At 63.4% G+C, this 57,671-nt stretch carries 49 protein-coding genes (1 of these 49 running past the window's edge); 30 read left to right on the forward strand and 19 right to left on the reverse strand.

Features of this window, described 5'->3' with window-relative positions; translation table 11 throughout:
* Nucleotides 1-946: 946 nt before the first annotated feature.
* The 4 genes from UP09_RS04800 to UP09_RS04815 all read right to left on the reverse strand — a co-directional run bounded on the left by UP09_RS04800 (nucleotide 947) and on the right by UP09_RS04815 (nucleotide 5,850).
* Nucleotides 947-2,377 (reverse strand): amidase family protein, encoded by a 1,431-nt coding sequence (locus UP09_RS04800; protein ID WP_349643905.1) that lies wholly within the window; start codon nucleotides 2,375-2,377, stop codon nucleotides 947-949.
* 47 nt (nucleotides 2,378-2,424) lie between these two features.
* Nucleotides 2,425-3,219 (reverse strand): FadR/GntR family transcriptional regulator, encoded by a 795-nt coding sequence (locus UP09_RS04805; protein WP_044536918.1) that lies wholly within the window; start codon nucleotides 3,217-3,219, stop codon nucleotides 2,425-2,427.
* Nucleotides 3,220-3,539: 320 nt separating this feature from the next.
* On the reverse strand, nucleotides 3,540-4,661 hold the full coding sequence (locus UP09_RS04810; RefSeq protein ID WP_044537090.1) for an amino acid ABC transporter permease: 1,122 nt from the start codon (nucleotides 4,659-4,661) through the stop codon (nucleotides 3,540-3,542).
* A 1-nt stretch (nucleotide 4,662) separates the two neighbouring features.
* On the reverse strand, nucleotides 4,663-5,850 hold the full coding sequence (locus tag UP09_RS04815) for an amino acid ABC transporter permease (RefSeq protein ID WP_044536919.1): 1,188 nt from the start codon (nucleotides 5,848-5,850) through the stop codon (nucleotides 4,663-4,665).
* Nucleotides 5,851-5,989: 139 nt separating this feature from the next.
* On the opposite strand from UP09_RS04815, the gene UP09_RS04820 reads away from it, so the two are divergent.
* The 4 genes from UP09_RS04820 to UP09_RS04835 all read left to right on the forward strand — a co-directional run bounded on the left by UP09_RS04820 (nucleotide 5,990) and on the right by UP09_RS04835 (nucleotide 10,049).
* On the forward strand, nucleotides 5,990-6,865 hold the full coding sequence (locus UP09_RS04820) for a MurR/RpiR family transcriptional regulator (protein WP_044536920.1): 876 nt from the start codon (nucleotides 5,990-5,992) through the stop codon (nucleotides 6,863-6,865).
* A gap of 5 nt (nucleotides 6,866-6,870) precedes the next feature.
* The gene (locus tag UP09_RS04825) at nucleotides 6,871-8,220 is read left to right on the forward strand and encodes an aspartate aminotransferase family protein (RefSeq protein WP_044537091.1); all 1,350 of its coding nucleotides are present in this window, start codon (nucleotides 6,871-6,873) and stop codon (nucleotides 8,218-8,220) included.
* Between the two features lie 13 nt (nucleotides 8,221-8,233).
* Nucleotides 8,234-9,244: an amino acid ABC transporter substrate-binding protein gene (locus UP09_RS04830; RefSeq protein WP_044536921.1), complete on the forward strand. Its 1,011-nt coding sequence runs from the start codon at nucleotides 8,234-8,236 to the stop codon at nucleotides 9,242-9,244.
* Nucleotides 9,245-9,410: 166 nt separating this feature from the next.
* Nucleotides 9,411-10,049 (forward strand): aspartate/glutamate racemase family protein, encoded by a 639-nt coding sequence (locus tag UP09_RS04835; protein WP_044536922.1) that lies wholly within the window; start codon nucleotides 9,411-9,413, stop codon nucleotides 10,047-10,049.
* 22 nt (nucleotides 10,050-10,071) lie between these two features.
* Here UP09_RS04835 and UP09_RS04840 read toward each other — a convergent pair whose 3' ends face one another.
* Nucleotides 10,072-11,109 carry a hypothetical protein gene (locus UP09_RS04840; protein WP_156164453.1) on the reverse strand — a complete coding sequence of 346 codons (1,038 nt, stop codon included), beginning with the start codon at nucleotides 11,107-11,109 and terminating at the stop codon, nucleotides 10,072-10,074.
* Nucleotides 11,110-11,161: 52 nt separating this feature from the next.
* Between UP09_RS04840 and UP09_RS37420 the strand changes: the two genes are divergently transcribed.
* The 9 genes from UP09_RS37420 (at nucleotide 11,162) to UP09_RS04880 (ending at nucleotide 22,850) form a co-directional block, all read left to right on the forward strand.
* Nucleotides 11,162-11,554, forward strand: a complete 393-nt coding sequence (locus tag UP09_RS37420) for a hypothetical protein (RefSeq protein WP_156164454.1) — start codon at nucleotides 11,162-11,164, stop codon at nucleotides 11,552-11,554.
* Entirely contained in the window at nucleotides 11,551-12,456 is a 906-nt protein-coding gene (locus UP09_RS04845) for a trypsin-like serine peptidase (RefSeq protein WP_052832958.1), read from the forward strand. The genes UP09_RS37420 and UP09_RS04845 overlap by 4 nt, the downstream gene beginning before the upstream one ends.
* Before the next feature lie 22 nt (nucleotides 12,457-12,478).
* On the forward strand, nucleotides 12,479-13,615 hold the full coding sequence (locus tag UP09_RS04850) for a trypsin-like serine peptidase (protein WP_044536924.1): 1,137 nt from the start codon (nucleotides 12,479-12,481) through the stop codon (nucleotides 13,613-13,615).
* A 2-nt stretch (nucleotides 13,616-13,617) separates the two neighbouring features.
* On the forward strand, nucleotides 13,618-15,729 hold the full coding sequence (locus UP09_RS04855; RefSeq protein ID WP_082069970.1) for a trypsin-like serine peptidase: 2,112 nt from the start codon (nucleotides 13,618-13,620) through the stop codon (nucleotides 15,727-15,729).
* Nucleotides 15,730-15,731: 2 nt separating this feature from the next.
* Nucleotides 15,732-19,115, forward strand: a complete 3,384-nt coding sequence (locus tag UP09_RS04860; protein WP_044536926.1) for a hypothetical protein — start codon at nucleotides 15,732-15,734, stop codon at nucleotides 19,113-19,115.
* 40 nt (nucleotides 19,116-19,155) lie between these two features.
* A complete protein-coding gene (locus tag UP09_RS04865; RefSeq protein ID WP_044536927.1) occupies nucleotides 19,156-19,422 on the forward strand; it encodes a carboxypeptidase-like regulatory domain-containing protein in 267 nt (88 codons plus the stop codon).
* Between the two features lie 263 nt (nucleotides 19,423-19,685).
* On the forward strand, nucleotides 19,686-20,714 hold the full coding sequence (locus UP09_RS04870) for a catalase (protein WP_197082604.1): 1,029 nt from the start codon (nucleotides 19,686-19,688) through the stop codon (nucleotides 20,712-20,714).
* On the forward strand, nucleotides 20,662-21,423 hold the full coding sequence (locus UP09_RS04875; protein WP_156164456.1) for a hypothetical protein: 762 nt from the start codon (nucleotides 20,662-20,664) through the stop codon (nucleotides 21,421-21,423). Before UP09_RS04870 ends, UP09_RS04875 begins: the two co-directional genes overlap by 53 nt.
* Complete coding sequence (locus UP09_RS04880; protein ID WP_156164457.1) at nucleotides 21,420-22,850, forward strand: Dyp-type peroxidase; 1,431 nt, start codon at nucleotides 21,420-21,422, stop codon at nucleotides 22,848-22,850. Before UP09_RS04875 ends, UP09_RS04880 begins: the two co-directional genes overlap by 4 nt.
* Nucleotides 22,851-22,924: 74 nt before the next feature.
* Here UP09_RS04880 and UP09_RS04885 read toward each other — a convergent pair whose 3' ends face one another.
* Nucleotides 22,925-26,140: an AAA family ATPase gene (locus UP09_RS04885; protein WP_044536931.1), complete on the reverse strand. Its 3,216-nt coding sequence runs from the start codon at nucleotides 26,138-26,140 to the stop codon at nucleotides 22,925-22,927.
* 318 nt (nucleotides 26,141-26,458) lie between these two features.
* A complete protein-coding gene (locus tag UP09_RS04890) occupies nucleotides 26,459-27,793 on the reverse strand; it encodes an MFS transporter (protein ID WP_044536932.1) in 1,335 nt (444 codons plus the stop codon).
* Between the two features lie 318 nt (nucleotides 27,794-28,111).
* Here UP09_RS04890 and UP09_RS04895 point away from each other — a divergent pair, with 318 nt between their 5' ends.
* The 3 genes from UP09_RS04895 (at nucleotide 28,112) to UP09_RS04905 (ending at nucleotide 31,184) form a co-directional block, all read left to right on the forward strand.
* A complete protein-coding gene (locus UP09_RS04895) occupies nucleotides 28,112-29,311 on the forward strand; it encodes a multidrug effflux MFS transporter (protein ID WP_502689030.1) in 1,200 nt (399 codons plus the stop codon).
* A gap of 179 nt (nucleotides 29,312-29,490) precedes the next feature.
* On the forward strand, nucleotides 29,491-30,363 hold the full coding sequence (locus UP09_RS04900; RefSeq protein WP_044536935.1) for a carbohydrate ABC transporter permease: 873 nt from the start codon (nucleotides 29,491-29,493) through the stop codon (nucleotides 30,361-30,363).
* Between the two features lie 14 nt (nucleotides 30,364-30,377).
* Nucleotides 30,378-31,184 carry a carbohydrate ABC transporter permease gene (locus tag UP09_RS04905; protein ID WP_044537093.1) on the forward strand — a complete coding sequence of 269 codons (807 nt, stop codon included), beginning with the start codon at nucleotides 30,378-30,380 and terminating at the stop codon, nucleotides 31,182-31,184.
* Here the strand turns inward: UP09_RS04905 and UP09_RS04910 are convergent.
* On the reverse strand, nucleotides 31,174-31,605 hold the full coding sequence (locus tag UP09_RS04910) for a DUF983 domain-containing protein (protein ID WP_044536936.1): 432 nt from the start codon (nucleotides 31,603-31,605) through the stop codon (nucleotides 31,174-31,176). The genes UP09_RS04905 and UP09_RS04910 overlap by 11 nt on opposite strands.
* Nucleotides 31,606-31,699: 94 nt before the next feature.
* Between UP09_RS04910 and UP09_RS04915 the strand changes: the two genes are divergently transcribed.
* Complete coding sequence (locus UP09_RS04915; RefSeq protein WP_044536937.1) at nucleotides 31,700-33,076, forward strand: aminotransferase-like domain-containing protein; 1,377 nt, start codon at nucleotides 31,700-31,702, stop codon at nucleotides 33,074-33,076.
* Nucleotides 33,077-33,183: 107 nt separating this feature from the next.
* Nucleotides 33,184-34,482, forward strand: a complete 1,299-nt coding sequence (locus UP09_RS04920; protein ID WP_082069971.1) for a serine hydrolase domain-containing protein — start codon at nucleotides 33,184-33,186, stop codon at nucleotides 34,480-34,482.
* A gap of 169 nt (nucleotides 34,483-34,651) precedes the next feature.
* Here the strand turns inward: UP09_RS04920 and UP09_RS04925 are convergent, their stop codons facing one another.
* Complete coding sequence (locus tag UP09_RS04925) at nucleotides 34,652-34,876, reverse strand: hypothetical protein (protein WP_156164458.1); 225 nt, start codon at nucleotides 34,874-34,876, stop codon at nucleotides 34,652-34,654.
* A gap of 246 nt (nucleotides 34,877-35,122) precedes the next feature.
* On the opposite strand from UP09_RS04925, the gene UP09_RS04930 reads away from it, so the two are divergent.
* Nucleotides 35,123-36,130, forward strand: coding sequence for an NHL repeat-containing protein (locus tag UP09_RS04930; protein ID WP_052832959.1), 1,008 nt, complete (start codon nucleotides 35,123-35,125; stop codon nucleotides 36,128-36,130).
* Nucleotides 36,131-36,184: 54 nt separating this feature from the next.
* On the opposite strand, the gene UP09_RS04935 is transcribed toward UP09_RS04930, so the two are convergent.
* From UP09_RS04935 to UP09_RS04950, 4 genes are all read right to left on the reverse strand, one after another.
* Nucleotides 36,185-36,652, reverse strand: a complete 468-nt coding sequence (locus UP09_RS04935) for a MarR family winged helix-turn-helix transcriptional regulator (RefSeq protein WP_044536939.1) — start codon at nucleotides 36,650-36,652, stop codon at nucleotides 36,185-36,187.
* Entirely contained in the window at nucleotides 36,649-37,104 is a 456-nt protein-coding gene (locus tag UP09_RS04940) for an EVE domain-containing protein (RefSeq protein WP_044536940.1), read from the reverse strand. Before UP09_RS04940 ends, UP09_RS04935 begins: the two co-directional genes overlap by 4 nt.
* Nucleotides 37,101-37,529 (reverse strand): SRPBCC family protein, encoded by a 429-nt coding sequence (locus tag UP09_RS04945; RefSeq protein WP_044536942.1) that lies wholly within the window; start codon nucleotides 37,527-37,529, stop codon nucleotides 37,101-37,103. The genes UP09_RS04940 and UP09_RS04945 overlap by 4 nt, the downstream gene beginning before the upstream one ends.
* A gap of 101 nt (nucleotides 37,530-37,630) precedes the next feature.
* Nucleotides 37,631-38,863, reverse strand: a complete 1,233-nt coding sequence (locus UP09_RS04950) for a rhodanese-like domain-containing protein (protein ID WP_044536943.1) — start codon at nucleotides 38,861-38,863, stop codon at nucleotides 37,631-37,633.
* An 83-nt stretch (nucleotides 38,864-38,946) separates the two neighbouring features.
* Between UP09_RS04950 and UP09_RS04955 the strand changes: the two genes are divergently transcribed.
* From UP09_RS04955 to glgA, 4 genes are all read left to right on the forward strand, one after another.
* Nucleotides 38,947-40,125 (forward strand): helix-turn-helix transcriptional regulator, encoded by a 1,179-nt coding sequence (locus tag UP09_RS04955; RefSeq protein WP_210166765.1) that lies wholly within the window; start codon nucleotides 38,947-38,949, stop codon nucleotides 40,123-40,125.
* 194 nt (nucleotides 40,126-40,319) lie between these two features.
* Nucleotides 40,320-41,156 (forward strand): outer membrane protein, encoded by an 837-nt coding sequence (locus tag UP09_RS04960; RefSeq protein WP_044536945.1) that lies wholly within the window; start codon nucleotides 40,320-40,322, stop codon nucleotides 41,154-41,156.
* A gap of 232 nt (nucleotides 41,157-41,388) precedes the next feature.
* The gene (glgC, locus tag UP09_RS04965; RefSeq protein ID WP_044536947.1) at nucleotides 41,389-42,651 is read left to right on the forward strand and encodes a glucose-1-phosphate adenylyltransferase; all 1,263 of its coding nucleotides are present in this window, start codon (nucleotides 41,389-41,391) and stop codon (nucleotides 42,649-42,651) included.
* The gene (glgA, locus tag UP09_RS04970; RefSeq protein ID WP_044536948.1) at nucleotides 42,648-44,105 is read left to right on the forward strand and encodes a glycogen synthase GlgA; all 1,458 of its coding nucleotides are present in this window, start codon (nucleotides 42,648-42,650) and stop codon (nucleotides 44,103-44,105) included. The genes glgC and glgA overlap by 4 nt, the downstream gene beginning before the upstream one ends.
* Nucleotides 44,106-44,219: 114 nt before the next feature.
* Here the strand turns inward: glgA and UP09_RS04975 are convergent, their stop codons facing one another.
* The 6 genes from UP09_RS04975 to UP09_RS05000 all read right to left on the reverse strand — a co-directional run bounded on the left by UP09_RS04975 (nucleotide 44,220) and on the right by UP09_RS05000 (nucleotide 50,425).
* A complete protein-coding gene (locus UP09_RS04975; RefSeq protein ID WP_156164459.1) occupies nucleotides 44,220-44,573 on the reverse strand; it encodes a hypothetical protein in 354 nt (117 codons plus the stop codon).
* A complete protein-coding gene (locus tag UP09_RS04980; protein WP_156164460.1) occupies nucleotides 44,560-46,050 on the reverse strand; it encodes a hypothetical protein in 1,491 nt (496 codons plus the stop codon). The genes UP09_RS04975 and UP09_RS04980 overlap by 14 nt, the downstream gene beginning before the upstream one ends.
* Nucleotides 46,051-46,442: 392 nt before the next feature.
* Nucleotides 46,443-47,708 (reverse strand): lipase family protein, encoded by a 1,266-nt coding sequence (locus UP09_RS04985; RefSeq protein ID WP_156164461.1) that lies wholly within the window; start codon nucleotides 47,706-47,708, stop codon nucleotides 46,443-46,445.
* A 125-nt stretch (nucleotides 47,709-47,833) separates the two neighbouring features.
* Nucleotides 47,834-48,166: a hypothetical protein gene (locus tag UP09_RS04990; RefSeq protein WP_044536952.1), complete on the reverse strand. Its 333-nt coding sequence runs from the start codon at nucleotides 48,164-48,166 to the stop codon at nucleotides 47,834-47,836.
* 128 nt (nucleotides 48,167-48,294) lie between these two features.
* Complete coding sequence (locus tag UP09_RS04995) at nucleotides 48,295-49,419, reverse strand: serine hydrolase (RefSeq protein WP_082069972.1); 1,125 nt, start codon at nucleotides 49,417-49,419, stop codon at nucleotides 48,295-48,297.
* Nucleotides 49,420-49,777: 358 nt separating this feature from the next.
* Complete coding sequence (locus UP09_RS05000; RefSeq protein WP_044536953.1) at nucleotides 49,778-50,425, reverse strand: TetR/AcrR family transcriptional regulator; 648 nt, start codon at nucleotides 50,423-50,425, stop codon at nucleotides 49,778-49,780.
* A 264-nt stretch (nucleotides 50,426-50,689) separates the two neighbouring features.
* Between UP09_RS05000 and UP09_RS05005 the strand changes: the two genes are divergently transcribed.
* The 7 genes in view from UP09_RS05005 to UP09_RS05035 are tightly spaced (at most 28 nt apart) and all read left to right on the forward strand, a layout consistent with a single transcriptional unit that may run on beyond the window.
* Nucleotides 50,690-52,003, forward strand: coding sequence for a phytoene desaturase family protein (locus UP09_RS05005; RefSeq protein ID WP_245301753.1), 1,314 nt, complete (start codon nucleotides 50,690-50,692; stop codon nucleotides 52,001-52,003).
* Between the two features lie 5 nt (nucleotides 52,004-52,008).
* Nucleotides 52,009-52,863 (forward strand): ABC transporter ATP-binding protein, encoded by an 855-nt coding sequence (locus UP09_RS05010; protein ID WP_044536955.1) that lies wholly within the window; start codon nucleotides 52,009-52,011, stop codon nucleotides 52,861-52,863.
* Nucleotides 52,860-53,654 carry an ABC transporter ATP-binding protein gene (locus UP09_RS05015; protein ID WP_044537097.1) on the forward strand — a complete coding sequence of 265 codons (795 nt, stop codon included), beginning with the start codon at nucleotides 52,860-52,862 and terminating at the stop codon, nucleotides 53,652-53,654. The genes UP09_RS05010 and UP09_RS05015 overlap by 4 nt, the downstream gene beginning before the upstream one ends.
* Complete coding sequence (locus UP09_RS05020) at nucleotides 53,654-55,588, forward strand: AMP-dependent synthetase/ligase (RefSeq protein ID WP_052832960.1); 1,935 nt, start codon at nucleotides 53,654-53,656, stop codon at nucleotides 55,586-55,588. Before UP09_RS05015 ends, UP09_RS05020 begins: the two co-directional genes overlap by 1 nt.
* Entirely contained in the window at nucleotides 55,589-56,461 is an 873-nt protein-coding gene (locus tag UP09_RS05025; protein WP_044536956.1) for a branched-chain amino acid ABC transporter permease, read from the forward strand.
* Nucleotides 56,461-57,507, forward strand: coding sequence for a branched-chain amino acid ABC transporter permease (locus UP09_RS05030; RefSeq protein WP_044536957.1), 1,047 nt, complete (start codon nucleotides 56,461-56,463; stop codon nucleotides 57,505-57,507). The genes UP09_RS05025 and UP09_RS05030 overlap by 1 nt, the downstream gene beginning before the upstream one ends.
* Before the next feature lie 28 nt (nucleotides 57,508-57,535).
* Nucleotides 57,536-57,671 carry the 5' portion of an ABC transporter substrate-binding protein gene (locus tag UP09_RS05035; protein WP_044536958.1) on the forward strand. It continues 1,025 nt past the right edge of the window, so 136 of the gene's 1,161 nt are visible here — the first part of the coding sequence; the start codon lies at nucleotides 57,536-57,538; its stop codon lies beyond the right edge, outside the window.

A 57,671-nucleotide genomic window follows, 5' to 3' on the forward strand; every position in this document is an offset into this window, starting at 1 on the left:
CGCTCTCCAACGACATCTGCGCGAGCCTCCCAGACGTAAGCGCCGCTATCAGGCCATGATCAAACTATCTTAGCGCCTATGGGCGAAAGCCGGGACCCATACTCCGCAGCGGATATTGTGAATGGGATTCGCCGTTCCGACGTAGCGCAACAATTGACCTCGGTGGTTATGGGTCCCGGCCTTCGCCGGGACGACAGTGAATTTGTTGCACGGCCTGTGAGTCGCACGTTCGCGTTCTCGCGACATGATTTGTCCGAGCTTTTCATTTCGTTTCGCCCTCTCGAAACAGAGGGCGCAGGGAAAGCCGGGTGCACGCTGCACCCGCGGTCCCGTGTGCAATAGTAGTAAGCAACGCACACGAGCATACAGGTTCAGCGGAGGCACTCCGGCTTTCCCTGCGCGATGGGTTACGGCTTATACGTGCTCTCCCCGGCGAAGACCGGGCTTGTTTGTCACCGTCATCCGCGAGATGCGTAAGCGCCTTGCGAACTTTTGCCTGCCACTGGGGCGTCGGGACCACACGATTTCACCGTCCGCCTTACGCGTGCCCGTCAGTCACACGCCCGGCGTCCACCGCATCCCACCGCGCGTTCGTGACGTGCGCTCGCCCCTCAATCGGGTGGGACGGGGAAATTCATACACCTGAGTTGCCCTTCTGATAAAGCGAAATATTTTTGCGCGGAGGACTTGCCATGTCGGGCAACTCAGTGATTAGGGCGCGGCCTCCGTCCCTTCGTCATTCCGAGGCTCGCCGACAAATCCGCGCGAACGCAGCCACACCCATGCCGTCGTCCCTGCGAAAGCAGGGACCCATACTCCGCGGCGGAGTTTGGTTGGCACGACTCGTCATACCAACATGGCACAACAATCAAGGTCGGTGGTTATGGGTCCCTGCTTTCGCAGGGACGACACCGAATTTGATGCACGGTCTGTCACATCCGCCTTCTCAGCCCCGCGCCCACAATTGCCTTGTCAAAACGCCCACCTTGCCCTCGATCGCTTCGGCGGCATCGAGGCACATGTCCTCGCGATAGCGCGAGCCGACGATCTGGACGCCGACCGGCAACCCGTCATGCAATCCGACCGGCACCACGGCCGCGGGCAGCCCCAGCACGTTGATCGACGAAATGAAGCGGAGGTCATTCCAGAACAAGTCCTTGACGCGTTGATCGCCGCCGAGATCCGCATTGACCTCGGGCGTCCGCCGGACCGTGGTCGGCATCAGCACCAGCGGATACTGCTCGAGGAACATCATCCAGTTCCTGATGTGGCGCGACCGTTCGGCGATCGCCTTCATGTAGCCGGCCTGGTCGAGCGGGTTTGCGAGCGCCATGAAGCCGTGGAACGTCTTCTGGAAGTCGGCACTGCTCGTCGCCAGCATCTGGTCCTGTTGCAGGATCCGGGTTTCGGTCATGATCAGGTCGCACCAGAGTTGCCAGACCTTGTTGAGATCGGGGACCTCGACCTCACTGACCGCATAGCCGGCATCCGCCAGATAGTCGGCCGCCTTGCGCTGGAGTGCGATCACCCCGCGATCGGTCTCCATGTCGCCGGGGATCTTTGCGAGCGCGACCTTGATCGGCGCTGCGGGCTTCGGTCCCTGCAGCGGCGCTGGCACAAACCAGGGATCGCGCGGGTCGCGCTGCGCCATCACCTCGAGGCCGAGGCGGACGTCTGCGACATGGCGCGCCAACGGCCCTTGCGACGACATGAACTGCGCCATCAGCGGCCGCTCCGCGGTCGCGCTTGGATTGAACGCCGGGATGCGGCCCTGGGTCGGCTTGATGGTGGCGATGCCGTTGCAGTGGGCCGGCCAGCGCAACGAGCCGCCGATGTCATTGCCATGCGCGATGGTGCCGATGCCGGCGGCGATCGACGCGCCGGCGCCGCCCGAGGAGCCGCCGCACGTCACGTCCGCATTCCAGGGATTGCGCGTCAACCCGTGCAGCGGGTTGTCGGTGAAGCCCCGCAGCGAGAATTCCGGCGTGTTGGTCAGGCCGATGATGATGGCTCCGGCCTTTTTGAGATTGGCCGTCACAGGCGCGTCGCCGGGCGCGATATTGTCCTTTAACGCCACCACCCCGTTCGAGTTGGCCTGGCCCTCGACGTCGATATTGATCTTGATCGTAACAGGCACGCCATGCAGCGCGCCGACGGCGCTACCCTCGCGCTTGCTCCTGGCCAGCGTCTCGTCCGCGGCCTTCGCCGCTCTCAATGCGGCGTCGCCGAGGTCGACGACAACGGCGTTGAGCGCGGGATTGGCCTCGCGCTTGCGGTCGAGGTGGGCGCGGACAACTTGCTCTGAGGTCGCCTCGCCACTCCTGATCGCCGCTGATGTCTCAACGGCGGACCACTGCCAGATCGGTGCTTTCGTCACGTGCCTTCCTCCACTTGTTGTTGCTCTACTTGTGCTTGATGGTTCGTTCAGTCGAGCCGCAATGGCTCGCTGAAGACCGGCTGATCGATGCCCCGGTCGGTCGCAGGAACGACGACCGCTTCGGCGCTGAGCACATGGTCGAGCATCACGCGCCGGGCGCGCGCCGCGTTGCCCGAGCGGAACGCGCTCATCAGACGCTTGTGGAAGTCGATGTTCTCGCAAGTGAAGCTCGCCGCGAATTCCTGCACGCCGGACCTGCCGATCAGATGACGGATGGCCTCATTGACGAACCGGCACACCAGCCCGAGCAGCGGATTGGGGCAGGCCTCGATCAGAACGTCATGGAAATCGATCTCGGCATGGCGATGATGCTCCCAGTCGGCATCGCCGCCGGGGTGGTGCTTCTGCACGGCAATCGCCTTGTCGAGCGCGGCGAAATGCGCTGGCGTGAGATGGCCGACCACGCTGAAGGCGAGCTCCGGCTCGATCAGCCGGCGGATCTGGTAGATCTGCGCGGCGCTGACGGACTGGAAATAGAAGTAGTTGCTGAGCAGGCCGACGATCCGGTTGATCGATACCGGCGCCACGCGCGCGCCGCCTCCCGGGCCGGTGGTGTTCTGCACCAGCCCCTGGACCTCCAGCGATTTCAACGCCTCGCGGATGGTCGAGCGGCTGCAGCCGAACATCTCGATCAGCTCGGGCTCCTGCGGCAGCCGATCGTCGGGCTTCAATCCCGCCTGGAAGATATGGCTGCGGATCAGATCGGCGACGGCGTCCGACCGCTTGCGCTTGATCGAGGCATGCCGCGAGGGGTCGATGTCCCTAAAATCCGGTTTATCCATTTTATGATCATAAATAGATTTTGGCCGGGTTTGCAAGCTGCTTCGATCGGCTCCCTCAACTCGTCATGGCTGGGCAAAGCCGTCTGAAGGACGGCGTCGCTTCCGCTCGCCTATGTCCCGGCCATCCACTTCTTTCTACGCGGTAACCGAAGACGTGGATGCCCGGCAGCCGGCTGCGCCAAGGCTTCGCCGAGCCGTGATGCCAGCCTCGCCGAAGCTTCAGCGAAGGCGGGCACAAGGCCGGGCATGACGAGTTTGTGGAGCGATCGACGCACATTGGCGAGACTGCAGCGCGTAGCCGCAGTCCGATTTCGCTATCCTCAGCCTTGCGCGCGCTGCGCCTCGAGGCTGCGGCTGTAGCGCGACATCGCAAAGCAGAACACGAAGTAGATCACGCCGACGAAGACGTAGACCTCGACGCTGAAGGACTGCCAGGCCGGATCGACGATCGCGGTCTTCGCGGTCGTCAGCAAGTCGAAGATGCCGATGATCAGGACCAGGCTGGTGTCCTTGAAGAAGGCGATGAAGGTGTTGACCAGCGGCGGGATGACGTGGCGAATCGCCTGCGGCAGCACGATCAGCGCGTTCTTCTGCCAGTAGGACAGCCCGATCGCGTCAGCAGCCTCATATTGCCCGCGCGGCACCGCCTGCAGGCCGCCGCGCACCACTTCGGCAAGGTAGGCGCCGGCATAGAGGATGAAGGCGATCTGCGCCCGCAGCAATTTGTCGATGTTGACGCCGTCGGGCATGAACAGCGGAAACATCACGCTTGCCATGAACAGCAGGCTGATCAACGGCACGCCGCGGATCAGCTCGACATAGAGCACGCAGAGCGAGCGGATCGCCGGCAGTTTTGAGCGGCGGCCGAGCGCGACCAGGATTCCGAGTGGAAAGCCGAAGGCGAGCCCGAAAGTGGCGAGGATCAGCGTCACCGGCAGGCCGCCCCAGCGGTCCTGCGTGACGAAGGACATTCCGAGAATGCCGCCCCACATCAGGAGGCCGATTGCGACCAGCGCCGCGGCCCAGAACAGGATCAGCTCCTTGCGCCAGAAGCCGCGGCGGCTCGATACGGCGAACAGCGCGATGAAGATCGCAACCGCAAGCGCCGGCCGCCACTGCTCGTCGAACGGATAGGTGCCGAACAGGATGAAGCGGTATTTCTCGGGGATCACCGCCCAGCAGGCTCCCAATCCGTGCGCCGCGCGGCACGCGCTGGTATCGCTGCCGGAGACGGTCCAGACCGCGTTGGCGACACCCCACTGCCAGAGGCTGATGCAGGCCTTGCCGAGCACGGCCAACATCAGCAGCGTCGCGATGCTCGAGGGGATCGAGGGGAACAGATTGGCGCGCACCCATGCGATGATCTGGCCGCTGAGCGTCCGCGGCGCGCGCGACCGGCCGATCGGCAGTGGATCTTGCGGGACGTGCGCGACCGAGCTCATCTCAGCGCTCCACCAGCGCGATCCGCGCATTATACCAGTTCATGAAGAAGCTGATGCCGAGGCTGATGGTGAGGAACACCATCATGATCAGCGCGATCGACTCGATCGCCTGCCCGGTCTGGTTCAGCGTGGTGTTGGCAATCGAGACGATGTCCTGATAGCCGACGGCGACCGCGAGCGAGGAATTCTTGGTCAGGTTCAAATACTGGCTCGTCATCGGCGGGATGATGACGCGCAGCGCCTGCGGCAACACGATGTGTTGCAGCACGAAGCCGCGTTTCAGGCCGAGCGCCTTGGCGGCATCTGATTGCCCGCGCGGCACCGCCTGGATGCCGCTGCGCACGATCTCGGCGATGAAGGCCGAGGTGTAGGTGACGAGCGCGATCAGCAGCGCAAAATATTCCGGCGCCAATGTCGAGCCGCCGACAAAATTGAAGCCGCGCAGCTCGGGAAATTCGATGCCCCAGCTCGCGCCCGCGAGATACGACACCAGCACGGGCAGCACGCCCACAAGGCCGAGCGCATAGGGCCAGGCCGGCCGCACCTTGCCGTCCAGCATTTGCTGGCCGATCAGGCGACGCCTGATCAGATAGAGGACGAGCAGCCCGGCAACGAGTGCGAGGATCGTCCACCAATTGGCCTCGTGCAGCGGGACGGATGGGATGATGAGACCGCGGTTCGACAGGAACACGCCCTCGACCGGCTGCCATGCCTGCCGCGCCGCCGGCAGCCCCTGCATCAGCACGTACCAGAACAACAATTGCAGCAGGATCGGCAGGCCGCGCAGCACCTCGACATAGACGGCCGCGAGCCGCGACAGCAGCCAGTTCGACGACAGCCGCGCGATCCCGACCAGCGTGCCGATCACGGTCGCGAGCACAATGCCGATCACGGCGACACGCATCGTGTTGACGAGGCCGACGAGGAAGGCGCGCAGATAGGTGTTCTTGGGGCTGTAGTCGATCCAGCTGTCGGCGATCGGCATCCCGGCTTCACGGCCGAGGAAGGCGAAGCCGGTCGAGATGCGGCGCACCGAAAGATTATGGACGGCGTTCGACCACAGCCAGGCGACGATTGCGATCGCGATGCCGACCACCACAATCTGCCAGAACAGACCGGCGATACGCGGATCATCAAGCGACAAGCGCCAGGGCCGCGTGGGAGGAGGTTTCGGCGTCGATGTCGTCACAGCACAAGGATCCCCGAGAAACGATCGCAAGAGCATTTTCGAGCGAAGTGGATACCGGTTCGCGTGAAGAAAACGCGTCAAAATTGAACTGCGCACTTCATATGTTGCACCAAATCTGGATTCATGCAACATATGTTTCATGGCCCAGGTTCAGCCGAAACCATCGCCCCTCAACGAATTGTGCAGCGCGCTGCCGTCGCTGCCTATGCGGTTGCAGGAGGTCGGTCGTTTTGTCGCAGCCAATGATTACGACGCCACCACGCGCTCGATGCGCGACCTCGCCTCCGTCGCCGGCGCCGATCCCGCGTCCTTCACCCGTCTTGCCAAGGCGCTCGGCTATTCCGGCTGGGATGAATTGCGTGCCGCGCTGACAGAGGCGCGCCGGCCCGCGCAGGTCTCGCCGTTCTCCGGCCGCGCCAAAAGCCGCCGCGCCGGCCCGAACGCCGATGTCACGCTGGTCAACGAAAAGCTGGAGGCCGAAGCTGCCGGCCTTGCGCGCATCTCGTCGAGCGCGATTGCCGAGGCCGCACGTGCATTGCACAGCGCAAACCGCATCTGGATATCAGGCTTTCGCAGCTGCCGCAGCGTCGCGGAACTGCTGACGTACCAGCTCCGCCTGTTCCGTCCTGACGCGGTGCAACTGGTCGGCGGCTCCGGGCCGTTCGATCTCGACCACGGCGCGTTCCGCGCCGATGACGCCGTGGTCGTGCTCGGCTTCGCGCCCTACACAACGGTCAGCGTCGAGACGGCGCGCGCGGCGCATCAGGCCGGCGCCACGCTGATCGCGATTTCAGATACGATCAGCGCGCCGATGGCCGAGGGGGCCGACCACCTGCTGTTGTTCGAGGCCGCCGCCTCGCCCGGCTTCTTCCCGAGCCTGACCGGCGCGATCGCGATCGCGCAGTCGCTGGCTGCCGTCACCTTCACGCTGGGCGGCGCGGCCGCAAAACGCAAGCTGGAACAGACCGAGGGCCGTTTGGCCGAGATGTCGCAATATTTTGTCGAGAAAGGATGACTGTCATGGCCGCCCCCAAGAGCCGCGTGATGCATCGAAGCCTGCGCGAAACCCCGCCAAAGGCCATCGGCGGCGACGGTGTCTGGCTGATCGCCGAGGACGGCCGCCGCATCCTGGATTCTTCCGGCGGTGCCGCGGTGTCCTGCCTCGGCCACCAGCATCCGCGCGTGTTAGCTGCGATCGCAAAGCAGGCCTCGACCCTCGCCTATGCCCACACCGGTTTCTTCTCGTCGGCGCCGGCGGAAGAACTCGCCGAGCGGCTGGTCGGCCATGAGCCGGGCGGACTGGCGTATGCGTATTTCGTCAGCGGCGGCTCGGAGGCGATCGAGGCTTCGATCAAGCTGGCGCGGCAATATTTCATCGAGCGCGGCGAACCGAGGCGCGCGCGCTTCATCGCACGCCGCCAGAGCTATCACGGCAACACGCTGGGCGCGCTGTCGGCCGGCGGCAACGCCTGGCGCCGCGAGCCCTATGCGCCGCTGCTGTCGCCGGCGTTCAGCCATGTCACCCCGGCGTTCGCCTATCACGAGAAGCTTGACGACGAGTCGGAAGCCGGTTTCGTGGCGCGGCTCGCGGCGGACCTTGAAGCCGAATTCCAGCGCCTCGGCCCCGACACCGTCGCAGCCTTCATCGCCGAGCCGGTGGTCGGCGCCACCGCCGGCGCGGTGACGGCGCCGGAGGGTTACTTCAAGGCGGTGCGCGAGATCTGCAATCGCCATGGCGCGCTCTTGATCCTCGACGAAGTCATGTGCGGCATGGGCCGCACCGGCACGTTGCATGCGTGGGAACAGGAAGGCATCGCGCCCGACATCCAGGCGATCGCCAAGGGCCTCGGCGGCGGCTATCAGCCGATCGGCGCAATGCTCGCCAGCGGCACCATCGTCGACACCGTACGCAGCGGCTCCGGCGCGTTCCAGCACGGCCATACCTATCTGGCGCATCCCTTGGCCTGCGCCGCCGCGCTCGAGGTGCAAAAGATCATCAGCGACGAGAAGCTGCTCGACCAGGTCAAGGCGCGCGGCAGGCAACTCGAGCAGCGGCTCGTCGAGCGCTTCGGCAATCACCGCCATGTCGGCGACATCAGGGGCCGCGGTCTGTTCTGGGGCATCGAGCTCGTCGCCGACCGAGCCACGCGGCAGCCGTTCGACCCCAAACTGAAATTGCATGCGCGGATCAAGTCGTCCGCCTTTGCCGGCGGGCTCGCCTGCTACCCGTCCGGCGGCACCGCCGATGGCCAGAGCGGCGACCATGTGCTGCTCGCCCCGCCCTATATCGCCACGTCAGGCGATATCGACATGATCGTCGAACGGCTCGGCGCTGCCGTCGACAGTGCGTTGAAAGATATTGGTCAGTAGGAGGAGGAGTACCATGTACAGGGGCATTATCACTGCAACTTTGCTCGTCGCCGGCGTATCAAGCGCCACCGCGGCGACGCTCGACACCGTCAAGCAGCGCGGCACCTTGGTGTGCGGCGTCAGCGCCGGTTTTGCCGGTTTTTCGGCGCCGGACTCGCAAGGCAATTACAAGGGGCTCGACGTCGACTATTGCCGCGCGCTGGCGGCCGGCGTGCTCGGCGACGCCAGCAAGGTGCGCTACGTCGCGCTCACCGCGCAGAACCGCTTCACGGCGCTGCAGTCGGGCGAGATCGACGTGCTCTATCGCAACTCGACGCAGACCTATCTGCGCGGCACCACGCTCGGCCTGCGCCAGGGCCCGGTCAATTTCTACGACGGCCAGGGTTTTGTGGTGAAGAAGGACACCGGCGTGAAGGACCTCAAGGGCCTCAACGGCGCCACCGTCTGCGTCGCGCAGGGCACCACGCATGAGGTGACGCTCGGCGATTACGGCCGCGCCAACGGCATCGACTGGAAGCCTTTGGTGTTCGACCGCGTCGACACCATGTACCAGACCTTCTTCGGCGGCCGTTGCGATGCCATGACCCAGGACGCCTCCGCGCTCGCCGGCGCGGTTGCGACCGCAGCGCCGAAGGCCGACGACTATGTCGTGCTGCCGCAGACCATCAGCAAGGAGCCGCTCGGCCCATTCACCCGCAACGGCGACGAGGTGTGGAGCGACATCATCACCTCGCTGCATTACGGCCTGGTCGAGGCCGAAGAGCTCGGCGTCACCCAAGCCAATGCCGACGAGATGACGAAGTCGCAAACGCCAGCGATCCAGCGCCTGCTCGGCGCATCGGGCGACCTCGGCTCGCGGCTCGGCCTCGACAACAAATGGCTGGTTGGGGCGATCAAGGCCGGCGGCAATTACGGCGAAATATTCGAGCGCAATGTCGGCAAGGCAAGCCCGCTGAAGCTCGAGCGCGGCCTCAACGGCACCTGGAGCAAGGGCGGCCTGATGTACGCGATTCCGTTCAAGTAAGAAGTCACCTCGCCCCGCTTGCGGGGAGAGGTCGGATTGCATCGCAAGATGCAATCCGGGTGAGGGGGAGTCTCCGCATAACCACTCTCACCGATTCCTCGGATAGAGCCCCTCACCCCAACCCTCTCCCCGTGAAGAACGGGAAGAGGGACAAGAAGCACCGACCATGCGCATCACCCTGATCCACGCTCTGAAGCACTCGATCGTTCCGATCGAGGCGTCGTTCGCAAGATTGTGGCCGCAGGCGCGGCTGATGAACCTGCTCGACGACAGTCTGTCGGCCGATCTCGCACAGGACGGCAAGCTCACCGCGCGCATGACCGAGCGTTTTCTCACCATGGGCCGCTATGCGGCCTCGACCGGCGCCGACGGCATCCTGTTCACCTGCTCCGCGTTCGGTCCCTGCATCGAAGCGGTGGCGCGCGAGCACGCGCCGATGCCGGTGCTGAAGCCGAACGAGGCGATGATCGAACAGGCGGTCGCCAAGGGGAAGAAGATCGGCCTGCTCTCGACCTTCCCGCCGACGCTGGTCTCGACGCCGCCGGAGTTTCCGTCGTCGGTCCAGCTGGTACCAAAACTCGCCGAGGATGCGCTAGCCGCGCTCGACCGCGGCGACCGGGCCGAGCACGATCACCTCGTGGTCGAGGCCTCCAAGGACCTGCGCGACTGCGATCTGATCGCACTCGCGCAGTACAGCATGGCTCCCGCGGCGGAACGCGTCGCCGAGGTCACGGGAAAGCCGGTGCTGACGACGCCCGACAGCGCCGTCATGAAATTGAAGGCGCTGCTTGGCGTAACGGGCTGATCAGACCGCGCCGAGCAGTGGCTCACGCCACGCGTGCCGGGAACATTGCCTTCAGCTTGTCGTGATACAGCTGCGCGAATTGCTGGAAGCCTGCCTTGGCGGGATGCAGCTCGTTGGCCCACGACGCGGTTTGCGGCACCAGCACACCCTGCGTCGGCATCACGATCGCCTTGGGTCCGCTCAACGACACCAGCATCTTTTCGAATTGCTCGAGCATCACGCGAACGACGGCCTGGCCTGCAGCGATCGTCGGGAATTTTCGAAGATCGAAGGTCGGCTTGAGCCAAGGTCCGAAGCTGCAGACACCACGACCGTCGGGGATTGCGAAATCATAGCCGTGAAAGACCAGAACCGTATCCGGACTGAGCTGATTGCGCAGCGTGATCAGATCCTCGTAGCCGGCGCGCACCAACACCAGCGCTGCATCAAAGCGCGGCTGGTTGATCTGGCCCGCCGGGGGCAGCGCCGGATTCCAGTCCTTCACCCAAAGCGCCATCGGATTGTCGACAATGTCGTTGCCGCCACCGGAGAACAGCAGCACATCCCAGGGGTCGCCCGAAGGGCTGCCATTGCTGAGATGCTCGATCATGACCTTTCGCTCTTCAACGCCGAGCATGTAGCGAACCTCGTCACCGGCCTTTGCCAGGTTCAGGATCGGCACCCCCAGGAGGTTCTCCAGCCGGGGAACGATGCCACCGCCAAACAGCGGGACCGGATAGTCGAACCAGGAGTCGCCTTCGGCGAAGATTCGCAGGGGTTCAAACGACTCACCGCTTTCCGCGGCGGTCTCGCGGCCGCCGGCTCCGCGCTTTCCCGGCGGGAGCGCTCCGCGCGCCTTCATGATATCCATCACCGCCTTGTAGTCATCGATGCGGCGTGCGCGTTCCTCGCGCTGCTCCTCCCGCAACTTCTCGCGCTGCTCGCCGACCTCACGGATCGACGGCGCCTCCGCCGGCACCCCGGCGGTTTCGCGGGCCGCCGATATCGCCCGCTTCGGCCGCGAAACGCCGGCAAGTTCCCGCGCCTGCTCGAGAGTAACCGGCCCCGCGGCCTCAGCCATCTCGCGGCCGCCCGCCCCGCCTCTGGCAGCACGCTTCTTCGTGACCCGGGTCTTGGACGATGCCTTCGATGGAGCCTTCGATGGAGCCCTGGACGGCGCTTTGCGCGACGACTTGCCGGTCTTCTTTCGTTTTGCCACCGTCTTCTCCCAATCTTTTGATCTAAAACTAGTTGTTCAGCCAAACCGCGGCGCAGAGGCGAACGCCAGCCTCGGACAAAAAATAGCGGAAATTCAAATACTACCTCAGGATGCAGATGGCAGGCTGGCTGTCAATAGCGGCCGTGGCGCCAAGAGCGCGCAAGCGAGTTTTATTGCATTTCCCTGCAGTACAACTAAAGTGCGAGTATTGACCGCGTGGCGCTGGCCGCTTTTTTCAAGGCCGGGCGAGGTGCGGAGGAACACTATGAACAATGTGAACATTATGAAAAAGGCATTTCAGACATGAACAAGGCATTGCAGTGGTCCTCGGCGTCCGCCGAGCAGGCCAGCGAGAACAGCCCTGCCTTCGAGGTCCTGGAAACCGCGAGCAGCGCCGGCAGCGATCCAGCCGATCCGGTCCAGACGGACGCCGATCTGCTGGTGTTCGGAAAACGCGAGAAGCCCATCAAGCCCAAGGGTGTCCGCGTCGGATTTGAGACGATCATCGGCGAGGATGACCGCGTCAAGATCACCGAAACAAAGGCCCGGCCCTGGCGGATGATCGCGGGGCTCAAGCTCATTTCGCGCGCGCCGCTGACGTCCACGTTCATCGGCACCGGATGGTTCATCGGCCCGCGGACGCTTCTGACCGCGGGGCATTGCGTCCATAGCTCTTCCGACTTCAACGGATGGATCGGCTCGATCGAGGTTTCGCCCGGCCGAAACGGCGGAACCTTTCCTTACAGCACCGTCACGGCGACAAAGTTCTTCGCTTTGCAGCAGTGGATTACGTCGGCAGACCCGGACTATGACATCGGCTGCATCCAGATCAGCAAACCGCTCGGAGACACCGTCGGCTATTTCAAGATCGCCTCGCTGTCGGATGCCGACCTGCAAAACGCGCTGGTCAACATCTCCGGCTACCCGGCCGATCTCGACAACGGGCGCAGCCAGTATTTCCACGCCAATCGAGTGCTGCGCTCGTCGGCGCGCCGCATCTATTACGACGTCGACACCTATGGCGGACAGAGCGGTTCGCCGGTGTGGGTCCAGGACTCCGCGACAGCCGAGCCGCAGGCCGTTGCAGTCCACGCCTATGGCACCGGCGGAACTGCACCAAGCCTCGGAATCACCGCGAATTCGGGTCCGCGCCTCTCTGCCGAGATCGTTGCGACAGTGAGAGAGTGGCTCGCCGCAGCTTCAGCCTGAGGCGCGTCATGGTCGCACCGTCATGAAACCGCGTTATCCGGAATCGTCCGACGAACGGGCCGCGCGGCTTGTCGGTGCGATCCGCCGGATGCGCCTGAGCGAGGGAAACACGGAATCGCTGCAACCCGTGCTGCCTTCGCAGGACAGATTCGAACGCCACATTGCTGCGCAACTGAAGGCCGCCGCGCCAGAGCATTCCGAGCTTGCCGAAGCGACTGCGGCCAGGATGGCGCGCGACGGCCTGCTCACCGCCCGCGGGCTGATCAAGGGCGATATCCGTCAGGCGGATCTCAAGCCTGAGACCATGGCCTTTACCGAGGCCGTCATCCTTGTGACCGGCCGGCCGGCATGGTTCGTGCGCCACGACACGCCGCAAACCCAGGAAACCGGCGCGGACCGCATCGCCGACGAGTTCTGGATCACCACCATGTCATTGGAGGTGAACCGCCTGCACGACATCTGCGCGCGGGTCGGTTGCATCATGCTCGGCAGTTCCGAGGACAGTCTTGCTCCGATCGCAACCGGTTGGATGATCGGCAACAATACACTCGTCACCAACGCCCATGTCGGCAAGCTGCTCGCGCGGCAAAACCTGGCATTGGCGGGCAACGATCCTCGCGACGGCTGGCGGATGATCCCGGGCAAGCGCGCCGTTGTGGATTTCGCATTCGAGAACGATGTGGATCGCAAGGTGCGGTTTGACGTCGACAACGTGATGTATGTCGAGGACAGCGAAACGCCCGATATTGCGATCTTCACGCTGAAAGTGCCGGCCGGCGGCAGCGTGCCGCCGTCGCCGATCACGCTCGATCTGGCGAAGCGGTCGAACTGGACCGACACGAAGATCTTCGCGGCCGGACACCCGGTCAAGGACCTGCAGAGCGACCGCAACGTCGTGACGGTGTTCGGCGCGCTCGACGGCACCAAGCGCTTCAGCCCGGGCTTTTGCAGCGGCGTGCTGGGGACCGATGTCCTGACGCATGATTGCTCGACCACCAACGGGTCGTCAGGAAGCCCGTTGATCGAGTTCGGCTCGCTCCAGGCGGTCGGGCTGCATTATTTCGGCAATCCCGGCGAGCGCAACGAAGCCGTCATGCTTGCCGCCGTCGCCAACCATCCGGCGATCGTCAAGAGCCTCTCGGACGGTTGGGGCGTCTAGCCATGGCAGACGGTTTTTCAAAGCAGGTTTTCCCCAAAGTATTGGCCCGATACGCGTCGTGGTCGATGATTGCAAGCGCGGTGGACGCGATCCTGCCGGCGGACACGCCAGCCAATACCCGCAAGAACTATATTCCGCTGCTGGCGCCGAACGATCTGAACGACATGCCGAAGCTGATGGAAGCCCTGGTGGCCGACCTGGAGAGCCACGCAGGCCGGATGAATCGCTTTCGCGTCGAACTCTTCAATCGCGGCGGCGGCGATCACGTCCTGAAAGGCATTCTCGCGGGGCAGATCCAAGTAGATCATGATGGGATAGCCGATCCAGGCAACCTACAGAGCCTCACGAACCGCGTGCAACCCTTCCTCAGCTCGAAGTCGTTCTTCGATGGCATGGATGCCGCGCGCTATCGCGTGTGCGCGATTTGGATCGACGACCGAGCTACCGGTCAGGCCGAGATCGTCGGCACCGGCTTTCTGATCGCTGCCGATCTCGTGATGACCGCGCGACATGTCCCGGCGAGCCATGGGTTGGTCAATGAGGTTGCTGCCATTGGCCCTGGGGGCGGGGTTGTGACGCACGATCAAATCTTGGCCGGCTCCGCCGCCCGACTGGCTTTCGTGTTCGACTATTGGTCCGCGGCGGGCCCGCTCGATATCCATGCGCCGCCGCTTGGCGTCGAGGTCGTGTGGGCGGCACCGAACTGGCTCGAATGGTCCAGCCCGCAGCATCCGAACGACGGCGTCCAACAAATATTTGGGCCACCTCCGGTGAGCGATTGCCTTGACTGCGCCGTCATCCGGCTGGCCAAGCGCGTGGGATCGGCTTCGGCAGGCTCCGGCGGTGGCCGGCTGCGCGGCTGGCAGAAGCTCAACGGTACGGCACGCCCACCGGTCCCGCGAAGCGCGCTTGCGATCTTGCAGCACCCGGGCGGCGGCGCCCAAATGTTCGACAAAGGCGATTTCGTCTCACACGATGCCGGGATCACGCGGCTATTCTATTCGACCAACGCGGCGGCGGGTTCATCGGGGTCGCCCTGCTTCGATGCCAACCCGGACGTCGTTGCCTTTCACAATGCCGGCTTTCCTGCCAACGGCCAGAACATCAGGAGCAATCAGGGGATCTTCATCGCTCCGGTGGTCGCGGCGATCGGCGCGTCGCGGCCTGCATTGCTCGCGGAATCGCAGCTACCGTTCAAGACCGACGGCGGCCTTTGGTCGCTCACCGACGATCCACACGCCCCTGAACCGATTCTGGGCCGAACCGACTTCAAGGAGGCTGTTTTCACCCTGTTCAATCCACGTGCCGCCAAGCGCGTGGTCGTGGTCGGTGAGGACAGCGCCGGCGCAGCCATCGGCAAGAACGGCAAGAGCTTCTCAACCCGGATCCTGCGCGCTATCGCGCGTCGGCGGCCCGCGACTGTCGTCGAATTCGACGCCGAGAAGATCTGCAACATGGAGCCCGAAGAATTCCTCCGCGAGCTCGGTCGACGCGTCGGACTGACCACCATGGACGGCATACCCGACAAGCCCACCGACGAGCGCCAACGAAATCGCTGGTACGCCAATCAGTTGCCCAAATGGTTTGGCGATCTCCTGACAGAACGCGCAAGCAAGGCCGGCCTGGCAGTGAGCGAGCCAAGCACCGATCAGGCCGGACCGGCGCTGGGACCACTGGTCGTCCTGCATGAATTGATCTGGATTGCGATCGATGACATTCACAAATTCCCGCCAAAGGCGGGTCTCACCGAACTGATAGCGGGAATGATCGGCGTGACCGATACCCAAGGCGTCATGGGGCCGGGCTTGCGCGCCCTGCGCTGGCTCTTGGTCGGGCATGTCCCCGATTTCGTTCGCGACAAGTCGATCGAATACGAGCTGGACACGATTTCCCAACAGACCATTGGCATTGACGCCTGGACGACATGTGTCGGCTCGGCGTTCGTCAGCTCCGGGGCAGATGACGTGCGGTGCGCTGAGATGGAAGTCAAAGCGCAGAAGATGTTCAAGTTCGCAGAAAAGAAAGGCTGGGGCGACCTTCGCGATCCCCTGCTGAGACTGAAGGCCATGGCGAGTGGCGCGGTCGATGCAATCGAAATCTTGCGCGAGAGCTAGGCATGGCATTTCTTCCGGAAGAACCTCCGATGGAGGACGTCGTCGCAGGGCTCCGCAACGCCGGCATCGACACGGACGCATTCGAACGCCGGTTGAAACGTACGCGCGACGTCGCCGAATCGATTCAGGCGACCGTCACGTCCAACGACTCTGGCAAGCTGCTCGACGCCGCGGTGCGCGGCACCTTCCTGCCCTCCGATCTCGGCTTCGCTGCGGACGAGGGCGGCTCATCCGGGCCCGATTTGAAGGAGCTGCTTGCGCAAAGCGAGGTCGTCCCGTCGCAGGGCCGCCAAATGTGGCAACTCAAATCCGCCGTCCGCCAACGCGTGCTGACACAGGCGCAATCGAATGCGCTACAGACCGCCACCGACATGGCGCCGGATCCTGCCGACCCCGAGGGCAGCATGCTGCGGCAGGTCCTCAAGGGAACGGTACCGGAACAGGGCACGCTGAGCACTCCCGAACTGCAGACGCTCGCGACCGTGTCGGATTGGCTTGCGGGAACGCAACTCGCGCCGATGCCGCCGAGCGGCGACATCCGCCGCGAGATCGCCAAGCGCGAATTGCTCGACCCGTTCCGGCTATTGGTCGGACGCAGCCTGGAAGACGGCGCCGACGGCCACAATGACCGGATCCTCGGGCGCGACAAGCAGACCGAGGATCTGCGCGCCTATGTCGGGATCGTCCCACCCGAGCAACTCAAGGATTATGTGACGCGGACGTTCCATTCGCTGTGGCAGAAGGTGTCCTCAAGCGACACTTCGAACGAGCCCCTCATTGTCGAAGGCATCGGCGGCATCGGCAAATCGAGCCTTGTCGCCAAATTCATTCTCGATCACGCACTGTTCCCGGGCCTCGACTTTCCATTCGCCTATCTCGACTTCGATCGCGCGGCTCTCGCACCGCGCGAACCGATGCAGCTGCTGATCGATATTGCCGTGCAGTTCGGTACCTGGTTTCCGCAAATCGAACCGCAACTTTCCAACCTTCGGCAGGAACTGCGCAACTCGATCGATATCCTTGCCGCCAACCCGGGAGAGCGATCGCGCGAGGATCGCACGCGTTCACGCCTGAACGCGTGCTGCTTCTCCCTCAAGACCATCGTGGAATCGGTCAACCAGGATCGGGCACCGGTCTTGCTCGTGTTCGACACCTTCGAGATCGTTCAATATGACGATGCCGCGGTGGCGGGCGTGACGAACCTGATCGCGACGCTGCGGGCGCCGAAGCCGGAGAACCAGGAGCAGCATGCGGCGCCTTGGACCAACCTGCGGATCGTGGTCGCAGGCCGGGCCGGTGCGCCGGAACTCGCAACCAGCCAGCAGCCGATCACGCTCGGGCCGCTGCCGCTTGCCGCCACGGCGCGGCTGATCGCCCGCCGCAACGAGACCGACCGGATCGGACTCACAAAACCGCAGATCAGCGCGCTGGCAAAGCCGCTGCGGGGCAGCCCGCTCGACGTGACGATCGTGATGAACTGGCTCAAGGAACGAGAGCCTTCGGAGCGAGCCAACCTGCTCGATGAGATAATCCAGGACTTGAAGGACGGCCCGAGCGAGGACGGCTCGCAGGACGGACTGCTCGACAGTCTCAGGGTGACAGGGATTCTGGTCAACCGGATGATCAAGCATCTCGGCAGCAAGGAGATCGAGGGCCTCGTTGTTCCCGGGCTCGTAGTCCGCGCCATCACACCCGAAATCATTCGCCACGTCATGGCGCCGGCCAGCGGCCTCATCGACAAGCCCGACAGCCTGCCGAAGGGCGCGGAGAAAAGGCTGTTCGACCTGCTCGCGCGCGAACGCTGGCTGGTCAACGCCGCGGGCGATGGCGTCGTGCGGCACCGGCCGGAAGTCCGGCTGGCGATGCTGGATTTGATGCGCCGGCGGGATCGGCAGAAATTCGAGGACGCCAATCGGATTGCGGCCGATTATTTCCGCGAGCGCGCGGTGACGAGCAACGATGCGCGAGCAGAGACGATCTATCATCTCCTGCTCGGCGGCGATCTCAACATCGAGGAGGCAGATAGGCTCTGGACGCCGGCGGTCGGCCCGCTTCTCGCCGGCGCCGTTGTCGACCTCAGGGGCCTTGCCCAAATCTATCTCAAGGCCCGGCTCGGCCGAAGTGTTGGCATGCAGGCGCTGCAGACGTTGCCAACCTCCGTCCAGCTCGGAGTGCTGGTCTCGTTCGGCAAGCGCTTCCTGCAGCGCGGATTGATCGCCGGCTTGAAGGACGTGATCGACGGGGTGCAACAGTCGGAAAAGAATCCTCCCGAGCTGCTCGGCCTGCAATGGGAAACCCTCTATCGATCCGGCCGCTGGCGAGCGTTGCGCGACACGGCAGGTTGGCAACTATCGAGTGGAGTCCTTGCCCAAGCGATCGAGGCGCTACGGGCCAGCAATTTTGACACCGCGCGCACGATCGATGAACAGGCCGGATCACCGCTGCGATTTGCATTGCGCCTGGCGACCCGCGATCCGCAGATGGCCGAGCAAACCCTGAAGGCAGGTTTCGCCCTGCCTGACCTCGACATCGGCCACGCCTCGAAGCTGAACGAACCATTCTGGGACCTGTCCGCCTTCGTCATCCACTCCGCCGTCAGCTTCCCCGACTTCGGGCACCGTGAGCTCAGTCGAAGGCTGATGGATACGATTACCGTCATGAGCGCGCAGAACCGCAGACTGCCGGCGGCGGCAACGACCAGCGGCGCATTGCGTGTCCTAGTTTTCCACGACGATCAGCCGGAACGCGGCATCATGCGGCGGTTGGACTTCGAGAGCTATTTCTCCACCGTCTGCGGTCTCGAGTTGCAGGGCCTGCAGAAGGCCCTTGCGGCAACGCTCGATGACAGGGACCTGAAAGGCGCCCCGGCTCCGCTGCACGATCTTCGGGCGCTTGCGGATGATTTCCTGAACCAGACGTCAAGTTACGCCATCACATCCGTCATCGCGGACTCGTCGTTGACCCGGCAGTTTGCCACGGTCGCCCGCGCGATCGTGGAAACCGGCTCGCAGCGCGGCGCGGTGGGCATCTTGCGGATACTTGCCCTCACGCACCCCGACTGGCTCGAACCGCTCGGGCACGCCCTGACCCGCGCGTTCGACGGCAAGGTGCCGAGCCAGAGCACCTGGTGGTCGTCGGTGGAAAGCTATTTCGGATCCAGCAAGCCGCGCTGGCGCGGCAGGGAATTGTCCGACGGCCACGAGATCCTCGCGCTGGCCGACGAAGCCGGCAGCCTGCCCGAAGCGATTACGGCCTATTCGAAGCTGGTCGATCGCAGGAGCGCACGATCGTCCGATTTCGTCGAGCTTGTCGATGCATTCGGCAAGTGGCAGGCTATGCTGGCAAAGGCTGTGGAGGGAACGCATCCGACGCCCTACGCCGCGTAGCCTCCGTGAATTCATCTCGTTCCCGGGCGCCTCGTTCAACATGCCAACCCAGTTTCGCAAGCGGGGAATTGTCGTCGACGCCGGCGGGCGCCCCGTCGCGGGCGCGCTGATCGCCGTCGTGCACGGCACCGCGGCCGTGCCGGAAATCGGCATTCGCGCCGACGACCAGGGAACATTCTATCTGTCGCTGCCGGCAGGATCGTTTACGGTCGAAGGCCATTCACCCGATGGAGCTCGCGGCAGGATCGACATCGACGTAACCGATAGCTCCTCCGAGGAGCCGCTGACGTTGCGGCTAAGCAGATAACGCCCCCGCGTCGTGAACGTTCAGCCGGCAGGCCGGTGCTGACGACGCCGGATAGTGCGATGGCGAAATTGAAGGCGATGCTCGGGGTCGGTTAGGGATCGCGCGGCGCTCAATTCGGCAAACTTTGTGAACCACATCACACATCCGGCCGGCGATCGAATGTACCATTGAGGCCAGGGGCGCAGGCTGAATTCGATCGACAACGCTAAAGCACTGAGCGCACCAACGGCACACCCTCAGCGGTCCGTCCAATGGAGCGGGGCATGGTCGATGCATCGGTATCACAGCGGCTCGTCCAGGCCATCATTGACAATTTGCCGAAGCCCGTCCCCGGTCAGCGGCCGGTTCACACGCTCGGCATCGGCGTGGAAGGCAAATTCGTGGCGTCGGATGTGGCGCGCACCTATTGCATCGCAGAGCACTTCAATGGCACGCCTGTCGACGCTTCGGTGAGGTTCTCCAACGGATTGGGTGGACCGGACCGGCACGATGGATGGTCCGATGTCCGGGGCATGGCGACACGTTTTCATCTGTCGAACGGGCTGGCGAGCGACCTGATCGGCACGACGCTCGGCGAATTCTTCGTCCGCAATGTCGATGACTTCTTCGAATTCTCGAAGATCGCGAAGCTGGCGCCATATAAAAAAGAATGCTGGTTGCAGAAGATTCGCGACCTCTTGCAGCTCAAGTTCCCTCCGCGCAATCCGTACCCGGGCGAAACCGAGAGCGTCGATGCGGGCGCGCTGCGTTATGCCGACCTGCACCGGTTCGCCCAGCTCGGCGTATTTCAGGTCGGCCTGATCGGCGCGCCGGTGAGCTATGTCCGCGCGGCCTATCACGCCGCCCACACTTTCTGGGTGACGGCCCCCGATGGCGTTCGCCGCCCCGTTCGCTTTTCCTGGCAGCCGGTCGCAGGCGTTTGCAACACCGATCCCAAGAAGGCGCCGCGCGATGACTATCTGCGCGAGGAACTGCGAGAGCGCCTGCAGCGGTGGCCGGCCCGATTCATGCTCATGATGATGATCGGCGAAGCGGGCGATGCGCTCGACGATTGCACAAAACCCTGGCCGGGAACACGAACCCGGATCGCGATGGGCACCCTCACGCTGACCAAGGTGGCCGACAATCAGGAAGAGGCCGGCGAACGCATCAGCTTCAATCCCAACCGTCTCGCGCCCGGCATCGACCCCTCCGAGGATCCGATCCTCAAGGCCCGCTTGGGCGCCTACGAGGTCTCGCGTGAAATGCGCGGCGGGTGTCCCTTCAAGTGGAGGCCGGATAATGCCAAGTGAAGGAGGCTTGCTCGATCGGTTTGTGGACTGGCTGCCAACGACCCTCTTCTTCAAGCGGGCGGCGTCATGGATCCTGGTGCCCTACTGGGCGCACAAGACGCCGGTGAAGCCTCTGCCCGGTGGTCCGCATCCGTCGTTCGAGCACGGTGACAATGTCCAGTGCATGATGAATCTAATCATGCCGCTCAAGGTCAAGTCGCCGATCGGACGGGCGGAAGCCGCGCTGGCGATCGCGCAAAACAAGGATGCGATCTATGCCGGATTGAACAATGTCGGCACCGTGCATTTCGCGCGCTTCGTCATCGTCGGCGACAATATTTGCATGTTCTCCGTCTATGACGGGGATTTCACCAATTACATTCGTGACTTCATCGCCACGATCGGCAGCGTGTTCAACGCCGTCGTGGCACTCGTCGAAGACGGAGAGGACGTGACCCCTTGCGAGAAGAATGTCGACGCGTTCATCCAATGGATCCACGAGCGCGACTTGTACCAGGTGCCCGACACCGCCACCGATTTTCTGAGAGACCAGGAAGCCTTGAACGGTGACACGGCTATGTCTGGTAATCATGACGATCTGACCCTGCTTCCGCGCAAACTGGTCCTCCAGCTCCGCGCCAATCCGAACGTCTCGCTCGGCAACGGCTACCGGGCCTATCCCGGATTTTCGGCGGCTCAGGTCCGCGAACGATTGGAGTTAGGCTGGTGAGCGCCATGGTCAAGTTAGCTGATCTGCAGGGCAATATCTTGCGTGGCTACACCAAGAAGCCGCACGTGCGCTACCTCATCCTGGAAGTCGCCAATCCCGCGGCGGCCCGGCGCTGGCTCGCCGCCTCGACATCCGGCCGCAGCGACGGTGTTCCGCAGATCACGAGCGGAGACTGGGGGGCAAGCAAGCCGGACACCTGTTTCAACATCGGCCTGACCTACGAGGGATTGCGCACCCTCGGCACACCGAGCGCTTCGCTCGAGATGTTCCCGAACGAATTCATCGAAGGCATGACCGCCCGCGCCTTGAAGCTCGGGGATGTCGGGCCGAGCGCGCCGGAAACCTGGCCGGCTCCCTTCAACGAGCCCAAGCGGATCCATCTCATCGCGACGATCTACGCCGAGCAGCCCGAGCAGCTGAACGACGTCCAGAAGCGCGCCCTCGCCGACACGAGCGCCGTCACACTGGTCGGCACCCGCGAGGGCTACAGCTTCCCCGATGACCGCGTGCACTTCGGCTACCGCGACAACATCATGCAACCAAGGTTCGAGGGCGTTCATGACGCGGATCGCTATGCCGACGGACAACCCAAGGCTCCGCTCGGCACCGTGTTGCTGGGGTATCGGACCAACCTGGAAGGTTTGAGGTGGCGGGTTCCTGAACCCGAAGAGTTGGGACACAACGGCACCTTCAACGCCTTTCGCGTGTTGAAGCAGGACGTCGCAGGCTTCGAGGCGTATCTCGATCAGGCCGCCGACGAATTGCTCAAGCAGCCGCAGGCCGTCGGCGAATTGCTGCCGCCCGGAGCTGAAGCGAAAATCGGCAAAGTCTTCTCGATCGAAGGCGTGACGCCTCGTAGTGCCTTGCGCGAGGTCGTCGCCGCCAATTTGTGCGGCCGATGGCGCGATGGCACGCCGCTGGCCCTCTCGGCGGACGTGCCTGATCCCGAACTGGTCAAGGCGGCGAATTTCGACTACGTCGGCGAGTCCCGTTGCCCCTTTGGAGCCCATATCCGCCGGAGCAACCCACGCGGTGGAAAGATCGTGCAACGGGTGGCGAACAACAGCCGGCGCCTTGTCCGGCGAGGCGTACCTTACGGACCAGCCTATGATCGGACACAGCCGCGCCAACTCGAACCGGAGCGCGGCCTGCTGGGCAACTTCATAGGGGCAAACCTTGGCGCCCAGTTCGAGGCCATGTCCTGCGATTGGCTGAACCTTGGCCTGCAGGATCCGCGCCTCACCGGATCCAACGATGCGCTCACGGGTGCCAACGGTACCGACAGCAGCTGGTTCGACTTGCCGCTCAAGTCCGGCAGCACGATCCGACTGCGCGGATTGCCGCGATTTGTCTCGACGCAGGGCGGCGCCTATGCGTTCCTGCCGAGCCTCCGGGCGATCCGCTATTTGGGATCGCTAACGACGTAAGCAAGCCAAACAGGCCGAGGGCCATTCGGCGGCCCTAAAGCGCGATGATGATTCAACCCTCATCGCGCTTTAGATCAGCACCTCACGAGGTCGTCAGCCTCACGCAGATCGCGGGACGTTTCCGCAGATGCAAATTTCGCCCGGGTCGATATCAGCAGGTCTCGTGCTTCGGCCCGTTTGGATGCGCTCTCGCCGGCGCCGGCCAAGCGCGCGATGCTGATCGCCGTGCGCAATTCCCAACCGACCGCCCCGAGCTTCCTGGCAGAGGCAAGCGAGCGTTTGAACAAGCGCATGGCAGCCCGGTCGTCTCGCAATGGTTCCTGACACATCAGCGAGCCGTGGATCCGATAGATCTCGGCAGCAGCCCAGCGCTCGCCAGTTTGCTTCACCAGGGACTCAGCCGAAGCCGCGAAGCTTCGAGCCCTTTCTATCTGCCCGATCCGCCCGAATTCCGTGGCGAGCAGAATTCGATAGAGCGGAACCTGAATGCACCGATTCTCGGCGGGTAGTTTTCCGAGCAGGCCGCACAGTTGCTCGAGCACTTCCGGCGCAGAGCCTCGTGCAGCTAGCGCAGAGGTCGCCCACAAGGGACCAATGACCCGGTACATCGGATAGCCATACTCATCGGCGACCTTCAGGCCGCGTTCGACGCTGGCAAGGTTGGCCGCAAGATCGCCCTCATACCAGTGATCGGACACGCCAAGAATGGAAGCAAATGCCAGCATGAAGGGATGCCCGATCTCATTCGCGAGCTGCCGCGCCGTCTCACAGCACTCTCTGGCCCGGCCGGGCCGACCCAACAGCCATTCGATGTGTCCGGAATAGACGAGCGACACGATCAATGGATCATGCTGATAGATCTGGACCAGCTTGCCGTGATCACGAGGATTGTAGCGGGCGCTGATCAGAGCGGCGAGTTCGCTCGCCTGCTCCAGACGACCGAGAAAGAAATTGGCGATCAGGGCCGCGGTGTACGCCATGAGGGCAGCCTCGTCGTCGTGCCACTCCTCGGCCCTCCGGACGAAATCCTCCGCATGTTCGAGGCCCTTGGTGAGCTCGCAGTTTACCAGCTTCGCTATGGTACTTCCCCACAGCACCGTCGCCTTCTCGCGAACGGTGCCATGGCTCGCACAAAGCTTGAGTGCACGCGTGTAGGATCCATAGACGTGCGGATCCGACCACCCTGCGTTTGCGGTATAGGCCATCGCCAGGTTGGACTGCAGCGCGATTTCAGCCTCGAAGCGCTGTTGTGAAGCGGGCAGCCTCGGAATCAGCGAGAGGCCTTCGCGCAGATGGGCCACGGCCTCCTTGGTGGCTGATCGGCGGAGGGCCGATTTGCCGGCCTGAAGCCAGGCCTCGATCGCTTCCGGAATGTTGCCTGCGCTCGCATAGTGATAGCCGAGCACGGCGGGCTGACTGCTCTCTCGGATCGCGGCCTCCTGAAGCAGCCATGATGCGACGCGCGCATGGAGCTCGCGCCGCTCCTCCTTGAGGAGCGAGGAGTAGGCGACTTCCTGTATCATCGCGTGCTTGAATGCGAAGATGGCGCCTTGGGACTCCTCGATGCGATACACAATCTCTGCGCTCTCCAGTGCCCGCAACGCGTGTTTCAGCGTCTGGTCTTTGCCTGGAAGTACGTTGAAAATACCTTCATAACTGAATTGCCTCCCGAAGACGGAGGCGATCTGGGCGACACGCTTGGCCGGACCAAGGCGATCAAGGCGCTCCATCAGTGAGTCTTGAATGCTCGACGGCACCAACGGTTCGGGCAATTTCCTGCTCACCGTCAAACCGTCAGTGGCGCGCTCGATCGCGCGGGCATCGATCACGGCCCGCGTAAACTCCTCGATGAAAAGTGGCACGCCATCCGTTCTTGCAACGATCTGGCTGGTGATCCGGTGTGGGACGATATCGCTGCCTGCAACGGCGGCCACCATTTGCTCGCATTCGCGCGGTGCCAGCTTTTGCAGAGCAATGCGTCGAACTGCCGAGCCCGACAACCAGTCTGCCTGGTAGTCATCGCGATGTGTGATCAGGATCATAACCCGCTCGCCGGAACAGCGAGCTGTGATGCGCACCACCAGTTCGATGGTGGTCGGGTCGATCCACTGGACGTCCTCCGCGACAACCAATATGGGCCGCTTGCGCGAGGCCGCGATGAGAACATCGATGAACACCTCGAAAGCCCGGTCGCGCTCAAAGGGAGATCCGAGATCCACGGGTTCGTATTCCGGGCAGGCGGGTATCGACAGGACAGCTCCGTAGTAGCTGAGTGCGTCCGCGACGTTGGGGGCTTCTCTTGCCAAAAACGAGCGCAATTTTGCCAATGCGAGTTCTGCGTCGTCGGCCTCCTGGATGCGGGTCACGCGCCTGAGCCTCTCGATTTCCGGGGCAAGCGGCGTGTTGACGTGGAACGGCGAGCATTGCAGCGACACAACGCTGCGCCGAGCCGCATCAAGGGAGCTGCGGAACTGGCGGATCAGGCGTGACTTGCCTATGCCAGGTTCGCCGGAAATGACGCCGACCTGTCCTGAGCCCGCTACCGCCTGCCGCCACATCTCGTCGAGCAGTGCGCTTTCGCTGGCTCGGTTAATCATCGGAGCAAGAGGCAACCTCTGCGCCCTGTCGAACCTGCTCTCGCTGGACGCGAGAGCTTCCGCACTCCAGGCGTCGACCGGCTCCTCCACCCCCTTGAGCGATCGTCTGCCAAGCGGCGCGTAGCTGAACGTTCGGCGGGTCAGCTCGTAAGTGCTCGCACCGACCACGACACCATTCTCACTGGCGAGCCCTTGCAGGCGGGCAGCGACATGCGCGGAGCTGCCGAACACTTCCCGCCGCTCGGGGGGCTCGCCGGGCACGCTGCCGACGACCACCAACCCCGTGTTGACCCCGATCCGCACACCAAGGCGGACGAAGCCGCCATCGGACAACGGAAACTGATGTTCCTTGATCGCCGCGGCGACCGCCAGCGAAGCGCGCACCGCGCGTTCGGGATCATCTTCATGGGCCTGCGGCACGCCAAAATATGCCAACAATCCGTCGCCGATCAGTCTGGCGATATGACCGCCGTAGCGGCGAATCTCCTCGTCGCAGATATCGCGGTAGGTTTTGATAATCGCAAAGAATTCTTCGGGATCGATGCGCTCACTCAGGGGGGTCGAGCCGACGATGTCGACAAATGCCACGGTAAGCTGGCGGCGTTCGGCATGCGGGGCCTCGCCCCCGCCGTTGGTCGGCGACCGCGTCCACTGAAGTGTGTCCGCCTGATCCGGATTCGGCAGGCTGTTCATGACGCCACCATGTCCCGTTTCCGCCGTAGCTGCCGCGAGGCTGGATAGACCGCAAGCCTCCGGTTGACGCTGCCGAGCTGCCTGTACTCAGGCAGGCAGCTCCAAGGATTGAACACCATGCGCTCGCAGTCGTACAGCTGATTCGCGCCGGAAAACCCTGCTTTGGAATGGCGATGCGTGAGGGCGGGTCGACCACTTGGGTCAAAGCCGGAAATCCCGGGCGGCTTCGACGTAATCCACCGCAGATGGCGGATTGCGCCGGAGCCTGTCGTCGGGCCGCGCTTCGCGCGGACCCGTCGGGCTAATCCGCCTTACTGGTTACCCGCCCGCGTCGTTGACGTTCAGATCGACGCCCTGCGGATCCTTGATCGTGGACACCGTCACCAGCGAGATCACCGCGAGCACCGCGATGTAGACGCCGACCCGCCAGGATTCGCCGTAGGTCCCGATGATCCATTGCGCGATCATCGGCGCGAAGGCGCCGCCGAGGATGGCGCCGAGCGCGTAGCCGATCGAGACGCCGGAATAGCGCACCTTGGCCGGAAACAACTCGGCATAGAGCGCCGCCTGCGGACCGTAGGACAGGCCGAGCGCAACCGTGAGGCCGACGGCGCCGAGGAAGAACAGTGGCAGGCTCTTGGTGTCGATCAGGAACCACATCGGCACCGCCCACAGCACCATCAGCCCGTAGCCGATCTGGAAGCACCTGACGCGCCCGATCTTGTCGCCGAGGATGCCGCCGAGCAGCGTGAAGATGAACCAACTCACGGCCGCCAGCGTGCCGCCGAGCAGCAGCTGCTCCGACGGCATCTTCAGCGTGTTGGCGCCGTAGCTGATGATGAAGGCGATCAGGATGTAGCCGGCCGCGTTGTTGGCCATGAAGATCAATGCGGTGCGCAGGATCTCCTTGCTGTGGTTGCGGAACAGCTCCTTGATCGGCGCCGCCGATTCCTTGCGCCGGAGCTGCATCGCCTGGAACACCGGCGATTCCTCGACGGTCCGGCGGATCACGATGCCGACCACGATCAGCAGGATCGACAGCAGGAACGGGATGCGCCAGCCCCACTCGATCATCGCCTGCTTGCCAAGGCTCGCCGTAAGCAGCCACAACACGCCGGTCGCCAGGATCATGCCGAGCGGCGTGCCGATCTGCGGGAACGAGCCGAAGAAACTGCGCCGGTCGCGCGGTGCCGATTCCACAGCCATCAGCGCCGCGCCGCCCCACTCGCCGCCGGCCGAGAAGCCCTGCAGGATGCGCAGCAGGATCAGGAGCGCCGGCGCCCAGGCGCCGATCTGCGCGTAGGTCGGCAGCATGCCGACCAGCGCGGTCGCAGCCCCCATCAACAGCAGCGTGACGACGAGCATGTTCTTGCGCCCGAAGCGATCGCCGAGATGACCGCAGACGATGGCGCCGAGCGGGCGGAACAGGAACGACAGGCCGAGCGTCGCAAACGACACGATCTGCGCCAGCAGCGGATTGTTCTGGTTCATCGGCGCGAAGAACAGTGCGCCGAACACCAGGCCTGCCGCCTGCGCGTAGACGAAGAAGTCGTACCATTCGATCGTGGTGCCGACGAGCGTCGCGGTGAGGACCTTGCGTTCCTCATCCGACAGTTCAGCGCCGCGCGAGCGCGCGGACAGTTCGATGGACATGTGGCCTCCCCCGTACCCGTTTTTACTCTCGCAGGATCGACATCCGCCGCGACGCGCAGGCCCTGCGAGGTTCTGGTGGCTGAGATAGCAGAACTTCTCGCACGGCACGAGCAAAATGGTTGCTCATGCAACCGTATTTGGGGCGAAAAACGTCCTTCAACCGGTCCTGACTGGGCTACCTCACCTGTGACCGCCGGGCACCCATCCCAAAACGCGGATTGTGCAGCGCAGCAAGATCGCTATGATTCAGGCTCCCCAAGAGGTCGATAAGTGTCTGACATCAATGCCGATGCCTGGGTCTCCTCAGGCCACCGCCCGATGGGCTTTCCTGAATTCGTCATCATTATTGCTTCCATCATGGCGCTGAACCCGCTGGCGATGGACATGATGCTGCCGGCGCTGCCGAACATCCGCTCCGCCTTCGGCATCGTCGACGCCAACCGTCCGCAGCTGGTGCTGTCGATCTTCCTGGTCGGCTTCGGCGTCGGCCAGTTCGTCATGGGCCCGCTGTCGGACCGCTTCGGCCGCCGTCCCGTGCTGCTCGGCGGCATGACCGTCTACACCATCGCCGGCCTGCTCGCGATCATGGCGCCCTCGCTCGAGACGCTGCTGTTGGCGCGCGCGCTGCAGGGCCTCGGCACCGCGGCCACCCGCGTGATCGCGACCTCGATCGTGCGCGACTGCTACGCCGGACGGCGGATGGCGAGCGTGATGTCGCTGGCGATGATGGTGTTCATCGCCGTCCCCGTGATCGCGCCGTCCTTCGGCCAGGCGGTGATGCTGCTGACGCATTGGCGCGGCATTTTCGTCATCCTGATGATCTATGGCGTGATTGCGCTGGCCTGGAGCGCGCTGCGCATGCCGGAGACGCTGGCGCCGGAGAACCGCAAGTCGCTGGCGATCCCGGACGTGCTCGCCGCGTTCCGCCAGACCGTCACCACCCGCCAGACGCTCGGCTACGCGCTCGCCGCCGGCGGCGTGCAGGGCGCGCTGTTTGCCTTCGTGTTCTCCTCACAGCAGATCTTCACCGAGGTCTTCAAGCTCGGGCACTATTTTCCGCTCGCGTTTGCCGCGATCGCGGTCGGCGTCGCGGTGGCGGGCTTCCTCAACTCGCGCATTGTCGGCCGCATCGGCATGCGCGTGATCTCACACGCCGCGATATCGGGCTTTGTCGTCGTCGCTGCGGTGCTGCTCGTCGCTGTCAAGACTGAGACGCTGTCGCTGCCGCTGTTCATGGCGCTGGCGGCGCTGATGATGTTCGCGTTCGGGCTGATGATGGCGAACTTCACCGCGCTTGCGATGGAGCCGCAGGGCAAGATCGCCGGTACCGCCTCCTCGCTCTACGGCACGATCACCACCCTGCTGGGGATCGGGATCGGCACCACGATCGGCCAGGATTACGACGGCACGCTGCTGCCATTCGCGACCGGCTTCTTCCTCTGCACGCTCGCCGCACTCGCAGTGGTGCTGGTGACGGAAAAAGGCCGCATGTTCCGGCCGCATCATCACCCGGTCTGAGTATCCCTAAGATCGGGCAACGGGCCCGGTCTCCGTACTGACTTTGCGGCATGTTCGAGAGCCTCCTCACCAACTGTTGCATCCACCCAAATGATTGCATATCGGCCCTCGTGGAGCGCGCATCCCCGATGCTGTGGCACATCCTTTGTGTCAACGCCCGACGCTCATCGGCGGAGTAGATGAAACCTTTTGATAATCGAGCATGGCTTTTCATGCTTCCTGCGGTTGCGGTCCTGTTGTTCGTCGGCATTGTTCCGCTCGTCACAGTCTTCAACTACTCCTTCTTTGATATATTCTCCCTGCAGCAGTTAAACTGGGTCGGCGTTCAATGGTATCGCGACATCCTGTCGACCGAACGATTCTATGACGCCCTCGCTCGAAGCGTTGTTTTTTCCGCGATTGTTCTTTGCGTCCAGATTCCGCTTGGCGTCGGCATCGCGCTGATACTGCCTCGCGGCGGCTGGCGTCAGAGCGTTGCCCTGATGTTGTTGGCGGCCCCACTGGTCGTCCCGTCGAACATGATCCCGATCATGTGGCTGAACCTGATCAGTCCCGCAGGATTGGCGGGGCGCACCTTCGCCTGGCTCGGTATTGCCTTCGACTACAAGTTCAACGCCATCCATACATGGTTGGTGCTCGTTATCATGGATACCTGGCACTGGTTGGGGCTGGTGGTGGTCCTTGCCTATTCAGGCTTGTCGGGCATCCAGCCTGCCTTCTACCAGGCCGCTGCGATCGATGGCGCCTCGCGATTCCAGATATTCCGGCATATCGAGCTACCGAAGATCGGCGGCGTGCTATCCATGGCGCTGCTTTTGCGCTTCGTCGACAGCTTCATGATCTACACGGAGGCATTCCGCATCAACGCCGGCGGGCCAAACGGGGCGACCACTTTTCTCAGCCTTGACCTCGGAGAAGACATCCAGGGTTTTAATTACGGCATGGCGGCAGCACGGTCGATGATCTACTTCCTGATGATCCTGATTGTCGCGTGGTCCTTCAAGACAACGATGGACGGCCGCAAAAAACTTCAAACCGTGAATCGCGCATGATGGGCAGTCAAGACATGTCCCGCCGAAACACGGCAAGGTCGCTTCTGATATTGCTCGCGTTTCTTGCCCTCGCGGCCTTTATCCTGCTTCCCTTTGCGCAGACGCTGATCGTCAGCTTTACCTCGACCTTGCCGCGGGATGGCATTCCTGAAGGCCGCTTCAGCCTCGTCAATTATCTGAACGTTATTCGATCGCCCGCCCTGACATCCTCGATTCTCAATTCGTTTCTCTATGTCATGATGAACGTCGCGCTCTGCCTGACCGTTGCATTGCCTGCAGCGTATGCCTTTGCGCGTTATGCGTTCGTCGGTGACCGGCATTTTTTCTTTATGCTGCTGACTTTCCGTATCACGCCACCGGTGGTGCTCTCGTTACCGATCTTCGTTCTCTTTGCTCAGTTCAATCTGGTGAATTCCCCGATAGGGATTGCGCTAGTCCACTGCCTGTTCAACATCCCAATTGCGATCTGGATTCTCGAAAGCTTCATTGCGGCGGTCCCAACCGAATTTGACGAGATGGCGTACCTCGACGGTCACTCATGGCTGTCGTTCTTCTTTCGTCATCTCATCCCGGCCATCGCTCCGGGCATCGGCGTCTCAGCTTTCTTTTGCTTTATCTTCTCCTGGGTCGAAGTCGTTTTCGCACGCATCCTCACGGTGACGGCGGGCAAGCCAATCACAATGGCGATCAACGCGTTGTTCAGCTTCCGGACAGACATTGGCCTGGTCATGGCCATGACCGTCATCTCGCTTCTGCCAGGATTGGGAATGATCTATTTTGTGCGGAACTACATCTCCCGCGGCTTTATCATTAAAGCCTGACCGACAGGTCGTTGTGCGTCGCGTTGCGTGCCCGCACCGGCGCCATACGCCGGCGCGACGCCGCAAATCCCTCCATCCCCAACTGCCATTGCAGACCGACGATCGCGCCTTTAGTCGGCTGCAGCAGCCCGAGCGCGCTGAACAGCGTGAAGGGCAGCCAGATCGCCAGTTGCAGCCAGGCCGGCGGTGCGTAGGCCATCTCCATCCAGAGCAGCGCCGGCACCACGATGTGGCCGACCACGACGATGACGAGATAGGCCGGAAAATCGTCGGCGCGCTGCGGGGTGAAATCCTCTGCGCAGACCTCGCAATGGTCGGCCACTTTCAGGAAGCGGCCAAACAGATGGCCGCGCCCGCAGTTCGGGCACTTCATCGAGAAGCCGCGCAACATCGCCTTTGGCAGTGAAACCGTCTCGCTCATTGTCGTAATCCTTGGCCGTCGTCCTTGACCTGATCTGATGATCCATACAATATGAATTCTGAGACCTACAATCAAAGACAATGTGCCGGATTGCATGGATTGGATCCCTACAGTTTCCGAATGGCACGGCCCGATGTTCCTGCGCATCGTCGATGCGCTCGCGGCCGATATCGCTGGCGGCCGGCTGCTCCGCGGCCAGCGGTTGCCGACCCACCGCGCACTGGCCTCGGCGCTCGACATCGATCTCACCACGGTGACGCGCGCCTATGGCGAAGCGCGCCGGCGCGGATTGCTGGATGCGCGCGTCGGCCAGGGCACCTTCGTCTCGGAGACCACCGCGCGCGCCGTCTCGGATTTACCTGCCCCCGTCAATATCGATTTGTCGATGAACCTGCCGCCGCAGCCGGTCGAGGCCAATCTCGATCTCCGCATCGCGCAGGGATTGGCGACGCTGCGTTCAGAAGCCGGCTTTTCCGCCTATCTCGGTTACGCGCGTCCTGGCGGCAGCGCCAATGAGCGCGAGGTCGCTGCAGGCTGGCTGCAACCGCGCGTGCCGCAGGCATCGGCCGACCGCATCGTGATCTATCCGGGATCGCAGGCGATCATCTTCAACGCCCTGCTCGCGCTGACATCGCCCGGTGACGTCGTGTTGACGGAAGCCCTGACCTTTCCCGGTATAAAAGCCGCCGCGGCGCGGCTTGATGTTCGTCTCGTCGGCGTCGCGATGGATGCGGAAGGCGCGCGTGCCGACGCGCTTGACGACGCCTGCCGCAAGCACAAGCCGAAGGCGGTCTATCTGGTGCCGACGCAGCAGAACCCGACGACAGCGACGATGAGCGCTGGCCGTCGCAAGGCGATCGCCGCTATCATCCGCAAACGGAACTGCGTGCTGATCGAGGACGACGTCTACGGCCCGCTCGAACCACAGATCGCGCCGATCGCGACCCTGATCCCCGAACGCACCTACTTCGCCGCAAGTATCGCAAAATGTATCGCGCCGGCGCTGCGGGTCGCCTATCTGCTGGCGCCCGATCAGGCCGCCGAGCAGCGGATGCGCGCCGGCCTGCAGGCCACCATGCAGATGCCACCGTCGCTGATGGTCGCGCTGGTCACGCAATGGCTGCGCTCCGGGGTGGCCTCCGAGATCATCCGCGCCATCCACAACGAGGCGGCGGCGCGGCAGCAACTCGCGACCCGTTTCCTCAAGGGCGTGAGCTATGCGGCACGGCCGGCGAGCCATCATCTCTGGATGCCATTGCCGAAACATTTCGACGGCACCGACCTGCTGTCGCATTTGATGCGCAACGGCCTGGCTGTCGTCGGCGAAGATGCCTTCGCGGTGGGAGCACCAGCGCCGCGCGGCCTGCGCGTGTCGCTCGGCGCTGCGCGCAACCGGGCCGAATTGAGCCAGGCGCTGCAGGTGCTGTCGGGCGCGGTTCGCACGCCGGTCGGTGCGGCACAGATCGTGTAAAATTGGTCAACCGTCGCGGGAATAATACCGCCCAAAAATGCTATGTTATGCGGGGTGCCCGCGTTAGAACTTTGGCATTCGGGACATCAGGCAGGGCGCAACTATAGATGTCATGCGGGTATGATTGGACCGTCCATGCTGTCGCCCGAGCGCTTCGCGCGGCGACAACGACGATCACGTGTCTTGCAGCAGTCACAATCGGCTCCGCGCACGCGTCCGACATCCCAGCCCCGTCGCCGGAAAAGCTCGAGCGCATCACCGCGTTCTTCAACAACGAGGTCGAAAGCGGACGCATTCCTGGCGCCGTCATCCTGATCCAGCAGCACGGCAAGCCGGTCTATCTGAAGAGCTTCGGCTTCCGCGATGTCACGACCAGGGCGCCGATGACGCCGGACACGATCTTCGCACTGCATTCGATGACCAAACCGATCACCAACGTCGCTGCGATGATGCTCGTCGATGAGGGCCGGCTGTCGCCGCAGGACCCGCTGTCGAAATACATCCCGGCGTTCGCCGACGTCAAAGTGGGCATGGAGCCGCCCAACGACAATGATTTGAGTACGCTGGAACTGGTGCCGCCGATCCGCCCGATCACGATTGCCGACCTGATGCGGCACACCTCCGGCATTACTTACGAATATATCGGCGCACAATGGATCCAGAAGCTCTACCGCGAAGGGCATCTGTTCGATGGCCCATTCGACAATAAGGAATTCGTTGCGCGGCTGGCGAAACTGCCGCTGTCGCGGCAGCCCGGCACGCTCTGGCGCTACGGTCATTCCACCGACGTGCTGGGACGCGTCATCGAGGTCATCACGGGCAAGACGCTCTATCAGTTCGAGAAGGAGCGCATCTTCGATCCGATGCGGCTAAAGGACACAAAATTCGTGCTCGACAGCGACGACGAACGCGCGCGAGTCGCGAGGCCGCTGCCATCGGACACGATCCTGCTCGACGGCGAGCGTGACCGGCTCGCGCATCCCGAGTGGGAATCCGGCGGCGGCGGGCTATCGTCCACCATACTGGACTATGCCCGCTTCGCCCAGATGCTGCTCGACCGCGGCGAGCTCGACGGCAAGCGCTATCTCAGCCCTGCCGCCTTCAAGGACATGACGACGGATCATATCGGGCCGGGCTCCGGCGTCGGCCGCGACTATTGGTACTTTCCCGGCGATGGCTTTGGCTATGGCTATGGCATCGCCGTGCGCACCGATCCGGGGATCGCCAAGCCGCCGCCGGCCGGCTCGATCGGCGAGCTGAAATGGGACAGCGGCAGCGGCACTTATTTTGGCGTCGATCCGAAGCTCGACATGGTCTACGTCATGCTGGAGCAGACCCAGAACGAGCGCAGCCGGATCACGCCGGCGTTCAAGAAACTGGTCTACGACGCGTTCGGAACTGAGTAGGCGGCCATTGGAGGCTCGTCATTGCGAGGAGCGCTTGCGACGAAGCAATCCATCTATCCCATGCGCGGCGAGATGGATTGCTTCGCGGAGCCTGTCATCGGGCGCGCGTTCGCGCGACCCGTTGGCTCGCAATGACGGCGCCCTGGCATCCACTTCGCTCGAAAGCGCTTTAGACACGCCGCTCGCGCGTTGGCCACTTCCGGTGGACCATCTCCCGCCGGCGCCGTGCCGCAGCCTCGATCAGGCTTGCCGTGCAGTCATTGCAAACGAAGCCGCATTCGTCCGTGAACAGGCCGATCCGGGCGTCGAAGCCGATCACCGCATCGTCAGCTACACCATCGATGACGCCGCCGCAGCCCATGCATCGGTGCTGCGAGGCCAACTCACGTTCCATGACGCGACCCCTTCTGCCATCGGCTGCTTCCCACTCGCTATATACTAACGTATATATCGATGGCGACAAGGCAGGCGGGTGAAACAATCCGGTCGGGAACCTGCAAGTTCAATAAGCCGTCGACCGGCGACGATCGCCTTACAATTCCTGCCTGGTCGGACCAGAGCGTTTTCGAGCGAAGTGGATACCGGTTCGCGTGAAGGAAACGCGTCAAAACAAGAATCTAGCCCATCAGGAAACGCCAACATGACAAAACAAAAGTGCGACGCGGGACATCCGCGCGCAAAGGGAGACCTGCTCAGGATCCGTCGCGCATCTGCACTCAGTGCGGCGGCCATCATCCTCACGCTCGGGACAGCCTGCGCCGCACGCGCCGAGACGGCTCCGGTCGGTGTTCCCGACAAGAGCTTTCCAGAGAGCGTCACCTCGACGTCCGACGGCGCGCTCTATGTCGGCAGCTTCAATCTCGGCGGGGTCACGAAGATTCCGGCGGGCGGCAAGCCGGAGCAACTGGTCAAGCCGGGCGCCGGCGACAGCCGCTCGACGCTCGGCGTGCTTGCCGACGAGAAGAGCGGCACACTCTATGTCTGCTCCAACGACATCTCTGGCTTCGGCGTCGCAGGTCCGAGCGAGACCAAGGGCGCCTGGCTGAAAACCTTCGATCTCAAGAGCGGCGCGCCGAAGGGCAGCTTTGCCCTGAGCGATCCAAAATCGCTCTGCAACGACATCGTGGTCGGCAGCGACGGCACCGCCTATGTCAGCGATTCCTTCACGCCGATCGTCTACAGCCTGAAGCCCGGCGGCACGGCGCTGGCGACCTTCGCCACCGATCCACAACTGGCGCCGGCCAAGGACGGCGTCGGGCTCGACGGCATCGCCATCGGCGCGGACGGCAATCTCTATGTCACGTCGTTCGTGCCGGCCAAGCTGTTCCGGATCGAGGTCAGGGACGGCAAGGCGGGCGCGGTGACGGAGCTGAAACCGTCGCGGCCGCTCGACCACACCGACGCCATGCGCGCCTATGGCAACGGCTTCCTGCTGATCGAGGGCAATGGCAAGCTCGACAAGGTCACGGTCAAGGGCGATGCAGCCGAGATCGACACCATCAAGGACGGCTTTGCCGAGCCGGTCTCGGTGACGCAGGTCGGCGACGTCGGCTGGGTCGCCGAGGGCAAGCTGTCCTACATCATCGGCGACAACAAGAAAAACGACCCGGGTCCGTTCAAGCTGACGCCGATCGCACTGCCGAAGTAGCGATCGGGCCGGCGATGAACGCGCGCGGGATGGACGAGTCGTCCGCCCCGCGCGCTAGCCGTCGCCCGCAAGCGTTTGCAGCAGCTTGACGAGGCCGCCTGCGTCATTGCCCACCGGACGAAAGAACGCGGCATCGGTTTCCTCGACAACGACCACCGCCTTCTGCGCCAGGGCGCCCCCCGCGCTTGTCACGGCGATCAGTTTCGCCCGGGGATCATCGGGGTGTTGATGTCGCGTCAGATATTTCAGGGATTCGAGCGAGCGCACGACCTGCGATGTCGTCATCGGGTCGACGCCGGTGAGTTCGCCGATCCGCGCCTGGGTCAGCGGCTCCTTCTCGCCGAACCAGGTGGCGCAGGCCAGGATCACAAACTGCGAGTGCGTCAGACCGAGCGGCTGCAGCGCTGCACGCTGCCGGCGCTGCCACGCGTTGGAGACCCGCCACAGCAGGAAACCGGGGCTCTCCGCCGGGCCGGAGAAGCGCGTCGGCAGCGGCGGGGCCGTTTGTTTTCGGGTCGTCATGCCGGCACCGGTACTTTCGAGTCCGCTACTTTCAAGTCCTGTACTTTCAAGTTCATGGCACGCGCGATGGTCGCAAAATCACCCGGCGTCAGCAACAGATGTCCCCGACGCAGCGCCATGCCCCAGTTCGGCTGGGCACAGAGATCGAGGCGGTCCTTGAGATCGGCGAGCGGAACCTCGCGCGCAGTCGCGTAGCGCACGCGGCGGCGGAACGGCACAAAGCCGCCGCTCATATCGTGCTCGAAAACCTCATCGTCGGCGACCTCGCCGATGGCCGTGAAGGCGCGCAGCGCCTCGCCGCCCATCTCGATCGTCGGCGAGTAGTAGATCAGCCAGTCGCCCGGGCGCATCCGCCGCAGCGGCTGCGCCTTGCCGTGGCACACTTGTGCAAAACCGCCCGCAACGCCGCGCTGCACATGGCTGCGCGACACCACGCCGAGCCAGCCGGTCATGACCGCCTCCCTTCCGCTGCGGCAACGAGCGCTGCAAGAACGTCGGGGAAATCGGCCGAGATCATCGGACCGACCTCGGCTGCCCCCTCGCCCCGTGCATCGACCGCGTAGGTGATGCGGGTGTGCGACGGGTCGAGCCGCTCGATGCGATGCGCGACTGCAATGACAAGATCACCGACGCGGGTCTCGTCGACAAAGCATTCGTTCTCGCGCACCTCCGTCAACACGGAGCGAAGCGCTTCCTCGCCAGGCGGTTTCATGACGAAGCCGGTGCCGGCCGCAAACGGGCCCTCGAGGACGATCGACTCGATCCCGGCGTTCCAGCGCGTCCAGCCGGTCACGTCCCGGAATAGCGCCCAGATCGTCTCCGGGCTCACCGTGGTCTCGATGCTGAATTGGGTCTGCCAGGCGGATTGCGCGTCCATGGTGCTCGCTCCCTGTTTGGTAAGTGAACTTATTATAAGCGCACTTAGTATTTGGATGCAAGCCCTATGTGGCGCCGCATGAGGCGATCGGACACCCCTTCTCAGATCACGTAAAACCCGTGCGTCCCGTCGCGCCTGAGCTGTTCGACCAGGCCATATTCCCAGTCGAGATAGGCCTGCATCGCCGCCTCCGCGACCGCGGTGCCTTCATAGGGGCGCCGGTAGCGGTGTGCGGGATCGGGTTTGGGCAGGACTTGCGGCGGTCCGGCGTCGAGCGGGCCGTCATAGCCGCCATCCAGCACGTAGATGTCCCAGCCCATCTGCGCGAGCCAGGACGCCGTCATATCGGCGCGGATGCTCCTGTCGTCGGACAGCACGATGCGCGCACCGCGCACTGGCGCCGCCATGTCGATCTCCTGGACGAGCTGGCCGCCGGCGTAATGGCGGAAGCCGGCGAGATGGCCGGACGCGTACTCATCTGCATCACGCACGTCGAAGCGATAGAGCGTGCGCGTGTCGTCGGCCTGCAGCGCGGCCAGTTCGCGGATGCCGATATGCCGGACACCGGCGCGATAGGCGACGTCACGCGCATTGTCCTTTGCACCGTCAAATGGTCCGATATCGCCGCGCTTGTCGGAGCCGTGCTCGAGGCCGTGTTTGGCGAGCGTCCAGCCGATCGTGCCGTTGCGCAATGCCCGCACCTTGTTGGGCAGCCCCGCATTGATCAGCGATTGGGTCCCGATGATCGAGCGGGTTCGCCCCGCGCAGTTGACGATGATGGTGGTGTCAGGATCGGGCGCGGCGCGACCCGCACGCAGCACCAGTTCCGCGCCGGGCACGCTGACCGAGCCCGGGATGTTCATGGTGGCATATTCGTCGAACCGCCGCACATCGAGGATCGCGATATTGGCCTTCGCTGCGATCAGGGACGCGACCTCGTCCGCGCTCAGCGACGGTGTGTGGCGCCGCGCCTCGACCAGTTCGCCAAACGCCTTGGCGTAGGAATTGACGTCCTGGAACACCTCGTAGCCTACTGACCGCCAGGCCTGCAGGCCGCCGGCCAGCGCGCGAACGTTGCCATAGCCCAGCGCCTGCAATTGGTCCCTTGCGGCGTCAACCAGCCCTTCACCATCATCATAGAGAACGATCGGCACATCCTTGCGCGGCAGCCGCAGGTCGGCCTCGATCGCAATCCGGCCAGCCGCCATGTTGGCGGCAAACAACGGATGGCCGGTGGCAAAGGCCGCCTCATGCCGGAGATCGAGCAGCGCGATCTCCTGGCGCAGCAGCAATGCTGAGCGGATGTCCTGGGGCGTGGCGGCGTGACGCGTCATGGAATGCAGGCCTGAGCAGGGAACAAAAAGGGCCGCCCTGCTCTATACCGAAATGGCGCTTCGTCAACATTCCGAACAGGGCCTTGATTCTGAACGGGGTCTTGCGCGGCTTGGATCGGCTCGACCTGCCTCCTGGACCCAGTTCCGGACCGCGTTGCCGCGAGACCTTGCGAATTGAACCACAAACGCAAAGGCACCGACCAAGGTGTCACAACGGGACATGCGACTGCCCGTCTGTTCCTGGACTGACACCATCCCCGAAGCACAAGTCGGCGCGCGCAGAAGATGCTTTGCTAATGCGGAAACTGACGGTTACGACGGACGAGCTTCCGGATCATCTCGATGATCGGACGCGCTTCAGTCTGTGGCGCGATGCCTTTTGCGACTGGGTTGGCGCCACCGACCTCGAGCGTCTGGACGAAAGTCCGTTCAAGGGACAATGGGACTTCACCGTCGTGAAGGATCTGCTGTTCGTCCGTTTTCGTGGCTCGACGCACTCCATCGTACGAACGGCGCAGCAAGTGTCCGATTGCCCGCAACCGCGCTACTTCCTGAGCTTCAACCTGGCACCGACCGATTTTGTCTTCTCCCAATCCGAGCGCGAGACGACCGTCCTGGCAGGCGGTGCGGTGCTGTTCAGCGGATTGGAAGCCTTCTCCTGCGAAGGCGCGCGGAGCTGGATGAGCATCGGGATTCCGACGTCCGTGCTGCAACGGCTCGTTCCCGACGTCGCGAACCTCGCCGTCGCCGCGCTTGATGGCGCCGAGCCGATCCTCGCGCACCTCCAGCGCTATGTCGGCATGCTGATGGAGCCGGGCGGACTGACGGATGGGCCAATTCTGACGGAGCATGTCGAAGCGACCCTGTGCGATCTTGTCGCCCTGGCGCTTCGCGCCGCTGGCGACAGCGCGGACGTTGCGCGCCTCCGCGGCATGCGCGGGGCGCGTTGCGGCGACGTCCTCAAGGAGATCGGCTTGGGCTTCGCCGACCCCGCGCTCTCGGTGCAGACAATTGCCGCAAGGCTCGGGATGTCGCAGAGCTATGTCCAGCAGCTGTTGCGCGAGACCGGCTTGAGCTTTTCCGAACGGGTCCTCGAACTACGGCTGGCTAAGGCACGCCACATGCTGACCGACCGACGCAACGATCACCTCAAGATCAGCGATATCGCCTTCGCCTGCGGCTTCCACGAGGCATCCTACTTCAACCGCTGCTTCCGCCGCCGCTACGGCGATGCGCCGCTCAAGCATCGCGGCAAGGACTAAGCGCCCCAAGCACTATGTTGCAGATTGGCAACAAAGCCGGTTCTTCTGCACGATTGCAGCCCCGTTCAACCCCAGTGCTGCCCAGTGCAAGACGCTGGAACCGACACGGGCTATCCCGTGAAGGTGCCCGGGCCCTCCCGACTCGGCGCATTCGGACACGAACGCAGGCCGCGTATCGTGAATTGGAGATAAAAATGAAGAAGCTGGTCTTGGCGATTTCCCTGGTGCTTTTCGGCGCAGGCTCGGCGTTCGCGGCCGACTTGGCGCCCAGCTACACCAAGGCACCGCCGATGGTTGCACCTGGCTACAACTGGACCGGCTTCTACATCGGCGGCAATGTCGGCGGTGCGTGGGGCAACTCGGATCCGACCACCTCGACGGTGTTCTCGCCGATCGGCTATTTTGCGGCCAGCAGCGTTCCCGCGATCGCCCTGGTTGGCGCGCAGAGGATCAACAGCAGCAGCGTGACCGGTGGCTTCACGGCCGGCTACAACTGGCAAGTCGGCGGCGCGGTCCTCGGTATCGAGAGCGACATCAACTATTTCGGCTTCAAGGGCAGCGCGAGCGGCTCGGCAGTGTATCCGTGCTGCGCCCCGACCGCCTTCACAGTCTCCTCGTCGGTCTCGGCCGACTGGCTTGCCACCATCCGCGGCCGCATCGGTTTCCTCGCCACGCCGAACTGGCTGCTTTACGCCACCGGCGGTGCGGCAATCGCCGACGTGAAGACCAACTTCAACTTCACCGATACGTTCGCGACTGCGGCCGAGTCCGCCACGATCCGCGACACGCGCGTCGGCTGGACCGCAGGCGCCGGCGCCGAATACGCCATCGGCAACGGCTGGTCATTCAAGGCCGAATACCTCTACGTCGATCTTGGCCGCAGCAGCGTGACCAGCAACAATCTGACCGCGTTCACTCCGGCGATCGCCTTCCCGGCCAACACGTACACCCACTCGGTTGACCTGAAATCGAACATCGTCCGGGTTGGCATGAACTACAAGTTCGGCGGTCCGGTCGTCGCGAAATACTGAGGCAAACCGATCCGTCCCTGACGCAAAAGCCCCGGCCTGGCCGGGGCTTTTTTGTGCCCGGACGTCGCCGCCCGGCTGAGCCCGCCCGGCCGGGGGCACGGAACGAAATCCACTGTACCGCTTTGCTCAAGCGGGGCCGCTTGCTACGTTCGCAGCCGGCCCCGTTGTGCCCGATCAAGCCTTCCGAAAGAGAAGGCAGCGGGGCCATGCCGTGAAGCCCTGGAGGAAGATCATGAGGCCCATCGTAAATGAACCGCTGTCCCGCCACGCCCTCGCCTTCGTGCTGGCTGGCGGGCGCGGCAGCAGACTTCAGGAGCTGACCGACAGGCGCGCCAAGCCTGCGGTCTATTTCGGCGGAAAATCCCGGATCATCGATTTCGCGCTCTCCAACGCCGTGAACTCCGGCATTCGGCGCATCGCGGTCGCGACCCAGTACAAGGCCCACAGCCTGATCCGGCATCTGCAGGGCGGCTGGAACTTCTTCCGCCCGGAGCGAAACGAGAGTTTTGATATCCTGCCCGCGAGCCAGCGCGTCTCGGAGACCAACTGGTACCTCGGCACGGCCGACGCGGTCTATCAGAACATCGACATCATCGAGCCGCATGGCAGCAAATACATCGTGCTGCTGGCGGGCGACCACATCTACAAGATGGACTACGAGCTGATGCTGAAGCAGCATGTCGAGAGCGGCGCCGACGTCACGGTCGGCTGCCTCGAGATGCCGCGGGCGGAATCCAGCGGCTTCGGCATCATGCATATCGACGACAACGGCCTGATCCAGTCCTTCCTCGAGAAGCCGGCCGATCCGCCACCGATGCCCGGCAAGCCCGACAAGTCGCTCGCCAGCATGGGCATCTATGTGTTCGATTCCCAATTCCTGTTCGATGAGCTGAAGCGCGACGCCGCCGACCCGAATTCGGCCCACGATTTCGGCAAGGACATCATTCCCCATATCGTGAAGCACGGCAAAGCGGTGGCGCATCAGTTCAACGATTCCTGCGTCCGCTCCGGTGACGATCCGCGCGCCTATTGGCGCGACGTCGGCACCGTCGACGCCTATTGGGCCGCCAACATCGATCTCACCGATGTGGTGCCGGAACTCGATCTCTACGATCGCTCCTGGCCGATCTGGACCTATGCCGAGATCACGCCGCCGGCCAAATTCGTCCATGACGAGGACGGGCGGCGCGGACAGGCGGTGACGTCGCTGGTCTCAGGCGGCTGTATCATCTCCGGCGCGGCGCTGCGCCGCTCCCTGCTGTTCACCGGCGTGCACGTCAATTCATACGCCAGCATTGAGAATGCGGTGATCATGCCCTACGTCAATATCGGCCGCGGCGCACAGCTCACGAATGTCGTGATCGATCGCGGCGTGAAGATTCCGGAAGGCCTCGTGGTCGGCGAGGACCCCGAATCCGACGGCAAGCGATTCCGCACGACCTCGCAGGGCATCTCGCTGATCACGCAGGCGATGATCGACAGGCTCGGGACATGACGCCGATCCGCGTCCTCGCGGTCGCCTCGGAAATCTACCCGATCATCAAGACCGGCGGGCTGGCCGACGTGGCCGGCGCGCTGCCGGCGGCGTTGCGGGAGCACGGTGTCGCCACGCGGACGCTGGTGCCTGGATATCCCGGCGTCCTCAATGCGCTTGCCTCAGCCGAAACGCTGCTGGATTGGCCGGAATTCTACGGCGGGCCGATCCGCGTGCTCGGCGGGTCGCATGACGGCCTCGATCTCTACGCGCTCGACGCGCCGCGTCTGTTCGCGCGCCCGGGTAACCCCTATGCCGGTCCCGACGGACGCGATTGGCCGGACAACGGCATCCGCTTTGCGGCGCTCGCGCGGATGGCGGCCGAGATCGGCCAGGGTGCGATACCGTCCTTTGTACCTGACATCGTCCACGCACATGATTGGCAGGCCGGGCTGGTGCCGGCCCATCTGCACTACAGCAACAGGCCGCGGCCGGGCACTGTGATGACGGTGCACAACCTCGCCTATCAGGGACAATTTTCACCTGACATGCTCGCGAGCTTCGGACTGCCGGATGAGTCTTACGCGGTCGGCGGCGTCGAATATTACGGCACGATCAGCTTCCTGAAGGCCGGCCTGCAATTCGCCGACCGCATCACCACGGTGTCTCCGACCTATGCGCAGGAGATCCAGAGCGACGAAGGCGGCATGGGGCTCGGCGGCCTGCTGCGCGAACGCTCCGATGTGCTGAGCGGCATCCTCAACGGCATCGACATCGCGGTTTGGAATCCGGCGACCGATCCTGACATCGCCGCGCGCTTCAGCGCGGAGCAACTGGTGCCACGCGCGGCAAACAAGGCGGCGCTGCAGCAACGCTTCGGGCTCGATCCCGCAGCCGACGCGCTGCTGCTCGGCGTCATCAGCCGGCTGTCATGGCAGAAGGGCCTCGATCTCCTGCTCGAGACCATCCCGACACTGCTGGGCGAAGGCATCCAGCTGGCTCTGCTTGGGAGCGGCGATCGCGATCTCCAGGATCGCTATCAGGCGCTGGCCGATGCCAATCCCGGACGGATCTCGGTGAAGATCGGCTATGATGAGGCGCTGGCCCACCTGATCCAGGCGGGTTCGGATGCGCTCGCCGTGCCGTCGCGGTTCGAGCCCTGCGGCCTCACCCAGCTCTGCGCGCTACGCTACGGCGCAGTCCCTGTTGTCGCTGATGTCGGCGGGCTTGCCGACACGGTGCTCGATGTCGGCGAAGCCGCGGTCACCGGCGGGGAGGCAACCGGCGTCAAGTTCGCACCCGTCACATCGGAAGCGCTGGCCCACGCGCTCCGCAAGGCGAACCTGCTGTTCAACGACAAGGTAACCTGGCGCCGGCTGCAGCAAGGTGGCATGGCAACGGACGTCTCCTGGCACAACCGTGCCGGCCAATACGCCGCGCTCTATCGCGACCTCGCTGCTGCGCGCCAAGTCTAGACGCAACAAGGCTAGACCCAACAAGGCTGGACGCGACAGCGCATTCTCGAGCGAAATGGATACCGGTTCGCGTCAAGACAAGCAGTCTAGCGCTGGTTTGCCGCCTCAATCACATCACTCCTGGCACCCTGCATCAATCCAGTCGGCCAGCTCCTTGACCTGAGTCTTGTCAAAGAACGGAGGACCATCCGCCGGCATCTGATCGAACACGGTCGACGTTCCGTTCAAGACCTGAATGAGCGTCGACATCGCAGAATTGTGCGGAATTAGAATTCGAACCGGATTATTTTTGTTGTCCGTCACACCCGGGATATTGCCTTGCGTGAATTGCGTGTAGGTCAGGCTGTTCCAGAAATCCTTGTGCGGAGACGTCGGCACGTCAGGCATGTCTCCGTTTGCGTTCAGGAACTGGTTGATGAAGTCCTGGACGTCCTTGAATGAATTTATCGCCATATTATTTTCTCCCATCTGTCGTCGACCCATCCATCGTCGACCGCATGAGGTCGATAAGTTCCTGGATGTGTTCTGCCTTCTTGATTTTGGTGCCGAGAGGCTGTGACATCTCCGCTGAAGTGGGGCCGCTCGTGCTCGGTGTTGCCGAACCGCCGCTGGTGACTCCGTTAACGGCAAGCGACCATAGAAAATCCGTTTGCGCCTTTGTCTTGTTGTGACAGTTCATGCAACCGGAATTGATCTTTGTTTGATCGAACGTTTCCATGGTGGCGTTGGCAAATGCGCTCTTGTCGTTTCCGTTGTTGCCCGGAAAGGTGTTGGCAGCCGTTCCGTCCTGTGATGGCGGCACGCTGGGGAGGCTTGGCGGATTGGGAACCGGCCATTGCGTCATCACGAGCTGGTAGTTTTTCCAGACAGTATTCGCGAGGGCGGCCTGATAGCGCGCATTGGTTCCCGTCGTGGGGACAATCCCGCCCGCAGCGGCGCTGAAGATTGGCGTGAGGCGCTGCACGTTGTAGGGCGTGGGCGGCGGAAATTTCGGCGGCCACAAATTGTCGGTTGGAAAGTTTCTTGGCATCGGCACGCCTGTGCCGTTGTTCAGCGCCATACCATGGCCGGTGGTCGGGGCGACGTTATCGACATGTTCGAATGTGCTCCAGATCCACTGAGGTCTCGATGACGTCTTTTGGACGATGTGAAGGCCAATCAAGCCAATCAGTTTTTGGCTGCAGGTCTTGTCGGTCGGGTCAAGCAGCCACGCCATTCGCGTGTAGTAGCGCGCCGGATCTACGACATTTGTCATGTCCATCCACGCCGCCTTGACATCGATTGAACCGTTCGGAAGCGTGACGTTGGTCTGATTGGCAACCAGATACAGCTTGTCGGCGACGATCTTCGTGTATTCAGTTTCGTTGAAGCCCGTCCAATACCGCACATAGGTGTTGTTCTGCGCAACCAGAGTGCCGACGAGCGGCTGGCCCGGCGGAAACCCGGCTTCGCCCAGATTTCCGAATTTGGAGAACGAAAAGGTCCCCAGGATCATGTCGGTGAGACCGACCTGCGGCAGATTGCAGGGATTGTTTTGCGCGACGGCACTCCAGGGACCGGGATCTGTGGGGCGATCCGGAAACAACTCCCACTCGGCCTTGTAAGTCTCAAACACCAGCGGCCGTGACGTATCGCCGAGCTTCAAAGTGGTGTCGGGTTGCCCGCGATGATTGAGGTCGGCCGGCCACACCAGCGAGATGAATGCTCGCCAGGAGTAATCGTCGAAATATTGAATCGGGAGAATGTTGAAATTGGCGATGCAAACGTCGGCTGGCGTCTGCGGCGATATGGTTGGCTGCGGATCAGGCGCGCAGGCGCCGGCAGCTTGCGCGCCATCAAACGCGAGTCCGCCCGGCGTGCAGTTGAGCGAAGTCCCCAGGGTGAGGATCGCCGTACTCAGCAGCGTCATACGGATACGCCGATTCCATGGTGCACGACGGGTCATTTCCCCTCCCACTTTCTTGTCCGCTGCGCTCGGCCGAGCGCAGGCCCGACCAGGAGCTACGGCCATAGGTGTTTTGTCGGCAGGATTTCAGATCACCAAAAATGTCGAGCGAACAACGCCGGCAGGCTAACACCTGCGCTCGCCCACGTTTTCAAATCCTGTGTTTCTATTGTTCACGGTTGTTGTTGGAAGCTATAAAATCTTCCAGCAGATCGCGCATAACGAAAATTCATCCGCACCAAAGTAGCGATTGAGTATGGAATAACTCAAAAGGAAAGTCTATCGCCAGTTTTATCTTTAGTCGGCACAACGTGAAACTGCAGGACGACCGAAGATTTGTCGGTTCGAGGAGACGCAGCAGCTCCGCTGCGCGCACCAAGTCGCCCGCACGCTCAATCGTTGAACGGAATCCCCTCCGCCGGCTTGCCCGGCGCGTCGGGTGCCGCGATCGAGGCGCAATTGCTTTGCGGCTTACGGCCGGCGAGCGTGTCGCGGAAGAAGGCCAGCGCATCGGGGAAGGCGGCATTCAGGCCGCCATTGTGCGTAGCGCCGGGATAGGTCTTCCAGACCACGTCACTGCCCGCGGCGCACAGCGCGGCCACCGCGCCATACTGGCGTTGCGGCACCAGCACGGAATCCGCTAGCCCGGTGCCGAGCAGCACCGGAACAGGCATCTTGACCAGCGACATGTCGGTGACCGGCGTCAGGTCCGCCTCGACCTTCGCGATCGGCTCGGCGTAGGCATTGGCTGATGTGATGTCGTTTTGCTTGGCGATCTCGCGCATTTCCCCGGTGCAGGCTTCGCGTGCCGCCTTGAGAATCAGCTTGCCCTTGTCGGTCACGAGGCTGTCGACCGCGGGCGCACCGTCTGGCAGCGCGCCGCCGAGCATCATCAAGGAGACATAGATCGGCGAGCCGATCGCGAGCGACACCGGCGGCTTGTACGGACTGTCCGGAAATGTCGAGACGAGTCCGGTGGCGACAGTGGCGACTAACTGCAAATCGGGCGCATAGCTCGGCGCGATGCGGGTGGCGCCGAGGGCGGCACCCGAGCCTTGCGACTGGCCTGTGATGAACACCTTGGCGGCGAGCTTGTCGGAATGCGCCGCGAATGCCGCGCGCACGGCGTCGAGCACCGAGCGCCCTTCCGCCTCCCAGATCAGATAAGTGTGCGGGCCGGGTCCGCCGAGCCCCTGATAGTCGGTCGCGACCACAGCGAAGCCGCTTTCGAGCCAGCGGTTGATGTAGGTCGCATCGCGCGGCTTGTGTCCGGTCCAGGACGGCGCGCAGCGATCGGAGACGCCGAGCGTGCCGTGCGCCCATACGACCACGGGCCAGCCACCGACCGGCGCGTCGCCCTTCGGCAAATACAACGTGCCGCTGACCGGCACGATGCCGGCATGCCAGCGCAGATCCATCGAGGTGTAGAGCATGCGGTTGGCGAGCGAAGCGTGCGTGATCTCGGCTTGCGCCGGCATCGGCTCCTCGCGGAGCATCACGCCGGCGCGTGCCGGCAGGTCCTTGTCCCAATCGTAGAAGGCGGACAAATGCTGGTCACCGACCTGCGGACCGGTGGGCAGCGCCGCGTTGTCCGCATGCACCGGCACGGCGGCGAGCGCGATCGCCACGGCTCCAACGAACGTCATTCCCCTGCGCATGGTCGCCTCCGTGATTTATCGTTGCTGAAGACCGTAATTGACGCGACAGGCACGAGCCAGCGCTTTGACGGCATTGCTCAATGCCGATTTCACATCGATCGCGGCCGATCGGCAGTCGTGCACGATCAGTGCAGGAGATCGCAGGCCGCGATGCGGTTGATGTCGGCCAGCCGCCGGTCGGTATTTCCGCGCAGATCGAGGCTGGCGACGAGGTCGAGCAGGCGGCCATAGGCGCGGTCGGCGACCGTGACGGGCAGCGGCGCTTCATCGAAAGCCTCGATATAGCTGCCGACGAGACCGCTCAGCAGCCGGCACACGGCCCGTTGCTCGGGGTCGTCGCTGCTCAAGGTCTCGAGTTTTTGCTGGAAGGTCTTGAAGGTCCGCAGCCCGTGGTGCTGTTGCGAAAGCCACGTATGCAAGTCGGACGCAAGGAAGTCGGATGTAACGAATTCGGTCATGTCAGCCTCTTCAAATTGGAGAAGAAGCTACTGGCTTATACAGCCGGCCGTCGTGCCGCGCCATCACAATTTTCGCACCCCGCCTCCGCGTTTGCGCAAGCGTGTCATTGGACTGGCACGCATTGTGGTTAAAGTCGCGCGAGCGCCGGCAAAATCCTGTAGCGCGCGATCTCGTGCGGATACTCGCCGCGATTGGCGAGCAGCACGATGCCGAGTTTTCGCGCCGGCACCAGGCCGAGATAAGCCGAGGCGTTGTTGAGGCCGCCGGGCTTGTCGATGACAGTGATGCCGTCGAGGCGCACATGCTCCCACGCCATCGCCTGCCCGAATTTGTCCTCGACCCGAAAGCGTTCGCGCTCGGTCATCTCCAACGCAGCGCGCAGGTCGGGATCGATCACCGCGCCATCGAGACAGGCGCGAAGGAAGATGCCGAGATCACGGGCGGAGGAGAACATCTGGCCGGTGCCTGCGAAGTCGTAGTAACTTTGCTGGTTGCCCGGTGGACCGATCGGCACGCCCTGGTCGGAATAACCCTGAACCACAGACTGCATGATCTGGGGCGTCATCACCGCGCGATTATCCTCGCCGCGCTCCGGAATGAATGTCGACGTCATGCCGAGCGGCTTGAGGATGCGGTTGTCGATCAGCACGCCGATCGGCATGCCGTAGCGCCGCTCTAGCACGAGCTGCAGCAGGACATAGCCGGCGTGGGTGTAGATGCGCCGCTTGCCGGGCTGTTCTCCCGTAGGCGGGCTCCACGCATTGAGCATCGCGATGAACTGGTCACGGCTGAACGTCTGGTCCGGCCAGGGCGGATGATCGGTCGGCAGCAGCAGCCCTGACGTATGGGTGACGAGTTCGCCGATGGTAACGCGGCTTATATAATCGCCGCGCAGCTCCGGCAGATATTTGTCGACGGGATCATCCAGCCGCAGTTCGCCGCGACCGACGCCAAGCGCGACCAGCGTGGCCTCGAAGATCTTCCGCAGCGATGCGAGATTGAACAAGGTGTCCGGCGTGACCGGCCGTTTGGCGGCATCGTCGGCGAAGCCAAAGCTGAAGAATGCAAGATGGCCGCCAGCATAGACGGCCGCTGCAAGACCGCCCGGGTCGGCCGCAGTCGCCGTCGGCGCCAGCTCGCTCGTCACGATGTCCCTGATCTGCGCCTGCATGTCGGGCTCCGAGCCCGCGCCTGCAATCGCGGACACGGCAAGCAAAACGGTCGCAATCTGGACGGTAAACCACACCCTCATTGCCGCGATCCTCAGACGGGAAAGAGGCGGCGCAATGACCGTTCCGTCGGCCAGAACCGTTATGGCAATTGCAACCGCCCTCCCGTGCACACCAGCTACCGCGCTGGAACTTGATCAGCATCAGCGGGCACAGATCCCGTCCAGGGACGTTTCCAACTAGCAACAATTCGTCAATCGAAGCTTGCTGTGGTCCCATCGATTCGAGCGAAAGATCGCTGCGATTCCGGTTCCAGATCCGGGCTCCAGTTTTCGCCCACAGGAATCGTCTTGATTTGCTGCGACTTAGCTGGCGGTCGCGGCCAAGCGGTATTCTGGGCCGACACCGCTTAAGAGGAATGCTGCGACATAGTGCCCGGGCTCAGGCGCGCTGGCGTTGCGGCTTCGCGGTGTCCTTCGCGGCGTCCTTGGCCGGCAGCGGCATGGTGAAGCCGTACAGGAACAGGTCCACCACCATGTCGGCGAATTCTTTTGGATCGACCCCGCCTCTCGGATCGTACCAAGTGTGGCTGAAGTTCAGCATGCCGAACAGCATCATGCTGTAGATCTTCTTGGTGCGCTTGACGATCTTGCCTTCCTTGTCGAGCCGGATCAGCAGGTCAGCGACCACGTCGACCAATTGGCGCTCCAGCGCCTTGATGGCGGCCTGCTCGGTCTCGGCGAGGAACGACAAATCGTTCAGGATCACACGCTGCTCGTCGCTGGAGCGCGCGTTGAGTTCGACGATGGCATGGATCGCGACGCGAAACTGCTCCAGCGTCGTCGTCTTGCCGGCCATCGCAGCCTCGACGTCCGCGATCATCTCGCGGATATGCGCATCAAGGATCGCGAACAGGATCGCTTCCTTGGAATCGAAATAGTGATACAGCGCGCCGCGCGAGAGCTTGCAGGCGTCGGCGAGATCCGAGATCGACGCGCGCATGTAGCCCTGCCGGGCGAACAGACCGCAGGCCGAGGTGAGGATGCCCCGCTGAATGTCGTCGTAATTCTCAGAGCGCGTCCGCGCCATCAGCGTCTCTCTTGTCCATAACAGGCATCGCCGTGATCGGGCGACTCCGGTCTCTCTATACTAGAGCCTTATACTTGAGCCTTGCCCCGCACTCCCGCGCTTTGCAGGGCCATCCACCAGAACCTCTTGCAACACCCGCCAAGAACCGTCGGCCTGCGGCAAAAAATAATTTGAACGGCCGTTCGGATTATATTAGGATGGCGGCCGTCAAGCAAGCAGATCGCGCATGCCGGGAGCAACCGGCGGCATCGAGGGAGGCTGTCCGTGGATGCTCAGAAGGTCGATGCACTCGTGATCGGAGCCGGCGCCGGCGGGCTCTGCGCCGCAGCACGCCTCGCCCATGGCGGTCTGCATACGCTCGTCGTCGACGACAAGGACCGGCTCGGCGGGCGCGCCTCGACCGAGGAGATCGACGGCTTCAAGGTCAATATCGGCGCCATCGCGATCGAGTTCGGCGGCGTGTTCGAGGAGACGTTCCACACCGTCGGCGCGCCCCTCGATATCCGCTCACCGGAGCCCGCCTCCTCCTTCTTCATCGACGGCAAGCTGATCGACGTCGGCCGCGGCGGCTGGTCGCTGCTGCTCGGCCAACTGACGAAACAGGCCTCGCGCATCCTGGAGAAATTCGCCGACGCGCGCTCCGGCAATCTGCCCGACGGACGGCAGTCGACCGAAGACTGGCTGAAGGGCTACACCAGCAACGCCACCGTGCACGCGCTGTTCCGCAATCTCTGCGCCGCAATCTTCGCCTGCAACGCCGCCGAGCTGCCGGCCCGCGCCTTCCTCACTTATTTCACCAGCAAGGGCGCCTTCAAGAAGTTCGGCTTCTGCCCACAAGGCACGATCGGGGTCTGGAACAGCCTCGGCAACGCGATCCACCGCAATGGCGACATCTGGCTCGCCACGCCGGCGGCCACGATTCACACGGCGAACAACCGCGTCGAAGGCGTGACTGTCATCAGGAACGGCGAGCGGGTGCGGATCGACACCGATCTCGTCATCAGCAATGCAGGACCTAAGGCCACGGTCGCGCTCGCCGGCGATGCTGCCTTCCCACGGGATTACGTCGCCAAGGTGAAGGACGTACTTCGCCCGGCCGCCAACATCGTCATCAACGTCGCCAGCCGCGAGCCGCTGATGAACCATCCTGGCATCATCACCTTCGGCAAGACGCGCCGGCTCTGCAACATGGCCAACCTCTCCGCGACGTGCCCTGAGCTCGCACCACCCGGCTGGCATCTCTATGTCGCCTACGCGGTGCCAGTCCCCGCGCTCGGCGACTTCGATTCCGAGGCCGAAGTTGCACTCGCACTCGAAGATCTTCGCGAGCAGTTCGCGAATTTCGACCAGGCGAAAATCCTCTCGATCCGCGTCATGCGCGACGACTGGCCGGCGCAACGGAGCTGCGCCGGCTACGATCTGCCGCGGGAAACCGGCATCGAAGGCCTCTGGTGCGTCGGCGACGCGGTCAAGCAATATGGCAATGGCGGCACGCAGGCCTGCGCGGAGACCGCGAAGATCGTCACCGACGCGATCCTCGCCGCACGCCCACGCATGTCGCAGGCCGGTCGGATCTGAGAACGATGCCGACCACGATCCCGACCGAAATGCCCCTCGGCGTGCCTCAGGCGGCGCCTGCGCACGATTGCCTGCTCGAATTCCGCAACATTCGTGTCGTCTACGACAACGCAATCGAGGCGATCCGCGACGTCTCGATCGCGGTGCCCGAGGGCGGCATTGTCGCCCTGCTCGGCTCCAACGGCGCCGGCAAGTCGACGCTGCTGAAGGCGATGTCGGGCATCCTCTACACCGAGGAAGGCGTGATCGAGAACGGCAGCATCCGCTTCCGCGGTGACGACGTGCACCATCTTGCGCCAGACGAGTTGGTCCGTCGCGGCATCGTGCAGGTGCCGGAGGGCCGCCGCGTGTTCGCGGCGCTGACCATCGACGAGAATTTGCAGATGGGTGGCTACACCAGAACCAATGCCGAGGCGCGCCAACGCCGCGACAAGGTGTTCGCGCTGTTCCCGCGGCTCCACGAGCGGCGCGACCAGATCGCCGGCTACATGTCCGGCGGCGAGCAGCAGATGCTCGCAATCGGCCGCGCGCTGATGACCGATCCGGTGCTGCTTGCGCTCGACGAGCCGTCGCTCGGGTTGGCGCCGCTGATCATCGACCGCATCTACGAGGTGATCGCTCGCCTGCGCGACGAATTGAAGATGACGGTGCTGCTGGTGGAGCAGAACGCCCAGCGCGCACTCGATATCGCAGACTATGGCTACATCCTGGAGACCGGCCGCGTCGTGCTCGACGGTACGGCAGAGAGGCTCACCGCCAACGAGGACGTCCAGGAATTCTATCTCGGCATCTCCCGCGCGGGGCGCAAGAGCCTGCGCGACGTCAAGCACTACAAGCGCCGCAAGCGGTGGCTGTCGTGACCGCGCTGCTCACGGTCGAGAACCTCTCAAAGCGCTTCGGCGGCCTGCAGGCCGTGGCCGACGTCAGCCTGAACGTCACCAAAGGCGAGATCTGCAGCGTGATCGGGCCGAACGGCGCCGGCAAGACCACGCTGTTCAACATGATCTCAGGCGTGCTGCGGCCGAGCGGCGGCCGCATTACCTTTGACGGCATTGATCTTGCGACCATCTCGCCATGGCGGTTTGCCGCGATCGGTATCGGCCGCACCTTCCAGAACCTCGCGCTGTTCAAACATGGCAGCGTGGTCGAGAACATCCTGACCGGCCGCCACACCCACCTGCGCTCCAATGTGCTCGATGCCGTGATGTTCTTCGGCCGCACCCGCAAGGAAGAGATCGCGGCGCGGCAGCGCGTCGAGCACATCATCGAATTCCTCGAAATCGAGCACGTCAGGGACGCCATCGTCGGCACGCTGTCCTACGGGCAGCAGAAGCGCGTCGAACTGGCACGCGCGCTGGCCTGCGAGCCGAAACTGCTGCTGCTCGACGAGATGGTCTCGGGCATGAACCAGGAGGAGACCGAGGACATCGCGCGCTTCGTGCTCGACATCCGCGACGAGCTCGGCATCACCGTTGTGATGATCGAGCACGAAATGCGGATCGTGATGGACATCTCCGACCGCATCCATGTGCTGAATTTCGGCCGCAAGATCGCTGAAGGGACGCCCGACGAAATCAGGCGCGATCCGGCCGTTGCGGAAGCCTATCTCGGCGGTCATCGCACCCAGGCTGCAGCGAAGGCGGGCGCCTGATGTCGACACTCGACAGCCTGCGAACCGCCCACCCGCCGCTGCGAGCCGATACGACGCGCAGCGTAGCCGTGACCGACGCCGATGCGTTCCAGGCGGCATTGCAGGACGCCGCGATCACCATCCCGCAATTGTTGCGGCAGCGCGCGGCGATGCATGGCGACACGCTGGCGCTGCGCGAAAAGGAGTACGGCATCTGGAATCCGTATTCCTGGCGCCAGTATTACGCGACCGCGCGCGCGGTTGCGCTCGGCCTGCTGTCGCTCGGCATCAAGCCGGGCGACCGCGTCGCCATTGCGGGCGAGAACACACCGGAATGGTTCTATGCCGATCTCGGCATCCAGATGATCGGTGCGGTGGCGGTCGGCATCTATCCAACCAATCCCTGGATCGAGCTGCAATACATCGTCAAGCACTCCGGTGCCCGCATCGTCGTCACTGGCGATCAGGAGCAGACCGACAAGGTGCTGGACGCGATGGCCAACAATAGCGGCTTGCCCAACCTTGAGGCCATCGCCTGCATCGACATGAAGGGCCTGCGGCACTATCGCCAGTCCGAGCTGATGTCGTTCGAGGCGCTGTGCGAACGCGGCAAGGCTTTCGCGCTGGAGAACCCGGAGGCCAATGCGACGCTCGACCGCCTGATCAGCCAGGGTGCGCCCGGCGATGTCTGCATCCTCGTCTACACCTCAGGCACGACGGGCCCGCCCAAGGGCGCGATGCTGACGCACCGCAACCTGGTCTATGCGGCCTATGCCTACGCCAGGACCGTCGGGATCGCCGACAAGCCCTTCGAGGCCGTGAGCTATTTGCCACTCTGTCACGTCGCCGAGCGTTGCTACGGTATGGTGACGCATCTCGTGCTCGGCGGCACCGTCAGCTTTGCCGAATCGATCGACACCGTCGCGCTCAATATTCGCGAAATCGCGCCGACCTTCTTCGTCGGCGTCCCCCGCATCTATGAGAAGCTGCAGCAGGGCTTTCTGTTCAAGCTCGGCGAAAGCGGCAAGCTGCGGCAAGATTTCACAAGGGCCTGCCTCGCGTGCGGCCGCAAACTGTCCGATCGCCGGCAGGCCGGCAGGGACAGCTGGCTCGATCGCGCGGCCTACGGGCTGCTCTATCTCCTGATGTTTCGCAATCTGCAGCGACATCTTGGCTTCGCCCATAGCCGCCACCGTCTCTGCGCCGGCGCATCGATCTCGCCGGAGACCCTGCGCTTCTTCGACATTATCGGCCGCCCGGTGTCGCAGGGCTACGGCCTCACCGAAAGCGGCGGCGTCGCCTTCATCCAGACCGGGAGTCACCACCGAATCGGCGGTTGCGGCCTGCCGCTGCCGCAGACCGAATGGAAGTGTGATGCCGACGGCGAAATCCTGCTGCGCAATCCCGGCATCTTCAAGGGCTACTTCCTCGACGCGACAGCCTCGACTGCGTCGCTCGAGCCCGGAGGCTGGCTGCGCACCGGCGACATCGTCGAGGTGCTCGACAATGGCGAGATCGCCGTCGTCGACCGCAAGAAGGCGATCATCATCACTGCCGGCGGCAAGAACATCGCGCCCTCGGAGATCGAGAACGCGCTGAAGGATTCTGAGTTTATCAAGGAAGCGATTGTGGTCGGCGAGGCCAAGAAGTATCTCGGCGCCATCCTCCAGGTCGACTACGACAATGTCGGCCGCTGGGCCCGCGACCGGGCGCTGGCCTACACCAACTACAAGTCGCTGTCGCAGCTCGCCGAAGTGCATGAGCTGGTCGAGCGCATCGTCAATGAGACCAACAAGCGCTTTGCCCGGGTCGAGAACATCCGCCGCTTCGCGATCCTCGAGAAGGAACTCGACCATGACGACGGCGAACTGACCGCCACACAGAAAGTGCGCCGCGCCATGATCGAGAAGAAGTTCGCGCGCGAGCTCGCCATCATTTATCCGGCGGAGGGCTGAATGCAATATCTGCTGCAACTCTTGATCTCGGGCCTCGCAATCGGCGCGATCTACGGCCTGATCGCAATGGGTTTTGCCGTGATCTACAAGTCGACCGGCCTGGTCAATTTCGCGCAAGGCGAGATGACCATGATCACGGCCTATATCGCCTGGACGATCTCGACCACGGTCAGCGGCAATGTATTCGTGGTCGCAATCGGTGCCGTTCTCGCGGCGGTCCTGCTCGGCCTCATCATCGAGCGCGTCGTGATGCGGCCGATGCTGGGCGAACCGGTGTTTGCGACCGTGATGGTCACGATCGGGCTCGCGGTGATCCTGCGCTCGGCGATCAACTTCATCTGGGACGCCTATCCGCACGGCCTCGACATTGGCATGGGCCGCGGCATCGTGCATCTCGGCGGGATCGGCGTGCGCACCGGGCAGATTGGCGTCATCGCGACACTGCTGGCGCTCTTGGCGGCGATCTGGGCGTTCTTCCGCTACAGCAAAATCGGTGTGGCGATGCGCGCCGTCGCGGCCGACGACCGCACGGCGCTGCTGATGGGCATCAGCGCCATACGAGTCCATGCGCTGGCCTGGGCCGCATCCTCGGTCATCGCTGGCATCGGCGGGGTGTTCTTCGCGCTGTCCTATGATTTGTCGCCGGCGATGTTCCAGCTTGGGCTGAAAGCGTTTCCGGCGACAATCCTCGGCGGCCTCGACGCCGTGCTCGGCTCCGGCCTCGGCGGCCTCCTGATCGGCATCACCGAAAACCTGGCCGGCGGCTATATCGGCTCCGACATGAAGGAGATCACGGGCTTCGCCATGATCATCGTCGTGTTGATGATCCGCCCGTTCGGCATTTTCGGCGAACGCGACATCGAGAGGGTCTGATGCGCACCGGCGATTACAAACAGAGCTATGGCGAACTGGTCGCGCTGGTCGATTCCCCGCCGGTGTGGCTGTGGTCGGCGGTGCTGGTGCTGGCGTTGATCGTAGCGCCCCACCTGCTGAACTCCTATGCGCTGTCGTTCCTGACCATCATCCTGATCACGGTGACAGGCGCGCTCGGGCTCAATGTCCTGACCGGCTACACCGGCCTGATCTCGCTCGGCCATGTCGGCTTCCTCGTCACCGGCGCCTATGCCTATGCGATCCTGGTCTCCAAATACCACATGCACCCGCTGATCGGCTTCCTCGGCGCCGGAGTGGTGCCGGCCATTGCCAGCCTGATCGTCGGCGCGCCGTCGCTGCGGCTCAAAGGGCTTTACCTCGCCATCACGACGCTGGCCTTCTCCTTCATCATCAACAGCGTGATCCTGGAGATGCGCTGGCTCACCAATGGCGCCCGCGGCCTCCAGGTGCAGCGGCCGGAGATGTTCGGCATCAGCTTCGATAGCGATGCGGCCTTCACCTATCTCTGTCTCGGCGTCGCCGTCCTGACGCTGTTCGCCACTCTCAATATCCGCCGCAGCCGGGTCGGCCGCGCCTTTGTGGCGATCCGTGACAACGACACCGCGGCCCGCGTGATGGGTATTAATCTGCACGCCACCAAGCTGGTCGCCTTCGCGACGTGTGCGTTCATCACCGGCATCGCCGGCGCGCTCTACGGCATCTATCTGTCGTTCGTCAGCGTCGAGGGCTTTCCGTTCCTGCTCTCGATCGAGGCACTGGCGATTCTGATCGTCGGCGGGCTCGGCTCGGCGCTCGGGGCGGTGCTCGGCACCATCTTGATCGTGCTGCTGCCGGAAGCGACCCGGCTCGTCTTCAGCCTGCTCAGTTCCCAGATGGACGCGATGCTCACCACCGGCGCGCAGGAGCTGAAGAGCATGCTCTACGGCCTCGTCATTATCCTGTTCCTGCGCTTCCAGCCGCGCGGGCTGGTCGGCGCCTGGCACGACATCAAGCGAGCCTGGGTGCACTGGCCGCTGCGCTATTAACAAAAAAGCACATCATGAGGAGGAGACAATGATCAAACATTTTGCGGCAGCCTCGCTGCTGATTTCCGCCACCTGTCTCGCCATCGGTCCGGTGAAGGCCGCCGACCCCGGGATTACCGACACCGAGATTATGATCGGCGACATCGAGCCGCTGACCGGCCCGC

It is taken from the genome of Bradyrhizobium sp. LTSP885, from assembly GCF_000938305.1.
Taxonomy (GTDB): Bacteria; Pseudomonadota; Alphaproteobacteria; order Rhizobiales; family Xanthobacteraceae; genus Bradyrhizobium.

What these genes read in the sequence shown, in the direction of transcription:
- UP09_RS05010 (WP_044536955.1), top strand. Translation starts at nt 52,009, where the DNA reads ATGCCGACCACGATCCCGACCGAAATGCCCCTCGGCGTGCCTCAGGCG.
- UP09_RS04820 (WP_044536920.1), top strand. Translation starts at nt 5,990, where the DNA reads ATGGCCCAGGTTCAGCCGAAACCATCGCCCCTCAACGAATTGTGCAGC.
- UP09_RS05020 (WP_052832960.1), top strand. Translation starts at nt 53,654, where the DNA reads ATGTCGACACTCGACAGCCTGCGAACCGCCCACCCGCCGCTGCGAGCC.
- UP09_RS04870 (WP_197082604.1), top strand. Translation starts at nt 19,686, where the DNA reads ATGGTCGATGCATCGGTATCACAGCGGCTCGTCCAGGCCATCATTGAC.
- glgA (WP_044536948.1), top strand. Translation starts at nt 42,648, where the DNA reads ATGACGCCGATCCGCGTCCTCGCGGTCGCCTCGGAAATCTACCCGATC.
- UP09_RS04975 (WP_156164459.1), bottom strand. Translation starts at nt 44,573, where the DNA reads ATGGGAGAAAATAATATGGCGATAAATTCATTCAAGGACGTCCAGGAC.
- glgC (WP_044536947.1), top strand. Translation starts at nt 41,389, where the DNA reads ATGAGGCCCATCGTAAATGAACCGCTGTCCCGCCACGCCCTCGCCTTC.
- UP09_RS04885 (WP_044536931.1), bottom strand. Translation starts at nt 26,140, where the DNA reads ATGAACAGCCTGCCGAATCCGGATCAGGCGGACACACTTCAGTGGACG.
- UP09_RS04840 (WP_156164453.1), bottom strand. Translation starts at nt 11,109, where the DNA reads ATGGCTGAGGCCGCGGGGCCGGTTACTCTCGAGCAGGCGCGGGAACTT.
- UP09_RS04905 (WP_044537093.1), top strand. Translation starts at nt 30,378, where the DNA reads ATGTCCCGCCGAAACACGGCAAGGTCGCTTCTGATATTGCTCGCGTTT.
- UP09_RS04900 (WP_044536935.1), top strand. Translation starts at nt 29,491, where the DNA reads ATGAAACCTTTTGATAATCGAGCATGGCTTTTCATGCTTCCTGCGGTT.
- UP09_RS04990 (WP_044536952.1), bottom strand. Translation starts at nt 48,166, where the DNA reads ATGACCGAATTCGTTACATCCGACTTCCTTGCGTCCGACTTGCATACG.
- UP09_RS05030 (WP_044536957.1), top strand. Translation starts at nt 56,461, where the DNA reads ATGCGCACCGGCGATTACAAACAGAGCTATGGCGAACTGGTCGCGCTG.
- UP09_RS04960 (WP_044536945.1), top strand. Translation starts at nt 40,320, where the DNA reads ATGAAGAAGCTGGTCTTGGCGATTTCCCTGGTGCTTTTCGGCGCAGGC.
- UP09_RS04860 (WP_044536926.1), top strand. Translation starts at nt 15,732, where the DNA reads ATGGCATTTCTTCCGGAAGAACCTCCGATGGAGGACGTCGTCGCAGGG.
- UP09_RS05025 (WP_044536956.1), top strand. Translation starts at nt 55,589, where the DNA reads ATGCAATATCTGCTGCAACTCTTGATCTCGGGCCTCGCAATCGGCGCG.
- UP09_RS04805 (WP_044536918.1), bottom strand. Translation starts at nt 3,219, where the DNA reads ATGGATAAACCGGATTTTAGGGACATCGACCCCTCGCGGCATGCCTCG.
- UP09_RS04950 (WP_044536943.1), bottom strand. Translation starts at nt 38,863, where the DNA reads ATGACGCGTCACGCCGCCACGCCCCAGGACATCCGCTCAGCATTGCTG.
- UP09_RS04985 (WP_156164461.1), bottom strand. Translation starts at nt 47,708, where the DNA reads ATGCGCAGGGGAATGACGTTCGTTGGAGCCGTGGCGATCGCGCTCGCC.
- UP09_RS04930 (WP_052832959.1), top strand. Translation starts at nt 35,123, where the DNA reads ATGACAAAACAAAAGTGCGACGCGGGACATCCGCGCGCAAAGGGAGAC.
- UP09_RS05000 (WP_044536953.1), bottom strand. Translation starts at nt 50,425, where the DNA reads ATGGCGCGGACGCGCTCTGAGAATTACGACGACATTCAGCGGGGCATC.
- UP09_RS04835 (WP_044536922.1), top strand. Translation starts at nt 9,411, where the DNA reads ATGCGCATCACCCTGATCCACGCTCTGAAGCACTCGATCGTTCCGATC.
- UP09_RS04865 (WP_044536927.1), top strand. Translation starts at nt 19,156, where the DNA reads ATGCCAACCCAGTTTCGCAAGCGGGGAATTGTCGTCGACGCCGGCGGG.
- UP09_RS04915 (WP_044536937.1), top strand. Translation starts at nt 31,700, where the DNA reads ATGGATTGGATCCCTACAGTTTCCGAATGGCACGGCCCGATGTTCCTG.
- UP09_RS04855 (WP_082069970.1), top strand. Translation starts at nt 13,618, where the DNA reads ATGGCAGACGGTTTTTCAAAGCAGGTTTTCCCCAAAGTATTGGCCCGA.
- UP09_RS04910 (WP_044536936.1), bottom strand. Translation starts at nt 31,605, where the DNA reads ATGAGCGAGACGGTTTCACTGCCAAAGGCGATGTTGCGCGGCTTCTCG.
- UP09_RS04935 (WP_044536939.1), bottom strand. Translation starts at nt 36,652, where the DNA reads ATGACGACCCGAAAACAAACGGCCCCGCCGCTGCCGACGCGCTTCTCC.
- UP09_RS04920 (WP_082069971.1), top strand. Translation starts at nt 33,184, where the DNA reads ATGTCATGCGGGTATGATTGGACCGTCCATGCTGTCGCCCGAGCGCTT.
- UP09_RS04925 (WP_156164458.1), bottom strand. Translation starts at nt 34,876, where the DNA reads ATGGAACGTGAGTTGGCCTCGCAGCACCGATGCATGGGCTGCGGCGGC.
- UP09_RS04890 (WP_044536932.1), bottom strand. Translation starts at nt 27,793, where the DNA reads ATGTCCATCGAACTGTCCGCGCGCTCGCGCGGCGCTGAACTGTCGGAT.
- UP09_RS04940 (WP_044536940.1), bottom strand. Translation starts at nt 37,104, where the DNA reads ATGACCGGCTGGCTCGGCGTGGTGTCGCGCAGCCATGTGCAGCGCGGC.
- UP09_RS04830 (WP_044536921.1), top strand. Translation starts at nt 8,234, where the DNA reads ATGTACAGGGGCATTATCACTGCAACTTTGCTCGTCGCCGGCGTATCA.
- UP09_RS04995 (WP_082069972.1), bottom strand. Translation starts at nt 49,419, where the DNA reads ATGAGGGTGTGGTTTACCGTCCAGATTGCGACCGTTTTGCTTGCCGTG.
- UP09_RS04810 (WP_044537090.1), bottom strand. Translation starts at nt 4,661, where the DNA reads ATGAGCTCGGTCGCGCACGTCCCGCAAGATCCACTGCCGATCGGCCGG.
- UP09_RS04850 (WP_044536924.1), top strand. Translation starts at nt 12,479, where the DNA reads ATGAAACCGCGTTATCCGGAATCGTCCGACGAACGGGCCGCGCGGCTT.
- UP09_RS04825 (WP_044537091.1), top strand. Translation starts at nt 6,871, where the DNA reads ATGGCCGCCCCCAAGAGCCGCGTGATGCATCGAAGCCTGCGCGAAACC.
- UP09_RS04945 (WP_044536942.1), bottom strand. Translation starts at nt 37,529, where the DNA reads ATGGACGCGCAATCCGCCTGGCAGACCCAATTCAGCATCGAGACCACG.
- UP09_RS04980 (WP_156164460.1), bottom strand. Translation starts at nt 46,050, where the DNA reads ATGACCCGTCGTGCACCATGGAATCGGCGTATCCGTATGACGCTGCTG.
- UP09_RS04845 (WP_052832958.1), top strand. Translation starts at nt 11,551, where the DNA reads ATGAACAAGGCATTGCAGTGGTCCTCGGCGTCCGCCGAGCAGGCCAGC.
- UP09_RS04895 (WP_502689030.1), top strand. Translation starts at nt 28,112, where the DNA reads ATGGGCTTTCCTGAATTCGTCATCATTATTGCTTCCATCATGGCGCTG.